Here is a 57671-nt window from a genome sequence, read left to right as displayed (position 1 = left end):
AAGTTGATGCCGACTTTACCGTTTTCCGTCCATTCACCGATCGTTAAGCCGAGCGCGCTGAGCAGAATGTCGTTGATTTCCGTTCCGTACGGATGATGAACATCTGTAAGCAGCTGCGCCGTTTCTTCCTCAGTTAGTTCACATTTCACGGCCGCCGTATGTTTGACGAGCCGTTTTGTCGGCTCATGGTCTTTCGGCAGCGGCTGGAGTTCTTCTGCATCTGCCTGCGCCCAATAATCCGCCTGCTTCTTCAGCTCTTCTGACTGCGCAAACATGCTCAGCGCCTCTGCCCAATCCTTAAAGGAGTGGGTTTTCTGCGGGAGGACGATGCTGTTTTGCTGCTGCGCCTGTTTATAACCTGAAGCGAAATCCTCAAGCAAAATTCTCCATGAAACCCCGTCCACGACGAGATGGTGAACCGCAATTAACAGATGATCGCCTTGTTCTGTCCGATATTGCTCCGCTTTTAACAGCGGGCCGTTCTTCAGATCAAGACTGCCCTGAAGCTGATCGGCAAGCCGCTGAATCTGGCTTTTCAGCATGTCTTCGTCTGTTCCGTACAGATCAACGATTTCAAAGCTTGCCTTGCATTCACTGACAGGGAGATATGTCTGAATGATGCCTTCCCTTTCTTCACGGTAAACCATCCGCAGTGCATCGTGGTGTTCCATTAATGCTTGCAGGGTTCTTTCCGCCAGAACCGGATCAAAGCCGTCTTTTGCGTGAAGCATGACGGATTGGTTCCAGTGGTGTTTGTCCGTAAAGTTTTTCTCAAAGAACCAGCGCTGAATCGGCGTTAATTCCGCTTCGCCTTCGACAGGTCCCTGGTCGGCCTGCTTGCCTTCCGTCCGCTCCACGTAAGAGACGAGCTCCTCGATGGTCGGGTGCTGAAAGAGATCTTTCATCTCCAGCTTGTAGCCGTGCTGGTTCAGGCGGCTCGCCATTTGAATGCCTTTGATCGAGTCGCCGCCGAGCGTGAAGAAATTATCGCTGACGCCGATCTGATCCAGTCCGAGCACTTCCTGCCAAATGTCAGAAAGCAGCGTCTCCATCTCCGTTTCCGGCGCTTTGTACGCGGCGCTTCCCGCTTCAATGTCCGGCGCCGGCAGGGCTTTTTTGTCAATCTTGCCGTTTGCGGTGACCGGAAGCTCGTCCATCTCCACCCAGAACGCCGGGACCATGTAGTCCGGAAGCGTGTCTTTCAGCGCGGCTTTGAGCGCTTCGATATCGTCCTGCTGAGGTGCAACATAGGCGCAAAGCGCGGTATTGCCCGCTTTGTCTTCCACCGCCGTCACCGCCGCGTCATGAACGTCCGCAAGCTGCGCGAGGCGGACTTCGATTTCTGAAAGCTCGATCCGGTAGCCGCGCACTTTGACCTGCTGGTCGATGCGGCCGATGTATTCGATGCCGCACTGCGCGTTCCATTTGACGAGGTCGCCGGTCCGGTACATGCGCTCGCCGGGCACGAACGGATCTGCGGTAAACCGCTTCGCCGTTTCTTCTTCACGGTTCAGATATCCGCGCGCAAGTCCGCGGCCTGCCACGCACAATTCACCGGCAATGCCTTCCGGCTGCACCTGATCGCCGTCGCCGAGAATATACGCTCTCGTATTGGCAATCGCCCGTCCGATCGAAAGCGATCCTTCCTCCGGATTGATGACGCCGCTTGTCGCGACGACGGTGTTCTCCGTCGGGCCGTAGTTGTTGACGATCGTGTACGGCTGTTTCACCGCCCGCTTCAGCTTGTCGCCTCCGACGAGAAGCATGCGGAGAGAGCTATTTTCCAGCTCCATAAATTGTTCGGCCAGCTGCGTCGGCAGGAAGGTGATGGTCACGCCGTGCTCTTCGAAATAGTAATTTAAGCGGGTGATATCCAGCCGGATCGCTTCGTCAATGACGTGAAGCTCCGCGCCGATGGTCCATGTCGGGAACATCTCCCAGATGGAGGCGTCAAAACCGAAGCCCGCGTATTTGGCGCTTTTATCCTCCGCCGTCATGGCGAATGCATCGTGATGCCAGAAACACAGGTTCACCAGCGCATGGTGTTCGACCATGACACCCTTCGGCTGTCCGGTCGTTCCTGACGTGTAAATCATATAAGCGAGATGATCCGCCATTGTTTCCGTCTGCGGATTCGCTTCATCGTTTTCATCAAGCGGCAGGCTCAGAATAGAGCGGCTGCCGTCAAGCAGGATCGTATCTCCTGTGTAGCTTTCCGGCACGTCGAGCGCTTCCTGCGTGAGAAGCAGCTTGGCCCCGCTGTCCTGCAGAATGTAGCTGATCCGCTCTTTCGGGTAATCCGGGTCAATCGGCACAAATGCCGCGCCCGCTTTCAAGACGCCGAGTACGCCCGCAGCCATTTCCAAGGACGGTTTCGTCAAAATGCCGACCCGTTCGTCAGCCGTAACGCCGCAGTCCATGAGAATGCGCGCGATGCGGTTCGCCTTTGCGTTCAGCTCGCCGTACGTCCATTTCGTGCCGTTATATGCCGCGGCAGGACGGTTTGCATAGCGGTCGGCCGTTTCTTCAAAGAGACGGTGAACCGTTTTGTCCCGCGGCACGGAAATTGTTTTTCCTTTCCATGCGTCAAGGAGGGCTTGTTTCTCGGCATCACTGATCAGGGAAATCTCAGGCAGCTTTCTGTCCGGGTTTTCTGCCGCTTGCTTCAAAATCCGCAGGAACCCGGCGCTCCACTTTTCAATTGTTTCTTTTTTAAACAGATCAGTCGCATATTCAAACTGAAGACCGAGGCCTTCTTGATCCGTAAAGCCGCCGAGTGTCAGATCGAATTTCGCCGTGCCTTGGTTCGACTCATACGGAGTGATGCGCAGGTTCTCCAGTTCCAATGTTTCTTTATCCGGATCTTCTGTCGTCACCATGACTTGGAACAACGGATTTCGGCTCATATCTCTCGGCAGGTCAAGCTTTCCGATCAGATCTTCAAACGGATAATCCTGATGCGCCAGCGCGTCGAGATTGGTTTGTTTCACCTGTTCGAGCAGCCCGGCGAAGGTCTGCTCTTTGCGCGTTTCATTGCGAAGCGCAAGCGTATTGACAAACATCCCCGGCATTTCCTGAACTTCGGCGCTCGTTCTTCCGGCAGTCACCGAGCCGATAATGATATCGCGCTGTCCCGTGATTTTGTCTAAAAAGACATGGAACGCGGCATGAAGCACCATATGAAGAGTCGCTCCCGATTGCTCCATTAATTCACGCACCGCTTTTTCCGTTTCACGCCCCGCTCTGAAGCGGACGGACTGTCCTTTAAAGCTTTGAACCGGTGGACGCGGAAAATCGGTCGGCAGGTTCAGTTCAGGAAGCTCACCGGAGAACGCGGAGAGCCAATATTGCTCATGCTCTTTCATCCGTTCGGCCTGCCCGGGCTCATTCTGCCAGACGGCGAAGTCTTTATAATGCAGTCTCGGCGCCGGCAGACTTCCGCCTTTGTAAAGCTGAGCGAGCTCTTTGACCAGCATGCTTCTGGACACGCCGTCAGCAATAATATGATGCATATCCAAAAGCAGCAGGTGTTTCTGTTCATTCAGTCTGACAAGAGCGGCCCGAATGAGCGGAGCCGCACTCAAATCAAACGGCTTAATGAATGCCCGAATGATAGGATCGGCTTTCTCTTCATCCGCTGCTTCAAAGATGTGAAGCTCGATGTCAGCCTGTTCTGTGATCCGCTGCATCGGCAGGCCATTTTGATCGATAAAGGACGTCCGCAAAGATTCGTGACGATTGATCATCTGATTGAGCGCTTCCTGAAGCCTTGAAATATCGACTTCTCCCTCCATCAGAAGAACGGACGGCATATTGTAGCTGATTGTGTCCCGGTCAAGCTGGTTCAGGACGTACATCCGTTTTTGGGCGGATGATAAAGGGTACGCGTCAGCGCTGTCTGCCGGTGAGATCATCCGATATTTCTCAGATACCGCTGAATTCTCGATATATGCGGCAAGCTGACGGACCGTCGGCTGTTCGAACAGCGCTTTTAACGGAACCGTTTTGTCCAGTTCAGCCTGGATATTGGCAAGGAGCATCATGCCTTTTAAAGAGTGCCCGCCATAATCGAAGAAATTATCGTCAATGCCGAGCGTATCCGCACCGAGAGTCTTTTTCCAAATGCGGCAAAGCTTCTCTTCCAGCTCCGTTTCCGGCAAGGCTGAAGCCGTTTGCGCCGTCTGGCTTGCGCCCGGTTTCGGAAGGGCGTTTTTATCTGTTTTTCCGTTGGCTGTGAGCGGAATGCGGTCTACTTGCATGAAATAAGCCGGAAGCATATGAGACGGCAGTGTTTCGGAAAGCTGTTTGCGAAGCTCAGAGCCTTTCAGCTCGCTGTCGGCTTTATAGTACGCGCACAGTTCCGGCAGTCCGCCTTCGCTGACTGCGAGAACGACCGCCTCCTGAATGCCGTTTACGCTTAACAGCACGGTTTCAACCTCTTTTAATTCGATACGGTAGCCCCGGATTTTCACCTGATCATCCGCGCGGCCGATAAATTCAATCGTCCCGTCAGAAAGCCTTCGGACGACGTCTCCCGTTTTGTACATGAGGCCGTCCGGTGAAAAAGGATGAGGGAGAAATTTCTCCGCCGTCAGCTGCGGACGGTGAAGATATCCTCTGGCAAGCCCTTTCCCGGTAATATAAAGCTCGCCGCTTGCGCCCGGAGGAACGAGCTGCATTGATCCGTCCAGCACCAGGGCGCCGGTATTTGCGATCGGGCGTCCGATGACGGGACGCTGCTCATATTGATCAAGCCGCTCCATATTGATCCGTCCGGCAATGGCGCCGATCGTCGTTTCTGTCGGCCCGTAGTGATTGATGAAGTCAGTATGGGCGTATACGTCATGAAACTTGCGGACATCGGACGTGATGATTTTTTCACCGCCGAGCACCACTAAACGAAGCGGGCTGAAACGGCGTTCTGCCGTAAAACGGGCAGTATTGACGATCATATGGAACAATGACGGCGTCAGTTTCATATACGTAATGCCGTTTTTCTGTATATATTCACCAAGCTGGTCAGGCGAAGTGTACGTCTCTTTCGGCACAATGTGCAGCTCGCCGCCCGCCTGAAGAATCGGGAATATGGCTGTATATCCGAGATCAAATGCGTAAGAAGACAGCAGCACGGATTTGTCAGCTTCGGTCAAACCGGCTTCACGGCTGAACCATGTGACATAATTGACTAGATTGCGGTGCTCCAGCTGGACGCCTTTCGGTTTGCCCGTTGTTCCCGAGGTATAAATGATATATGCAAGCTGGTCGGCGCCGGGTTCTGTTTCAAGCCGATCGGCGCTTTCGTTCTGCCATTCTCCGCCTTCCATTACGACCGTTTTTCCTTTATAAACGGCGGCCGCGGTCATGTTTCTCTCATTGACGACCAGAAGCTTCGTCCCGCTGTCTTCAAGAGAATAGCGGATTCTCTCTTCAGGCGTCTCCGGATCAATCGGGAGAAATGCCGCTCCGGCTTTCATGACGCCGAGAATCGCGGTAATCAAGTCGGCCGAACGATCCATCATAATAGCCACGACGTCCTCACTGCCCGCTCCGCACGCCTGAAGATGGCGCGCAAACCGGTTCGACTGTTCATCAAGCTCCCGGTATGTCAGACTTGTTCCGCCTGTAACCGCCGTGAGATCAGGCGTTTTTTGCGCTTGCCGTTCAAACAGCGAAACAAAAGTGCCCTCAGGGAGATCCGTTTCCGTACGTTTTTCATCAGAGAGGAGCGCTTCCCGCTCAGGTTCAGATAACAGGCTTGCGTCGGCCAGCTGAATATCCGGATTTTCGGCGCAGGCTTTAATCAGATTGACAAAATGAGCGCTCCAGCGGCGGATGGTTTCGTCCGCAAATAAGGCTTTCGCGTAATCAAAGCTCAATCCGACCTTATCTCCGCGCTCAGCCGCTTCTAAAGAAAGATCAAATTTAGCGACATGATGATGCATGGAGTAAGAAGAAATCTCCAAATCTCCGAGCCGCAGAGACGGGATCTCCATGTTCTGCATATTAAATAACACGCTGAACAGCGGACTCCTGCTTGTGTCCCTCGTTAACGGCAGTTTTTCAATTAATTCTTCAAGCGGATAGCTTTGATGCTCGAAAGCTTGAAGACTCGCCGTCTTCACTTCGTCCAGGAATTGCTTGAACGTTTTTTTGCCGGCAGGATGTGACCGAAGCGCGACTGTGTTGACAAACATGCCCGGCACCTCTTGGAGATCAGGATGCTGTCTTCCGGCTGCCGGAGATCCGACTATGATGTCTTCCTGCCCTGAATATTTGGACAGCAGCACTTGAAAAGCGGCTAACAAGAACATGTACATCGTCGTATCCGTATCAGCCAGCAATGTCTTAATCTGCGCCGTCACCTGTTTATCAAGCCCGAAGATGACGCGTTCCCCTTCAAAACTGCGCTCGGCAGGACGCGGGAAATCAAGCGGCAGGTCCAACACCGGCAGATCGCCTTTGAACGTTTCGAGCCAGTAAGCCTCGTGCTGATCCAGATTTGCTTTTTCACGCTGCCAGACTGAAAAATCCTTATAATGAATCTTTGGCAGCGCAAGCTCCGTACCTTGATAAAGCTTCGCCAGATCACCGATAAAAATGCCCATAGAGCTTCCGTCCGTAATAATGTGATGCATATCAATCAGCAGAAGATGACGGTCAGCTTCAAGCCGGATCAGCTTCGAACGGACGAGCGGCGCACGGTTAAGCGCAAACGGTCTGATAAAGGCTTTTATCAGCTCTTCCGCATCTTCTTCCCGGCCCTCGGCGGTTTCCAGCTGAAAGCTCACATTTTCATGAATGGTCTGCACGACTTCTCCATCCGCCATGTCAAACGATGTACGCAGTGTCTCATGACGGTTGATTAATGCCTGCATGGCCTCTTCAAGACGGTTTTTGTCTACTGATCCTTCCAGCAGAAGTACAGCAGGGACGTTGTAGCTCGTGCTGGCCTGTCCGAGCTGATTAAGGATATACATCCTGCGCTGTGCTGAGGAAACAGGATAATGCTTCTGATGAGGCACTTGCCGGATCGGTTCAAACTGCTGCTCCTCCTCACTCTCATGCTCCAAATAATGCGCAAGCTCCTGAATGGTCGGCTTTTCAAATAACACTTTGATCGGCACTTCTTTTTGAAAGTGCTCCTGAATTTTAGCGGTCATCATCATGGCTTTTAAAGAATGTCCGCCAATCGTGAAGAAATTGTCAGTCACACCCGCTTTTACGCCGAGAATGCCTTCCCAAATGTCTGCGAGTTTCTGCTCCGCTTCCGTTTTCGGCGCTTCGTATTCTTTTTGAACGGCTTCAGTCTGCGGTTCAGGCAGCGCCTTTTTATCAATTTTTCCGTTCGCCGTCAGCGGAAACTGACTCATCTGTATGAAGTGCGCGGGAATCATGTATTCAGGAAGTGATTCCGAAAGTGTTTTGCGCAGGTCTTCCGGTGAAAGGTCCCGGTCTGCGGTAAAGTAAGCGCAGATTTCATTTTCATCCGCTTTATTTTTCCGGATCACAGCCGCAGATTCCGTCACATTCTGCACCTGGCTGATTTTCGCCTCGATTTCGCCGAGCTCGATTCTGAAACCGCGGACCTTTACTTGATTGTCAATTCTGCCGAGAAACTCGATCGTGCCGTCCGGAAGCCACTTCGCCAAGTCCCCCGTCCGGTATATCATTTCACCCGGTCTGAACGGATCGCGGACAAATTGCTTCTCCGTTAGTTCAGGCAGATTCACATAGCCTCTTGCCACTCCGCTTCCCCCGACGCACAGCTCACCGGGAGCGCCGATCGGCTGAAGGTTGCGGTTTTCGTCCATAATGTACGCAGTGGAATTTCCGATCGGCTTCCCGATCGGGACCGAGCCGTCGTAGTCCTGATCAATGAGAAAACTCGTCGAAAACGTCGTATTCTCCGTCGGCCCGTAGCCGTTCCAAAGAGACAGCTCCGGTGACGCCTTTCTCACCTTGCTGACGATATGCGGTACAAGCGCATCACCGCCGATGATAAGGTGCCGGAGCGTGTTAAACATGCCGGCATCCTTTTGGGCAAGCTGGTTAAAAAGCGGAGACGTCAGCCACATGGTCGTGATCCGCTGCTCTTTCAAAAATTGGGCGAATTGTCCGGCGTCAAGCAGCGTCTCTTTTTTAACAGGATAAAGCGCAGCTCCGTTCAGCAATGCGCCGAAGACTTCGAAGGTTCCGGCATCAAAGCTGACGGCTCCCGTTTGCGCCATACGGTCTTCTTCATGAACCGGCACATAATTCGAATGTTTGACGAGCCTGATGATATTTCTGTGTTCAATCATGACGCCTTTCGGTTTGCCGGTCGATCCGGATGTATACATAATATACGCCAAGTCGTTTCCGCCGGCAGGGAGACTCAAGTTTGTTCCGCTTACCGTTTCATCCGCGCCTTCATCCAGCATGATGACCGGGACTTGCAATGTGCCCGCTTGTTCCTGATAGTCCTGAACTGTCAGCACGATCTGAATCGAACTGTCTTCCGCCATAAAGCGGAGACGGTCCTCCGGAAAAGCAGGATCAATCGGCACATATGCGCCGCCTGCTTTTAGGACAGCAAGCATGCCGATAACGGTTTCCGCAGATCGCTCGTTCATAATAGCGGCGGTCCGGCCTTTTTCCAGCCCGTTCTTCACAAGATGTCTCGCCAGGCGGTTGGCCGCTTCGTTCACTTCACGGTACGTCCATTCGCGCCCCTCTTCTTTTATCGCGATGCTTGCGGGCGTCCGGTTTGCCTGTGCTTCAAACAAACGGTGAACGGCCTCTTCTTCCGGAAGCGCCGTTTTCGTATCATTGAATATGTCAACAATCTGCCGCTCTTCTTCGCCTGAAACAAGGCCGAGATCCCGCACGGGCGTGTCAGGCGTTCCGACCGCCGCTTTCATCATTCGGGTCAGATGGTGCGCCGTTCGTTCGATGGCATCATGAGCAAAAGCCGCTCCGTTGTATTTGATTTTGACAGTCCACGTCTTTCCCGGATACACGATGAGATTGAAATCAAAGCTCGTCTGCTCAAAAGCATGTTCAACTTTAATGGAAAAGCCGAGTCTTTCCTCCATGCCCCCGTTTTCCAGCTCTTTGTCCAGCGGATAGTTTTCAAAGGCGACCAAATGATTCAAAAGGCTGCCGTCCAGAGCGGAGCGCTTTTGAATGTCATAGAGCGGCACATAATCATAGCGCTCGGCTTCCACGGCGTTTTTCTGAACTGCCGTCATCACGTCAGAAAAGGCTGCTTCTTTGTCAATCTTGATTCTGACGGGGATCGTATTGATGAACAGCCCGGCCATTGTTTCTATGCCGTTGATTTCTGAAGGACGGCCTGATACAACAGTGCCGAACACCACATCGTCTGTATAGTTGTATTTGCTGAGCACTGCGCCCCACACCGCTTGAAACAGGTTAGGCCCCGTGACTTGATGCCGGTTGGCGGTCTGCTGAATCTGCGAAACCAGCTCTTCATCCCAGACAAAAGAATATTCTTCATTTTGATAGTCTTTCTTTTCTGCTGCCAGACGGCCCGGGAGCAGGCTCGGCTGTTCGAAATCCGCCAAGCGGCTGCTCCAATATTGTTCCGCCTCGTCATAATCCCGGCCTCCGAGCCATTTGATATAGTCAGAGTAAGGTTTGCCCTGGCTTCCTCCGGCAGGCCGGCCGGCACGAAGCGCTTCATAGTTTTGAAACAGGCTTTTCATCAAAACGCCCATACTCCAGCCGTCCATGACGATATGATGATTGCTCCAGACGAGATACAGCTCCTTCTCACTGAGTCTGAATACCGCCGCTTTAAAAAGAATATCCTTCGCCAGATGAAAGCCCTGCTGCTGCACGTCGCGTTTATAGCGTTCAATATATTCGGTTTGACGAGCTTCATCTAATTGACTGATATCTTCATAGTGCACCTTCGTCTTCCGCTCGGCCAATACGACTTGGCGCGGTTTTTGAAGCTGCTGGTGCACGAATACCGTTCGCAGGATGTCATATGTCTGGATCAGCTCATTGACACTTTTTTCAAAAAGCTCGAGCTGAAAGCTTCCGTGAATCCTAAGCTCTAATTGTGTGAAGTAGGAGGAAGAATGCGGATCAAGCAGCGCATGATACAGCATTCCCTCCTGCATCGGTGTGAGTGCATACACCTTTTGGATTGATTTTTTGCTCATATGTCACCTCTGTCTTTTCTGTTAGAGAATTTCCATTAATTTATCAAGTTCATCAAGCGTCAGATCATCATCACCAAGATCACTAGGCGTAAGTTCAGGACCGTCTTGAGCCAGGCAATGATCTATGATTTTCAGGAGGTGCCCTTTAAAGCTGTCACTGAACGATTGAATGGTTTTTTCATGAAATTCGAGAGAATGATAGGCAAACGTCATCGTCATCTGCCCATTTTCTATAAATCCGACAATATCAAGCGCATTCGGCTTCTCTGTGTCTGGGCTCAGCGATTGTCCCGACGGCATATCGGATCTTGTAAATAAGCCGGAATCCGACATCTCGTTAAACTGGCCTAAGTAGTTAAAGCTGATATCCGGATCAATCTCAAATGAAAGATTCTCTTTATGCTCAGGCGCCGTTACATACCGCAGAATGCCGTAGCCGACTCCTTTGTTCGGGATATGCCTGATGTCTTCTTTCATTTGTTTCAGCTGATATGAAAGGTCGTCGGCGTGTTTCATCTCAAGGATCATCGGATACATGCTCGTAAACCATCCGACCGTCCGGGTGATATTCAAGCCGTCAAGAATGTCTTCGCGTCCGTGGCCTTCCAAATGAACGCCGATCGTGTCTTCACCCGTCCACTCCTTGAGCGCCAGTCCGAGCGCCGTCAGCAGAATATCATTCATTTCCGTGTGGTAGGCTTCATGGACGTTTGTCGTCAGCTGTTCAGTTTGTTCAGCCGTCAGAGAGAAGCTGACCGTTCTTGTATGTCTCATGCGCTGATCCCCAGACTGCCTGTCTTTCGGGAGCTGAGTGCACACCTCTTTCTCCTCAAGCTCTTTCCAGTAATCAACTTCTTTCAGAAACGCCTTCGTATTTGCGTATTCTTTGATTCTCTCAGCAAATTCGGCGAATGAATGTGTTTTCGGCGGCAGCGCCGGGTCATTGCCTTGCTTGAGCTGTGTATAAACGGACGTGAAGTCCTCCAGTAAAATCCGCCAAGATACACCGTCTACGACTAAGTGATGGATCGCAAGGAGCAGGTGGTCTCCGTCTTCCGCCCGGAAGAGCCCGGCCTTCAGCAGAGGTCCTGTTTCCAGTGAAATACTGCTTTGAAGACGGTCTGCTTCCCGTTCGATACGGTCTTCATAATCTTCGCTGAGTCCGTTCAGCTCAAAGACGTTCAGTTCAACAGACGCATCCTCAAGCCCTCTGTAATATGGCTGTTGCTCACGGTAAACCATCCGCAGCGCATCATGGTGTTCCATTAATGCTTGCAGGGTTCTTTCCGCCAGAACCGGATCAAAGCCGTCTTTTGCGTGAAGCATGACGGATTGGTTCCAGTGGTGTTTGTCTGTAAAGTTTTTCTCAAAGAACCAGCGCTGGATCGGCGTTAATTCCGCTTCGCCTTCGACAGGTCCCTGGTCGGCCTGCTTGCCTTCCGTCCGCTCTACGTAAGAGACGAGCTCTTCAATAGTCGGGTGCTGGAAGAGATCTTTCATCTCCAGCTTGTAGCCGTGCTGATTCAGGCGGCTCGCCATTTGAATGCCTTTGATCGAGTCGCCGCCGAGCGTGAAGAAATTATCGCTTACGCCGATTTGATCCAGTCCGAGCACTTCCTGCCAAATGTCAGAAAGCAGCGTCTCCATCTCCGTTTCCGGCGCTTTGTACGCGGCGCTTCCCGCTTCAATGTCCGGCGCCGGCAGGGCTTTTTTGTCAATCTTTCCGTTTGCGGTGACCGGAAGCTCGTCCATCTCCACCCAGAACGCCGGGACCATATAGTCCGGAAGCGTGTCTTTCAGCGCGGCTTTGAGCGCTTCGATATCGTCCTGCTGAGGTGCGACATAGGCGCAAAGCGCGGTATTGCCCGCTTTGTCTTCCACCGCCGTCACCGCTGCGTCATGAACGTCCGCAAGCTGGGCGAGACGGACTTCAATTTCTGAAAGCTCGATCCGGTAGCCGCGCACTTTGACCTGCTGGTCGATGCGGCCGATGTATTCGATGCCGCACTGCGCGTTCCATTTGACGAGGTCGCCGGTCCTGTACATGCGCTCGCCTGGTACAAACGGATCTGCGGTAAACCGCTTCGCCGTTTCTTCCTCACGGTTCAGATAGCCGCGCGCAAGTCCGCGGCCTGCCACGCACAATTCACCGGCAATGCCTTCCGGCTGCACCTGATCGCCGTCGCCGAGAATATACGCTCTCGTATTGGCAATCGCCCGTCCGATCGAAAGCGATCCTTCCTCCGGATTGATGACGCCGCTTGTCGCGACGACGGTGTTCTCCGTCGGGCCGTAGTTATTGACGATCGTGTACGGCTGTTTCACCGCCCGCTTCAGCTTGTCGCCTCCGACGAGAAGCATGCGGAGAGAGGTATTTTCCAGCTCCATAAATTGTTCGGCCAGCTGTGTCGGCAGGAAGGTGATCGTCACGCCGTGCTCTTGGAAATAGTGATTTAAGCGGGTGATATCCAGCCGGATCGCTTCGTCAATGACGTGAAGCTCCGCGCCGATGGTCCATGCCGGGAACATCTCCCAGATGGAGGCGTCAAAACCGAAGCCCGCGTATTTGGCGCTTTTATCCTCCGCCGTCATGGCGAATGCGTCGTGATGCCAGAAGCACAGGTTCACCAGCGCATGGTGTTCGACCATGACACCCTTCGGCTGTCCGGTCGTTCCTGACGTGTAAATCATATAAGCGAGATGATCCGCCGTTGTTTCCGTCTGCGGGTTCGCTTCATCATTTTCATCAAGCGGCAGGCTCAGAATGGATCGGCTGCCGTCAAGCAGGATCGTATCTCCTGTGTAGCTTTCCGGCACGTCGAGCGCTTCCTGCGTGAGAAGCAGTTTTGCCCCGCTGTCCTGCAGAATGTAGCTGATGCGCTCTTTCGGGTAATCCGGATCAATCGGCACAAATGCCGCGCCTGCTTTCAGGACGCCAAGTACGCCCGCGGCCATTTCCAAGGACGGTTTCGTCAAAATGCCGACACGTTCGTCAGCCGTAACGCCGCAGTCCATGAGAATGCGCGCGATGCGGTTCGCCTTTGCGTTCAGCTCGCCGTACGTCCATTTCACGCCGTTATATGCCGCAGCCGGACGGTTTGCGTGGCGGGCGGCCGTTTCTTCAAAGAGACGGTGAACCGTTTTGTCCCGCGGCACGGAAATTGTTTTTCCTTTCCATGCGTCAAGGAGGGCTTGTTTTTCTGTTTCATTCACCAATGAAAGCTCAGAAAGCTTCGCTGCCGGATTTTCCGCGGCGGCTTCTAACAAATGAAGCCAATAATGCTTCCACGTCTCTGCCGTTTCCGGTTTAAACAGCGCAGTGTTATATTCAAGCACAAACGTTAAGCCTCCGTCTGTGTCATCAGCCGTCATCGTCAGGTCAAACTTGGCTGTTTTTCTGTCAAACGGATGGTGCTTCAGCTCAATTCCTTCCATGACCAGATCTTCCGCATTTGCGTTTTGCATTGAGAATACCGCATCGAACAGCGGATTTCGGCTCGTATCACGCTGCACCTCAATCTTTTGCAGAAGGTCCTCAAGCGGATAATCCTGCGCATCAAATGCACGTAAAGCGGTTTGTTTTACTTCTTCAAGATAATCTGTGAACGTTTTGTCCGCTTCCGGATACGTCCGAAGCGCGAGTGTATTCACAAACACGCCGATGACGTTAGCGAGATCCGCATGTGACCGTCCCGCAACCGGGGAGCCGACAATGATGTCATGCTGTCCGCTCAATTTTGAGAGAAAAGCGCTGTATGACGCCAGCAGCACCATGTACATGGTAGAATCCGTTTGTTTCGCAAGACTGCGAAGAGCCGACGTCTGTTCCTCAGTCAGAGAAAAGACCAGCTTGTCTCCTTCAAAGGTTTGCACAGCCGGACGGCTGTAATCAGCCGGCAGCGTCAATACCGGAAGCTCGCCGTCAAGCTCCCGAAGCCAATGCTCCTCCTGCTTGCGATACTGCTCTGATTGAATAAATTTCTGCTGCCATACCGCATAGTCTTTATAATGAATCCGCGGCGGCTCAAGCGTTTCGCCGCCATACAGGCGGGACAGTTCATCTATCAGCACGCCGACTGAAGCGCCGTCCGAAATGATATGGTGCATGTCAAACAGCAGCAGGTGATCATGTTCAGCCAGCTTAACCAGCCCCGTTCTGACGAGAGGAAGCTGATCCAGGCGGAACGGCCGGATAAAGCTCTGAATAATTTGTCCAGCGTCTTCCTCAGAGGCTTCGTAATATTCCATGCCAATATCAGCTTCGGCCCATATACGCTGAACCGTTTCTCCATCCTTTATGTCAAACGTCGTTCTGAAGGCTTCATGGCGTTCTGTCAGCTGTTTCATCACAAATTTCAGCTTTTCTGCATCAAGCTTCCCTTTTAAGCGGAGCACAGACGGCATGTTGTAGCTTGTTTCAGCGCCTTCCAGCTGCTGAAGCACGAACATCCGCTTCTGCGGTGAAGAAACCGGATACGTTTCCTGCACAGCCGCCGGTACGATGCTTTCAGCTGTCTTCCTCTCAGCGCCTTCAAACAGCTGCGCCAGTCCCGCAACCGTCGGAGAAGTGAACAGATCCTTTAATGTAAGCTGCACGCGGAATGTCTTCTGGATGAGAGCAAGCAGTTTCATTCCCGCTAACGAATGGCCTCCGATCTCAAAGAACTGATCGTGCACGCCGACCCGCTCCATTTGCAGCACCTCAGCCCAAATATCCGCCAGTTTTTGTTCTGTTTCATTGCGCGGCGCCGTATATGAAACAGCATTCGCTGCGGTCACATCAGGCATCGGCAGCGCCCGTCTGTCGATCTTCCCGTTTCCTGTAAGAGGCAGTTCATCCATTTGAATAAAGACAGCCGGAATCATATAAGCCGGAAGATCCTTCGCCGTATGCTCCCTCAGCTCCCGGGAAGAGATTTCTCGGAGGCCGACAACATACGCGCAAAGAAGTTTGTCACCCGCACCCTGGTCCACAGCGAGCACGATGCAGTCTTGAATTTGGTCATGGCTTTGGATCTGGTGCTCAATTTCGCCAAGCTCAATCCGCTGGCCGCGGATTTTCACCTGATGGTCGATACGTCCGATAAACTCGATATCGCCATTCGGCAGCCATCTGGCCAAATCGCCCGTTTTATACATCCGTTCACCTTCTTTAAACGGATGCTTCACAAATTTTTCTTCCGTCAGTTCAGGACGGTTGTAATAGCCTTCCACGAGACCTTCCCCACTGACGCACAGCTCGCCCGGGATACCTGCCGGCTGCATTCGTCCGGCCGTGTTCATGATGAAGATTTCCGTATTGCTGACCGGTTTTCCGATCGGAACGGAGAGCGTATCTTCTTCAATCACATCCACTGGGTGGTATGTCGCAAACACCGTGCTCTCAGACGGACCGTACATATGAAGCAGTTTTCCTTTTCCGACTGCCGCCAGCGCCTTTCTGACATGCTCAACAGACGCCCTTTCGCCCCCGAACATGATTTTCCGAAGCGTCGTCAGACAGGACGGCTCCATATCAACAAGCAGGTGGAACAGGGCCGTCGTAATCATCAGAATGCTTACATTCTCCCGTTTGATCACGCGGGACAGGCGGTTCATGTCCAGCACTGTATCCTTCGGGACGATCACAAGCTTTGCACCGTTTAACAGCGAACCGAACATATCAAACATAAAGGCGTCAAAGACGTAGTTTGACAGTCCGAGCACAGTATCTTCTTCAGAAACGGTCAAATAGTTCGTGTTCTTTACCGTCCGCAAAATGTTGGCATGTGTGACGATGTTTCCTTTCGGCGTACCCGTCGTTCCTGATGTATAAGTGAGATTGGCAATCGTCTTGGAATCAAACGGCAATGCTGGATTGTGAGAGTCCTTTTCATAGCTCGCCTCATCATCAGCAAGCACAATGACGCCTTGAAAACCGGCCTTTTCCGCAATCGGCTTGAGGCTTCGCTGAGTCAGGAGCACACTCGCCCCGCTGTCGCGGAAGAAATGCTGAATCCGCTGAACCGGATGTTCAGGATCAATCGGCACATAGGCTGACCCTGCTTTTAATACAGCCATAATGGAAACAATCATGTCCATTGACCGTTCACATAAAACAGCCGCGGTTTTTCCGCCGCCACCGACCGAAAGAATATGCCGCGCAAGCCTGTTGGCGCGTTCATTCAGCTGCTGATACGACAGGGTTTCCCCTTCGAACTGAAGAGCCGTCCGGTCAGGGTTCTTTCGGGCCTGTTCTTCAAAGATCTGCACGATCGTTTGCTCTTTCGGGTATGCCGTGCGCTCTGGATTGAACCGCTGTAATTGATTCAAAGCCTCCCGTTCAGAAAGCAAATCATATTCGCTGATTTTCGCATCCGGCTGAGCTGCCGCACTCTCCAGCAGGCGGACATAGTGCGCAAGCAGGCGATCCGCCGTCGAGCGCTTAAACAGTTTCGTGCAATAATCCAGATCGAGCGCAATGCCTTCCGCTGTTTCCCGGGCCTGCATTGTCAGATCGAATTTGGCGATATTGAAGTTGGTTTCATGAAGAGACAGCGTAAGATTGCCGATCTCCGGAATTCCGTCCGAAGCATTTTGCAGACTGAACATCGTATCAAATATCGGATGCCTGCTCATATCCCGGGGCACATTCAGCTCCTCGGTCAGCCACTCAAACGGATAGTCCTGGTGAGAAAACGCGTCCAGCACCTGCTTGCGAACATGACCTAACAAACCTGTAAATGTCTGATCCTGCTTCACGGAGCTTCGCAGCGCAAGCGTGTTGACAAACATCCCGATCAGTCCCTCGGTATCGGAATGATTTCTTCCCGCTGACGGTGTTCCCACGATGATGTCTTCCTGTCCTGAATACTTAGAAAGCAGCGTATAATATGCCGATAACAGCACCATATAAAGGGTGGCTCCGTTTTTCCCGGCAAGCTTCTGCAGCCGGTCCCGCAGCTCTTTCGGCAGCTTGACTGATACGCGGTCACCTTCAAAGCTTTGCACCTGCGGCCGCGGGTAATCGGGGAGCAGCTGAAGCACCGGCAGTTCGCCGCTAAAGACTTCTTTCCAATACGCCCGCTCTTTCTTGTAGCCTTCTTCCGCCCGTTCCGCTTGCCAGACGGCGTAATCTTTATATTGAATATGCAAGTCAGGCAGTTGTTTTCCGCTATAGATGTCTGCCAGTTCCTTCAGCATGATGGAAATTGACACTCCGTCTGAAATCAGGTGATGCATATCAAACAGCAGCATATGGCGATTGTGACCGAGTGTTTGCAGGCCGATTCTGAACAAAGGCGCCTCCGCCAGCTCAAAACGGCGCACAAAATCCTTCATTACCTGTTCATTCGTTCTCCCGCTCGCTTCGATCATTTCAATATGAAACGGAACATGCTCGTGAATCACCTGTCTCGGCGTGCCGTCCTCTGATTGAAACGATGTTCTGAGCGCTTCATGCCTGCTGATTAAGACAGAAAATGCACGCTCAAGTTTTTCACGGTCTAAAGCGCCTTCGATAACGGCTGCTGCCGGCATGTTATACCCGACCCCCGCATCTTCAAATTGACTCGCGATATAGATGCGCTGCTGGGCGAGCGAAAGCGGATAGCTCGCCTGCTTCTCAGCCGGCTTAATCGCACTGTAATCCGGCCCTTCGTTTCGGCTTACCGCATAATCGGCAAGCGCCGCGATCGTCGGATGCTCAAACAAGTATTGCAGCGGGATTTCCACACCCATTTGCTTATGAATTTTCGTCAAAAGCGTCATTGCCTTTAAGGAATGACCGCCAGACTCGAAGAAATGGTCATAAATACCCGCTTTGTCCATTCCGAGGACTTCCTGCCAGATGACGGCGAGCGTTTTCTCCGTCTCATTTCTCGGCGCTGCATACTCTGACGAACTGACAGCCTGCACATCAAGCGCAAACAGCTTTTTGCGGTCTGCCTTCCCGCTCGGCGTAAGCGGAATTTTATCCGTTTTTGTAAAGTAAGCGGGCACCATGTAATCAGGAAGGTGCTTGGACACATACTCCCGGTACTCGGCAGGGTGAAACTCGGTTCCTTTTTCCTGAACGATATATGCGCAAACATCTAAGCTGCCCTGCTGATCCGGCCGTGCCAGCACGACGGCCTCCGCCGCGCCCGGAGCTTTCCTGAGCACCGTTTCAATTTCTCCCAGCTCAATACGGTAGCCGCGGACTTTCACTTGATCGTCTTCCCGGCCGATATATTCGATTGTTCCATCCGGCAGCCAGCGAGCCATATCACCCGTGCGGTACATGCGGCCGCTTTCGTTAAACGGGTCCTGCAAAAACTTCTCTGCGGTCAAATCCGGAAGATTTAAATAGCCGCGGCCTACACCGTCTCCCGCGATATACAGCTCACCGGCCGTGCCGTCGGGCTGAAGCCGTTTGTGCTTATCCAATATATACAGCCGGGCGTTGCCGAGCGGTTTTCCGATCGGAACGTACGCCGCCTGCTGATTCATTCCGTTATCTTGTGACACCTCATGCACGGACGCATCTACGCACGTTTCCGTCGGCCCGTAGACATTTGTCAGCCGAGGTGCTCTGCCCGATTGATGAAACAGCGCCATCAGCTGTTCAGCAACAGCGGCAGACAGGCCTTCTCCCCCAATGAGCATGTGGCGCAGTTCAATTCCGCTGACATCTCCCGCCGCAACCATCATCTGCAGATGCGCAGGCGTTCCGTCAGTGGCTTCAATCCGGTTTTGACGATAATAGTCCAGCAGTGCCGAGCCGTTTGTTACGGTTGTTTTCGGCACGATATAAAGCGTCTGGCCTAAAAGAAGCGAGGCGAAAATCTGTTTAACGGACGCATCAAAATGAAACGGGGCCAACAGCGCCATTCTTAATGTCTGTTCACCGCACTGATAAATCTCCTGCTGCAATGATTGAACCAGGTGATGAACTTGCCGGTGTTCAATCATCACGCCTTTCGGCCGCCCTGTTGTACCGGACGTATAGATAATGTAAGCCAGCCGGTCTGATTGTGTGCCGACACCGTCAGCGGCCGTCTCATACTGAACGGCCTCATCAAAATCAATCTGTTCGGCATTCGTTTCAGGCGCCTGTATTCCCGCCTCTGTCAAAACAGCCTTCGCTCCGCTATCCTCCAAGATGTACTGAATCCGATCCGCCGGAAAGTCAGGATCAATCGGCACATATGCGCCGCCCGCTTTCAAAATTCCCAATATTGCCGCAATAACACGGTCAGATCGGCCAAGCAGCACAGCGACAGGAGAATCAGCTGATATCCCGGATTTAAGAAGGCGCCCGGCGATACGGCCTGACTGTTCATGCAATGTGCGATAGGACAATGTCCAGCCTTCATATACAACCGCGGGTTTGTCAGACAGTGCCTTCGCTCTCTCTTCAAACAGCGCCGGAATCGTCATCTCCTTGCGATAAGCGACCGGATTGCCGGCAGCACGCTTCAGGAGCAGCTCTTTCTCGGATTCTGAAAGAAGAGCGAGCTCATCAATTACACGGTCAGGAGATGATATCGCATCTTCAATCAGCGTGATCAAACGTTCAGAAACAGAAGTAATTTCGTCCGCCTTAAATATGTCACTGCGATAGTCAAAATCAATCGTCAATTTCCCGGTGTCCCATCGTTCCTTCACGTGAATCGATATATCATTTGTTCCGCTTCCGCTGAAGATCGGGTCTGTCAGGAAGGACAGATTCTCTTTTTTCTGCCACTGCATCACTTGATACTCCAGAGCCACCGTAAACAATCTGCTCAGCGAACTTTTTGAAGCACGCAAATCATTGACAAGCAGGTTATACGGATACTTTTGGTGACGGAGAATTTTCATCAGATCCTTCATCCGGCCTTTGACGAATTCCAAGAACGGCTGGCTTCCGTCAACGCTTGTCCGCACAGGCACCGTGGATACGAACATCCCGAGCATCTGCTTTTCTTTCGCATTCGTCCGGTTTCCCATAAACGTACCCGTGACGACATCATCCCGGCCTGTCACTTTGTAGAGGTAAGCGATCAGAGCTGACTGGAACAGAGAAAGAACGCTGACCTTATGCTCCCCGCAAAATGATTGAATCCGGCCGTACAGGTCATGAGGAATTTCTTGAGAAAACCGTTTCGCATCAAGACCCGCATCTGCCTGGCTCCGTTTTAAAGACACAAGCTCCGGTACGGTCTCAAACTGTCCGTTCCAAAAATCCCGATCCTTTTTAAACCGCTTCGACTGCACATATTCCTGCTCTGTCAGCACATGCTCGATAAAGGAAGGAATCTCCGCCTCGTTCTCACTTGCTCCGCCTGAAAGCTCCAAATAAATATCAGTAATCGTATTGCCCAGAATCGTCATGGAAATTCCGTCTGAAATAACGTGATGCACATTAACGTAGAACCAGACCTCATTTTCGCTGATGGTGTACACGGAAAAACGGAATAAATCCTGATCATATAACGCCAGAGGTTTGCTTGCCTCGTCACGTCCCCATTTTGACAGCTCTTCCGCAGAGCAGCCGGCTTGCCTGATGTCTGTATGCTCGATCGTCAGCGGACGGTATTCGCTCACATATTGAACGGGCTCCCCCTCATCATCAAGCCGAAGACGGATTCTCATCGACTCATGACGACGGACGAATTCCTGTATCGCTTTCTCAACGATATGAGCTTGTACGCCGTCCTCAGAAATGAGCTTTCCGAAACCCGCAAGATTTGAAATACTTGTGTTCGGATAGAATTTTTCTGTATACCAGATACGTTTTTGTGCATTTGTTAAAGGATAAAAAGTTATTTCCATATGTGTGCGCCTCCCCTTTTTAAGATAAATTTGTCAATTCTCCCTTAGAAACAGCCTCCCTCAATGTCCCTAACTCATTATCAAGCCAAAAGAACCACTTACCTCCAAAACGATCCCGATTTAATCACCGCCGAAATCCGCAATCCATTCACCCGCACAGTCCGAAATTCGGCTCAAATTTATGAGAAATCAAGACAAGAATCCAATGTTTGTAAGCAACAGGGTTTACCTATTTCTTCATGAATTACTATATATCTACTTACGTTCACTTTATATGAAATTATTGTTTTTATCACCGAAAAATGGGTGAAAAGTTTCATGCGGCACACCGAAAAAAATTCCGACAATTCCAGAGGGTATTTTGCGGCATCCCGCAATTTATTTATAAAAATATTATTTATGTAAAATTAAAAATCTTTAAACTATTGTATAAATCTTTCAAATATCCAGTTATGGCAGAATGAAAATAGTTTTCATATATTAGCTGATGGGGAAAAAACAGCGCAAGAACCGAAACAGGAGATTTAATCGTTCGCAATATGATTTCATTAAACCGCAAAAAAAAGCGCTCTATTTTACATAGAGCGCTTCAAAAAGATTCCTTTATTGCAGTTTTATCAATGTTGATTAATTCCATATATTCTTTTCCCCACTTATACATAGCGTCCAAAATCGGCATAAGGGTCTCTCCTTGCTCCGTTAATGAGTACTCCACTTTCGGGGGAACAACAGGGTAAACTTCCCTGTGAACGATCAGATCCTGCTCCAGCTCCCTGAGCTGATTCACAAGAATTTTATGCGTAATATCAGGAATTAAAGCTTTCAGTTCATTAAATCGTTTTGTCCCTTCTCTTCCCAGGTGCCACATAATCAGCATTTTCCACTTCCCGCCTATCACGGCAAGCGTCAATTCCTTTTCGCAATTAAACGTTTTCTTATCCATTCGGCTCACGGGCTATTCTCCTTCCTCTTACTTTTCGTACGTTGATCATCTATAAACACTTGCTTACTTTTTCACAGAGCTTTCATCCATTTATACTACCACGCAGTTTTGCTGAGACAAAACACATTGCCTGCGGGGGACAGTATCCTCAAAGTAACTATTAGACTTTAAAGTGCGTACTTTTCAACATGCAGGGCACTCTATAGAATGTAGATACATTAAGAAGAGGAGTGAATATACAGTGGAATTACAGCTGGCATTAGACTTAGTGAATATCCCTGAAGCAATTGAACTTGTGAAAGAGGTCGAACAATATATAGATGTTGTAGAAATCGGCACTCCCGTCGTCATTAATGAAGGACTGAAAGCCGTGCAGGAAATGAAAACAGCCTTTCCTCACCTGAAAGTGCTTGCCGATCTTAAAATCATGGATGCAGGCGGTTACGAGATTATGAAAGCGGCAGAAGCAGGCGCCGACATCATCACCGTTTTAGGGGCGACAGATGACTCGACGATCAAAGGAGCGGTTGCCGAAGCAAAAAAACAGCAGAAAAAAATCCTCGTCGATATGATCAACGTAAAAGACCTTGAAACACGGGCAAAAGAAATTGACCAGCTCGGTGTTGATTATATTTGTGTCCACACAGGTTATGATCTTCAAGCAGAAGGAAAAAATTCATTCGAGGAACTGACGGCGATTAAAAAAGCGGTCAAGAGCGCTAAAACCGCAATTGCCGGAGGCATTAAACTTGATACGCTTCCTGAAGCCATCAAACAAAACCCAGATTTAATCATTGTCGGCGGAGGCATTACGGGAGCTGACAATAAAGCGGATACTGCTTCTAAAATGAAACAGCTGATCACACAAGGATCATGAAAACGACGGAATACTTACATGAAATCCTAAATGAATTATCCCGTACTGCAGCGTTAATAGCCGACAATGAAGCTGACAAGCTTGCGGATCAGATTTTAGCTGCAGATCAGATCTTCACGTCCGGAGCGGGCCGTTCCGGTTTTATGGCTAAAGCGTTCGCCATGAGGATGATGCATATCGGGCTGAACGCTTACATCGTCGGTGAGACGCTTGCCCCTCCCCTCCAAGAAGGCGGTCTCGTCATCATCGGATCAGGCTCAGGCGAAACAAAAAGCCTGCTTCATACTGCTGAAAAAGCCAAAAGCCTTAATGGCATCATCACTGCATTAACGATCAATCCTGATTCGAGTCTCGGCAGACTTGCGGATCTTACGATAACGATTTCCGGCTCTCCTAAGGAGGAGACCGGCGGAGACAGAAAGACGATTCAGCCGATGGGTTCTTTATTTGAACAGACTCTCCTGCTGTTTTACGATGCGGTTATTCTAAAAATCATGGAGAAAAAAGAACTGAATTCGGCAGACATGTTTGCAAATCATGCAAATCTGGAATGATATACTGACGGCCTTCTTATCAGATGGCCGTCTTTTTATCGTCCTGCGGCGCTCGATTACATCCGGCCAGGTTTTCACCCGGAAATTCGCTGACGAAGATACCCTGCCGGTGAGCTTATCGCTATAATAGCCAATTATTCAGACGGCCGCAATCATTCATTTCTGGATAGAGAAACTGCAAAAAAGACTTTCTGACCGATTTTTTATTGGATAAAACTGATTTGTGCAGGCGGTTTTACAGATATTCAGTTGAATTGAAGCTGAAAAATATATTTTAACAGCTTTACAGCGGGCCGATTCTGCTTTATTCTTGGACCAGCTTTACAGCAATTTAAAACTGGAGGTGATTGATACTCTTGAAAACATTAAAAGCACTGCTGCTTGTTCTTATCATCATTGCCGGAGCAGTTGCGGCCCTGATCAAGGGTGATATTTTCTCAGATAACGAGCAGACCGTTCAGAAAAGCGATTACGACAAAGTAATCCTATTTCCGTCCGATCGATATCCGGAAACAGCAAAGCATATTAAGGACGCGATAAAAGAAGGACATCCCAGCATATGCACCATTGACAGAGACGGAGTACATAAGCGGCGTGAGCAATCTCTTAAACATGTGCCTGTAAAAACGGGGTACGACAGAGATGAATGGCCGATGGCGGTTTGTAAACAGGGCGGAAACAATGCCTCCATAGAATATATTTCTCCGGCAGACAACCGCGGGGCCGGCTCTTGGGTCGGACACCAGCTTACCAATGATCCAGATGGAACGAGAGTATTATTTAAAATCAAGTAACAAAACAGGAGGAGCAGCGCATTGATTAAATCATGGAAACCGCAAGAACTTATCATTTCTTATCATCAATTTACAATCTTCCAAAAAGATTCCGAACCGCCTGTTATCGATTGGACGGATGAAGCCATTGAAAAAGGATTTGCGGAGGCTGACGGAGCTGTTTCTTTTGAAGCAAGGAGAAATACGAAGGCATTTATTGTCCTCAGGCTTAATACAAATGAACCGGTGCCATCCTATGAGAAAAAAGCGGCTGTTTCCTTTGAAGCTGTAAAAGATGGAATTGAGATTGAAAGCGTGATGTCAAAACGGCTTTTCTTCGATCTTCCGAAAGGCCGATACAGCCTTATTTGTTATTCAGTGCCAGCCGAATTATCCGATCTGCATGCAGATACGTATATTATCGATGCGGCCGCAATGTAAAAGAAAACCCTGAGAGAAACATATTTCTCTCAGGGAACTCTTACTGTCTTCAGAGTGACTTGTAAGCGGATAAGCCGATGAATAATCGAAGCTCGGAAAAATCCTCGGCCAGCTGACAGAAAAGCGGTAAGCTGTCAAACCCATTTCTGCCATCAAGGCGACATCTTCTTTATACCGTTCATAATGGCCGGCTGCTGTATCGCCGGTTGAGCCTTTAAACGTTTTACCTGTTATTTTTGCGAAATGGTCCCAGACTGAGGAACCCTTACCGTCTGTATTCCAGGCTCCCTTCAACCTGATAGGCGGCTGATGCCGATCCCCATAGAAATATATCCGGTAAAAAACCCGTTTTTTCATGTCTCATGTGTTTCATCTCCTGATGCGTCTGATTTGATATCATAGGTTATGAAACGCGTTTCAGAGCAATCCCGATAAAACAAAAAAGCATCCGGCTTGCCGGATGCTTAAGAATGATGATGCCGCTTCTCCAATTTATGAGGAGGAGGCTTCGGGATAAAGCCATTTTGTTTCATCATATTAAAGTGCCTGTCCAAATGCTGTTTAATATGCTCTGCTTTTTCTTTCGGCAGGACACCGTATTCAACATATTTGGAAATGACATGTTTACGTTTTTCGAGTATTTCCTTTTCAAGAGATTCAATTTCTTTTTTCTGCTGTACCGTAAGTGACATTGTTGAAGGCATTTTTGTTTCAACTGCATGTGCCGGCATTATAAAAATCATTGCCGTAATGAAAAACGCAGCCAATGATAACGCAGCTTTTTTCATGACTTTTTCCTCCTTTAGCGTTTGTTATATGTTGTGCCTCCATCCAGTTTTTATGCAAAAAAAAGAGCGAAATTATTCGCTCTTTTCAATCGATTCGTCCGGCAATGCGTATGTGACATACGTTCCTGCTACAAAATCATGGATCGACCGTTTGTCTTCTCTCATTCCGACCATAAATGCGCTCACGATCACACCGATTCCTAACGTCACACCATATATTAAGGCGCCCACAAGCACTCTTAAAATCATAGTGAGAAAGCCTACCTGAGTGCCGTCTTTTTTGACGATGCGGATACCGCAGATCTTTTTGCCGATAACATAACCGTTCCAGTATACAGGAAGCAAGATAGAATAAAGAGTCAAAATGATGCTGATCATTGCGCTCTCCTCCGGATCTTTTCCCGTTGCCAGCATATAAATAATCGCCAAAGGCACTGAAATAATTAAATAGTCGAGTACTGCGGCTCCCAATCTGATCCAAAATCCCGCCGGTCTGTAAATATTCATTGTGTTTCCCCTCGCTCTATGGCTTCAAAATCACTTTAATGTTGCCATCTTCTTTTTTGTCAAATATATCATATGCAGCAGGGGCTTCCGCAAGACTCATTTTGTGCGTAATAATATCCGTCGGATCAATTTCATTTTGTTCGACCATTTGATACAGCAACGGCATCAGATGGATAACGGGTGCCTGGCCCATTTTTAGAGAAACGTTGCGCGTGAAAAAATCACCGATCGGAAAACCGTCCGCTTCGGAAATATATGCGCCTGTGAGCTGAACGGTACCGAACTTCTTAACGGCTTCTGACGCTGTCAGAATCGGACTGATGGTTCCGAACTGATTCGGTTTTTGCTTTTCTTTTTCTTTTGAAAGCGGCGTGCCGTCCATTCCGACACAATCAATCACAACATCCGCGCCCCCTGACGTTTGTTCATGCAGCAGTTTCCCGATCTCCTCATGCTCTGAAAAATTGAAGGTCTCTGTCCCGTTTATGCGTCTCGCATGTTCAAGGCGGTGCGGGACTTGATCGACTGCGATGACCCGCTTTGCGCCTTTTCTCCAAGCGAATTTTTGCGCCATTAAACCGATCGGACCTGAGCCCAGAATAACGACTGTGTCTCCTTTTTTCACTCCGCTGTGCTGGACGCTCCAAAAGGCGGTCGGCATGACATCTGACAGAAGCAGCACCTGTTCATCTTCTAGCTCGCTGTCTGCCGGAACCAGAAAAGAAGAGAAATCAGCATAGGGCACTCGTAAATATTCAGCCTGCCCGCCGGGATAATTACCGTTAAACTCCGAGAAACCGAATAAGCCGCCGGCATCTGTATGAGGATTGGGATTTGATTCATCACACTGGCTTTCCATCTGGTGCTTGCAATAATGACATTCTCCGCAGCCGATGTTAAAAGGAATCACGACCCGGTCGCCTTTTTTCAGCTTTTTCACTTGACTGCCCGTTTCTTCAACGATTCCCATTGGCTCGTGCCCAACGATGTAACCCGGATCGGCGGGTATTCCGTTTTTATATAAATGAAGGTCTGAACCGCAAATTCCGGTTGCGGTGATTCGAACGATGACATCCCTCTCATCTTGAATGACGGGTGCAGGGACTTCTTTCACTTCCATATGTTCTTTTCCTTGGTATGTCAGTGCTTTCACATTGTTCAGCTCCTTTTTCATCACTCCTTCCCTTCTCACATGCTTCTAAACTTGGCTGGTATGTTATTCAGCCCGCTGAATGTCCCATTGAAAAGGATCTTCAAATTGAGACCAGTCAGAATCGAACTCAGACGGCGTGAGCAGACACTGATCTAATTCCTTTGTAATGGCTGCTTCATCTAAATTAATCCCGATAAATACCAGATTCGTATGACGGTCTCCGAATTGAGCGTCCCAATCCTCCAGAATCTCCGGTTCCTGCTGTTTGATCTGCTCCTGCTCAAGTTTCGGCATCGCCGCCACCCAATAAGAGACAGGCTCAACTGAGACCGCCGGACCCGCCTGAGACATCAGCAGCGCGAAGCTGTTGTGGGTTGCGCACCAGGCAATGCCTTGGACCCGGACTGTAAAAATGCCCGGTTTTAAGATGTGCGCTGCACGTATCAGCCCAAAATAATTTTCATAAAATTTTTAGATTTTTTAGTATTTTTTGTTACATCTCATAACATGTATCTTAAATATCTGTTTTCGCTGTGCTACGCTAAAGAAAACATAGGTAAGGAGCGGATCATCTGATGGGAAAAAAACAGCTAGTCCTTGTTGGAAATGGAATGGCCGGGGTAAAAGCGATTGAAGAAATACTGCGTGTTTCAAAAGACGAATTTGAGATTACAATATTCGGGGCCGAACCTCATCCCAACTATAACCGAATCCTTCTGTCAAAAGTGCTTCAAGGCGATACAGATATTAAAGATATTACATTAAACGATTGGGACTGGTACAAAGAAAACAACATTCAGCTGCATACCGGTGAAACAGTCATCAAAGTGGACCAAGACAGCAAAACCGTCATTACAGATGCAGACAGAATCCAGCCCTATGATGAACTCATCCTGGCGACAGGCTCTGTCCCTTTTATCCTTCCGATTCCGGGCGCAGATAAAAAAGGCGTCACGGCATTCCGGGACATAAAAGATACCGACACGATGCTCGCTGCGTCAAAACAATATAAAAAAGCAGCCGTCATCGGCGGAGGACTGCTTGGTTTGGAAGCCGCTCGCGGGCTGCTGAATCTCGGAATGGACGTGTCTGTCATCCACCTCGCTCCATACTTGATGGAACGCCAGCTTGATCCAACTGCAGGGCGCCTGCTGCAAAACGAATTAGAAAAACAAGGCATGACCTTTTTACTTGAAAAGCAAACCGAAGAAATTGTCGGTACTGACCGTGTCGAAGGCGTACGCTTTAAAGACGGCACAAGCATCGAAGCTGATTTAGTCGTCATGGCGGTCGGCATCCGCCCGAATACACAGCTTGGCGCGGAAAGCGGCATTCCGGTTAACCGCGGAATCATTGTTAACGATTATATGCAGACTGAAATCCCGCACATTTACGCAGTCGGTGAATGTGCCGAGCACCGCGGAATCGCATACGGTCTTGTGGCGCCGCTCTATGAACAGGCAAAAGTGCTGGCCAAACATATTTGCGGCATTGAAACAAAACCGTATGAAGGCTCCGTTCTCTCCACTCAATTAAAGGTATCAGGCGTCGAGGTATTCTCTGCCGGTGACTTTAACGAAACAGAGGAGAAAAAAGCGATTAAAGTTTTCGATGAGCAGGACGGCATCTATAAAAAAATCGTCCTGAGAGGCAATCAAATTGTCGGCGCTGTTTTATTCGGAGACAGCAGCGAGGGCGGCCGCCTGTTTTCCATGATTCAAAAAGAAGCCGATATCTCTGAAACCTCCAAAATATCAATCTTACAGCCTCTTGATCAGGAAGCAGGCGCAAGCATGACCGCGGCGATGAGCGACGATGAAATCATCTGCGGCTGCAACGGTGTATCAAAAGGCGCGATTATTCAAGCCATTCAGGAAAAAGGCTGCACATCAACGGACGAAATCAAAGCATGTACTGGGGCATCCCGTTCCTGCGGAGGCTGTAAACCGCTCGTGGAAGACATTCTTCAATATACACTGGGTTCAGAATTTGACGCATCCGCGCAAAAAGAAGCGATTTGCGGATGCACCTCGCTTTCGAGAGATGAAGTGGTGGAAGAAATCAAAGCCAAAGGGCTCTCACATACGAGAGAAATCATGAACGTGCTCGGCTGGAAAACGCCGGAGGGCTGCTCCAAATGCCGGCCTGCCCTCAACTACTACTTAGGCATGATCAATCCGGCTACATACGAGGATGACAGAACATCCCGTTTTGTGAACGAACGGATGCACGCCAATATTCAAAAAGACGGAACATACTCAGTCGTGCCCCGGATGTACGGCGGCGTGACCAACTCTCAGGATCTCCGTAAGATCGCCGATGTCGTCGACAAATATGAGATCCCGCTCGTTAAAATGACAGGCGGCCAGCGAATTGATCTCATCGGCGTCAAAAAAGAAGACCTGCCGAAAGTATGGGCCGAGCTTGATATGCCTTCAGGCTACGCGTACGGAAAAACACTCCGCACGGTAAAAACGTGCGTAGGCGAACAATTCTGCCGCTTCGGCACACAAGACTCCATGGCACTGGGCATTGCGCTTGAGAAAAAATTCGAAGGGCTCAATACGCCTCATAAGGTTAAAATGGCCGTGTCTGCCTGCCCGCGGAACTGTGCGGAGTCCGGCATTAAAGACCTTGGTGTTGTCGGCATCGACGGAGGCTGGGAGCTTTATGTCGGGGGGAACGGCGGAACTCATTTGCGCGCCGGTAATTTGCTGATGAAAGTGAAAACGAATGAAGAAGTCTTAGAATACGCGGGCGCTTACCTTCAGTACTACAGAGAAACGGCTAACTACTTGGAGCGTACATCCGCATGGCTTGAGCGAGTCGGTTTATCTCATGTCCAATCTGTGTTGAACGATCCTGAAAAACGGCAGGAGCTCAACGGCAGGATGAATGAAACACTCTCTGTTCACAAAGATCCGTGGCAATATTTCCTTAAAGATAAAAAAGCTTCTAAAGATTTATTTGAAAATGTCGTCACGACTTCATAAAACAGTAAGGAGGAACGGACATGGTTAATAAAGATATGACAAAGGTTTGCATAGGCAGGTTAAACGAATTACCTGAGGAGTTAGGAAAAACCGTATATATAGAAGAGAAAGAGCTTGCCGTATTTAAGCTTTCTGACGGAAGCGTCCGCGCCGTCGAAAACCGCTGCCCTCATAAAGGGGGCGTCCTGGCTGAAGGCATCGTCAGCGGAGAATACGTCTTCTGCCCGATGCATGACTGGAAAATTTCCTTAGAAGACGGAAAAGTCCAAGAGCCGGATCATGGCTGTATTAAAACATACGAAACACTGATCGAAGGAGAGAATGTATACCTCCTGTATTGATCAAAGGGTCGGATCACTTTTTAAATTGATGAAGGGATGACGCCACCATGAGAAACGGAATTGTATATTTTGTCGGTGCCGGACCTGGAGACCCGGGGCTGATTACCGTAAAAGGGAAACAGGTTCTGGAGAAAGCGGATATCATTTTGTATGACCGGCTTGCAAACCCAATATTTCTTGAATATGCCTCTCCAGACTGCCGGTTCATTTATTGCGGAAAACTGCCCGACCGCCATTTTATGAAACAGTCGGAGATAAATGCCCTGCTGATTGAAAAAGCGGCGGAAGGCTTCACCGTAGTCCGCTTGAAAGGCGGAGACCCAAGCGTGTTTGGCAGAGTCGGCGAAGAAGCGGAGGCGCTTCATCGGCACGGCATCCGCTACGAGATGGTGCCCGGCATCACCTCGGGAATCGCGGCGCCGCTGTATGCGGGCGTCCCCGTCACCCATCGTGATTGCGCTTCGTCCTTCGCCATGATCACCGCTCATGATACATCATTACAAGGCAGGCCGAATCTCGACTGGGAAGGGCTGGCCCGAAGCATTCAAACGCTTGTGTTTTATATGGGCGTTAAAAATCTGTCATTTATATGCCGGCAGCTTATGGAGCACGGGAAATCCCCCTCCGTCCCCGTACTCGTCATTCAATGGGGAACATGGGGCCGGCAGCGCAGCGTAAAAGGAACGCTTCAGGATATTTATGAAAAAGTACAAAGCCAAAACATCACCAACCCCGCCATTATCGTCATCGGAGATATCGTAAATCTTCAAACATACAGCTGGTTTGAAAGCAAACCGTTCATCGGGCGGCATATCATGGTGGTCACTCATGGCGATGATGAACATACATTGACAGGCAAACTGCGCGAGTATGGCGCTGATGTTATCGAATGGCCGAAGCGGATGATTAAAAAAATGCCTGCAAACGAAAACATCCTGAAGCGGATCAGCACTTTTGAACAGATCTTTTTCACATCACGCCGTGCGGTCTGTGAATTTTTTGACACACTGGCTTTCAAGCAGATTGACATCCGCCGGGTGACAGCAAACCTGAATGCAGCGACTGAAGCGGCAAAGACGGAACTGACAAAACGGGGCTTCCGCCTATCCGGCCATCAAGGTGATTCTCCGCATTCGCTCATTGTCGGAAGCCGTCAAGCGGCAGAAAACATGCCAGACTCAGTATCATGCCCGTTTTATATCACTCATGAACATATCGCAGATGAGCGGTTCACTTCGATGATCGAACGCACAATCAGTGAGTCTCCTCTGCAAATGATTATCTGTCCGGGCAAAGAATCCGCTCAGCATTTGCTCAGCGCCGGAAAACAGATCGGAATATCACCCAATCCGACAGCAAACCGTCCTCCCGTCATCTGCATCGGTGAAGACATACCCGCCGGTTACGGATTTACCGCCGTGAAAAATCAGGAACAGTTATTTGCGTTTATACAAAATGAAATGAAAGACATACTCGTTCACAGCTGACCCCCGGCTCAACATCGGGGGCCATTCCCTTTTTTATTGTGTCACCAATTTCTTATGATGAGTCGAATACATCGCCATCTGATCCGCCTGCGGGTCCAAATATGCTTTGGCGCTGTTCACGGCGGTCGGTCCCTCCGTGAACCCGCCGGCAATCAATCTGAGCTTGCTTTCATAATGGGCGGCGTCACCTGCAACAAACACGCCTGGAAGATTCGTCCGCATATGTCTGTCGGCTTTAATCCTGCCTTCTTCTATCTCAAGCCCCCAATCCTTCATCGGGCCGAGATCAATTTTAAATCCGTGATTAATAATGAGCTCATCAAGCTTGATGTCTTCAGAAAGGCCAGACTCGGTATGACAAACGGTGACGCTCTCGATCCGTTCTTCGGTGCCGTTGAGATGCTTCAGACGATACGGCGCAAACACCCGCACGGAAGACTGCTTCATTTTCGCCACGCTGCTTTCTAAACCGCCGAACTCCTCACGGCGGTGCAAGACGGTAACAGACGCCGCAATCGGTTCCAGCTCATTCGCCCAGTCAACCGCGGCATCTCCCCCTCCGGAGATCACGATATGCTTACCTTCAAACGCATCCAGCTTCTCCACTTTATAATGAAGGTTTTTCCCTGAATAACGGCTCGCATCCGCGCTGTTGAGCTCATTGACCTCAAGCGTTCCCATGCCGACAGCCAAAATCACGGTGCGTGTATAGTGCTTTTCCCCTTCAGAACTTTCCAGCACAATGGTCCCGTCATTCAGCCGCTCAAATCCGGTCACCCGCTGATTCAACACGATATCCGGCTCAAATGTCGCCGCCTGCTCCTTCAGCTGCTTAATCAGCTGTGCCCCGGCGATCCCCGGAATTCCGCCGATATCACGGATAATTTTTTCCGGGAAAAACATAGACACTTTCCCCCCGAGCCGCGGCAAAAATTCAATCACTTTCGTTTTCAGCTCGCGCATCCCGCAATAAAAAGCCGTAAACAGGCCGATCGGGCCCCCGCCTATAATCGTGACGTCATACACCTCATGATTTCCCGCCATTATTCTGCCTCCCGTTTATATCTATACTTCAAACATATCTAATTGAGAATCAATATCACTAAGAGTATAACATACATTGAGGAGCAGTGTTCATTCATTTCTCATCTTGGGAAAGGGCTGAGGTTCTGAGATTGATAAGCGGGAGGGTATTAAAGCTGAAACCAGTACGGCGACTGGTTTCTTTTTTATTTCTTTTTCATCAGCATGATATCAAGATACAGCTGGCACCTTGTCCTGAAGTCGTTTAAATTAATTGATGTCATGTCAAGAATCTGTTTGATACGGTAGTTCAATGTGTTTTGATGAATAAAAAGCTGTTCTGCGGCTGGTTTTGTTTTGCAGTTATTGAGGAGATAGATTTCTAACGTTTTCAGCAGTTCGGTGCTGCTTTCTCTATCCTTGGCTTTTAATAAAGCTAAATCATGGTTTACATATTCCAGTGAGGCGTTTTTTTCTTCGATGCTTTCAAGATAGCGGTAGATCCCGAGCTTGCTGTATTCGTACGGGATATTTTCCTGGTTTCCGGTAATTTCTGCGGCCTTTATGACTTCAAGGGCTTCTATATAACTTTTCCCGAGCTTCAGGATGCTGCTGTATTCATTGCCGATTCCGATATAAATGGGAGTGGGGATCTTCTGAAAGTGAAAATGAGTCAGCAGTTTGTGGATGAATTCAGATGCTGCCGAAGTGCCGGAGCTTTTTTGCGAGAAGCTTGCGACGACGATGACAATATTAGAATCAATGGTTAAGACGTGACTGACTTTATCCCGCAAATTCAAGTACGATTTGATATTTTCCTTCAAATCTTCGACTGCCTCCCCATCCCCATTTGCGGCATGCAGGACAACCACCGAGAAAACCGACGGCAGCACGGCGTTCATCTTTTCCGCCTCCCGCCTGAACTCCTTTTCAGAGGAGAATTGCTGAAAGATTGCCCGTTTCACCAGGTCTTCCGCTCTCTCTTCCTTTTCCTGTTTCAGCCGGTTCGTTTTATAGATGATTTTTCCGACATGGAATGAGGTTTCATATAAAAAGTCGAGCTCCTCGTCCGTCAAATCGCGGTCGAGCTCCTGAATCCAGATGTAGCCCATCACTTCCCCTTTATGTTTTGCGCTTACGACCACCCTCTGATTCAGCCCGATACTGTCTATTTTTTCAACACGGAACGGTTCAGGAACGGTTTTCAGTTTTTCGATCACCCCGTCCTTCAGAAATCTCTCAAAAATCTGCACGGGGCATTTTTTTGAAAATATCGTCTGCTGGTTGGCGGAGTCGAAGTGATTAATGTAATAAGAATTATAGGCAAGCAAAAAGAAATCCGCACTTTCCAGAATGACGGGCTTCTGCAATTCGTAACTGATGAAATCAATTAATTTATCAATGTCCGTAAATGAAAAAACTCTCTCTAAAAGCTCTTCCATACCTATTTCTCCTATGCTCTTTTTATCTTTATCATACTCTGAGGGGTGACTTTTTGTATAGAAAAAAATTCATATATTCCCAAAACAGCATAATCCGGAATTCTGTATCGTGAAAAGAGGAAAAAGGGCGGTCCCTTCTTCCTCTCGTTCCTTGCTTTTATTGAGAAAGTGTATCACGGTACTCATGAAACTGATCTGTGACATCTTTTGACGGAGCCTGTGTCAATAAGCTGACGACAAATACAGCGGCAAGGCTTCCAGCAAAGCCCGGAATGATTTCGTACAAAAAGTCTGAAAGACCGGCATTCGCCCAAATGATTACGGTAATCGCTCCCGCAATCATGCCGGCGAGTGCCCCCCATTTCGTCATCCGTTTCCAAAATAAACTGAGCAGTACGACCGGCCCGAATGACGCGCCGAATCCCGCCCATGCATAGCTGACAAGACCTAGTATCGTGTTGTTTTTCTCCCAGGCGAGCACCAAGGCGATGATTGACACCGCAAGCACTGCCATTCTCCCCAGAAATACGAGTTCCTTATCAGAAGCCGAACGCCTGAACATGGACTTATACAAATCCTCTACTAAAGAACTGGACGTAACGAGCAGCTGAGACGAAATCGTACTCATAATGGCCGCTAAAATCGCAGAAATGAGAAATCCCGTAATAATCGGGTGGAACAGAATGTTGCCGAGCTGAATAAAAATGGTTTCCGGATCAGCCAGCTTCAGTCCGTGCTGATGGTAATACGCGATTCCCGCAAGACCCGTAAACAGCGCGCCTAGTGCAGACAAAATCATCCATCCCATTCCGATCCGTCTGGCGCGTTTGATTTCTTTCACAGATGTGATCGCCATAAAGCGCACAATAATATGCGGCTGCCCGAAATAGCCGAGCCCCCACGCAAATAAAGAAATAATGCCAAGGACGGTCGTTCCTTTGAACATATTAAACAGTTCCGGGTTGACGGAACGGATATCGGCAACGGTTTCTCCCGGGCCGCCCGTATGAAAAATCGTCACAATCGGCACGAGAATAAGCGCCGCAAACATGATGATCCCTTGGACAAAGTCCGTCCAGCTTACCGCCAAAAAGCCCCCGAACAAGGTGTAGGCGACAACGACGCCTGTCACGGCCCACAACCCGGTGTGGTAATCCCACCCTAAAATGCTGTTGAATAGAACGCCTCCGGACACCATGCCCGATGATACGTAAAATGTGAAAAAGACGAGAATGACAAGACCCGAAAACAGTCTGAGAAGCTTCGTATGATCACCGAAACGATTCTCAAGGAAACCCGGAATGGTGATGGAATTCCCCGCTTGTTCAGTATACGTTCTCAGTCTCGGCGCCACGAAAAGCCAGTTCGCCCATGCTCCGAGCACAAGGCCGATGACAATCCAAGCTCCGCTTAACCCCGTTGAGAACATGGCGCCCGGAAGCCCCATCAAGAGCCATCCGCTCATATCCGCCGCTCCCGCGCTGAGCGCTGTGACGGCAGGACCTAAAGAACGCCCCCCGAGCATGTAATCCGTCAGATTTGACGTCCGTCTGTAGGCGAAATAACCGATAAACAGCATGCCCGCCATATAAATACAAATGGATATAATCAACTGAATGTTTGCTATGGCATTTCCTCCTCCGCTTTATATGTTTATGGTGAAATGGACACCCCCCTCGAGGAGGATGCCCATTCAGTCCCTCTTAAAACATTTCACTGATTGTTTTCGCCTGCATGTGGAGGGCCAAATAATCCGGGCCGCCCGCTTTTGAATCAGTGCCGGACATTTTAAAGCCTCCGAACGGATGATATCCGACAATCGCTCCCGTACAGTTGCGGTTGAAGTACAGGTTGCCGACATGGAATTCCTGTTTCGCCCGTTCAATATGTTTGCGGTTATTTGTAATGACCGCTCCTGTCAAACCGTATTCGGTATTGTTTGCCACTTCCAGCGCTTCATCAAAGTTTGATACTTTAGAAAACCCGACGACCGGCCCGAAAATTTCTTCCTGCATGAGTCTGGCTTTCGGATCAAGGTCAGCGAAGATCGTCGGCTTGATAAAGTAGCCTTTTGAATCATCTCCGGTGCCGCCGCTTACTAAACGGCCTTCTTCTTTTCCGATTTCAATGTAGCTCATGATTTTATCGTAAGAGCCTTGGTCGATGACAGGCCCCATATACACGTCAGCGCTGTCAGGGCTTGCCGTCACTTTTGATTCAGTGATTTCGATGACGCGCTCCAAGACGGCATCGTATACTTTTTCATGCACAACCGCGCGGGAACCGGCAGAACATTTTTGTCCCGCGAAGCCGAATGCTGATGTAAAGATGGATTGCGCCGCCAATTCAATGTCCGCATCTTCGTCAACGACAACCGTATCTTTACCGCCCATTTCTGCAATGACGCGTTTCAGATGTTGCTGTCCCGGCTGCACTTTCGCCGCACGTTCAAAAATTCTCGTACCGACTTCACGTGATCCCGTAAATGTAATGATGCTTGTTTTCGGGTGATCGACGAGATAGTCTCCCACTTCCGCTCCGCTTCCCGGAACAAAGTTGACAACGCCCTTCGGAAGGCCTGATTCTTCAAGCACTTCTACGAATTTCGCCGCGATGACCGGTGTCGCGCTTGCCGGTTTAAGAACGACCGTGTTGCCCGTTACGATCGGTGCCACCGTCGTTCCCGCCATAATCGCAAAGAGGAAGTTCCATGGCGGAATGACGACCGTTACGCCTGTCGGTGTGTAGACATATTGGTTCTTCTCGCCTTCGCGGCTGTTGACCGGTTTGCCTTTTGCCAGTTCGATCATTTGGCGCGCATAGTACTCCATAAAGTCGATGGCTTCAGCGGTATCCGCATCAGCTTCGTTCCAAGGCTTTCCCGCCTCCTTGACGAGCAGGGCGGAGAATTCATGCTTTCTGCGGCGGACTTTGGCAGCCGCGCGGAACAGGACAGCCGCTCTTTCTTCAGGAGATGTGTATCTCCACTCTTCGAACGCTTTCGCGGCCGCTTCAATCGCTTGCTCAGCGTGCTCTTGAGAAGCTTTTGACACTCTGCCGACAACTTCTTCTTTATCAGCCGGGTTGATTGAAACGATTTTCGCTTCTGTTTCCACTCTTTCACCGTTAATGACAAGAGGATAATCTTTTCCCAGATACTCGCTTACCTTCGCAAGCGCTTTCTTGAATTCTTCAACATTCGATTGATCTTGGAAATTCGTGAATGGTTCGTGTTTATAAGGTGTAGTCATTGTCATCTCTCCCTTTTTTACTTCTTAGTCATTCCTTTAAAGGCGAATGCGATATTTGAGGGGCGTTCAGCGAGCCGTCTCATGAAATAGCCGTACCAATCATCGCCGTAAGGCAGGTAGACTCTCATGTTGTATCCTTCTTCCACTAGGCTGAGCTGGGTTTGCGAGCGCATACCGTACAGCATCTGAAACTCAAAGCGGTCGTGTGGAATGCCGTGCTCTTTGACAAGCTGCTTTGTGAACTCGATCATCTTGTCGTCATGCGTGGCAATTGCCGTATAATGTCCCTTTAAAAGCTGTTTGCGGATGAGTCTTTTATAATTTTCATCTACATCGCTTTTTTCAGGATAGGCCACCTTTTCCGATTCTTTATAGGCTCCTTTGACAAGGCGCAGAAACGGATTCAGCGGGTCAAGATCATCAAGGTCCTTCTCCGTTCTGTACAGATAAGCCTGCACTACGGTGCTTACGTATTCATACCGGCTTCGGAAGTCTTTAAAGATATCCAGCGTTTTCTGGCATCTCGTCTCATCCTCCATGTCAATCGTCACCATGACTTTATGTTTTTCCGCCGTCTGGAGGATTTTCGTCATATTTTCATAGACGAGATCGAGATCTATATCAAGACCTAAAGACGTCATTTTTAATGACACTTGGGAATTCAGCTGTTCATCAGCGATTAAAGCGATGGTCTGCATGCACTCCTCGGTGCGTTCTTTCGCGACATCACCGCTGTTGACAAATTCACCCAAATGATCGACAGTAACTGACAGCCCTTGGCTGTTCAAATGTCGGATTGTCGGGATAGAACTGCGGATATCCATTCCTCCGATGATTTTGCCGGCTGCCACACGGCTTCCCCAGCCTCGCGCCATCTTATTGAGAAAGCTGCTCTTGGATAAAAATAAGAAAAAATCTCTTGTAATCACTTCCAACCTTAACACCCCGCAATCTAAGAAGTATTTGTATGAGTCTATTGTAAATGGACAAAACATCCTCTCACAATATTCTAAAAATACAAAGATTCTGATAAATTTTTGTGGTTTTTCCACAATCAGCTTCTTAGAGAGCAGGCGGATCATGCCGAAAAAAGGCGGACGGAAATGACAGAAATCGTCAATTCCCGCCTTTTTCTTCCCAAGCCTCTTCGACGGTCTGAATCAAAAGCTGATTCAGTTCGTCCGTTATATCCGGTTTCGGTGTTTTGACCGTTTTGGCATACTGACCGATGCGTTCTATTTCCTCTTCTATAAAGGCATGAATGATCATATTTCCGGGTTCCGGAGCCAGTTCCTGTCCGCTTTTTTTCCTTGTAAGCAGTGTGCTGATTTCAGAAATGAGCGCTTCATCCGTCAATAGGGCATCTGCCAGTACAGAAAATGACATCGGCGGTACGGTGCCGAACGTTTCAATCCACTTGCAGGCAAGGAGAGGCCGCAGGACATAAAAATACTTTTTAATCTTCACTGCACTGCCCCGCAATTCCGTTTTTTCATTCCGCTTTGCCATATTGAGATAATGATAGAGGCATGCTTCGGGCGAAAAGGCGCGGGTTTTCAGTTTTCGGAGCTTTTCAGCCGCTGTGAAAGCTTCATAATAGATCATCTCAGAAGAAAGCCATTCCAAAAGAGGCGGATTTGATTTTTTAAAGAGCTGCAGGGCTTTTCTCAGTTCCCAGCCGCTGATGTCAAGCATGTCATGGATCGGCTCTTCTATGACATCCCTATGCGGTTCAATGGAAAAGTACCATTCTTTTTTCGGCACATAGAGAAACCGTACATCGTAGTCGCTTTCGCTTGACGGAAATCCCCATGCGCGGCTTCCCGACTCTACGGCGTAAAGCACCTTAACGTCGTGCTTTGCCTCCATTCGTTTTAATTCTTCAATGATCCTTTGTTTCATTTGTATCCGTCCTTTTCCGTCATCATTCATGAAAAAAGCCCAAACACTTGGGCTTTTCACTGCTGTCAGCCTTTCAGATGCGCTTTCAGAAAGGCCAGCTTTTCCGTATGGAAAGAAGGTATATATTCATGGCCGAAATACCGGTAAACTTTCAATTCTTTTTCCGTTTCCAGATGATTGTAAGCGGCAAATACCGTCGACGGCGGAGTCACCCGGTCAATCAGCCCGATGGACATGAGAACCGGCACCTTTACGCGGTCCGCCAGATTCATGATATCAAAATAGGCCAGTGTATTCATTGCGGCCTTCTCCGTTTCAGGGCTGCCGTTTTTTCTGAAAAAGGAGTTAATCTCAAGATACGGCTCATCTAGTGCGACATCAATCGCCCGCTCAAAATTGCTTAAGTACGGATAATCAGCCGCAACCGCTCTCGGAATGTCGGAAAGCGCTGCCGCGGCGATGGAAAGCCCGCCTCCCTGGCTCCCCCCGATGACGGCGATTCTCGTTTCATCCACTTCATCAAAGCTGCTGATGACTTCAAGAGCCCTTACTGCGTCTAAGTACACACCGCGGTAATAATATGTATCTTTGTCTAAAATCCCTTTCGTCATCCAGCCGGGAACGTGCCCGTGCGGTGAGACGCTTGTATCTGTGCTGCTGTGCTGGCCGCGGACAAGCATCCCGAACGCGGCATATCCGTGAAGCGCCCAATTTACGATGTCATGTATATCCCCGTCATAGCTTGCGTTGTAGCCGTGGTATTTCACGATGGCCGGATGCGGGCCTTTTCGGTCGGGAACGGCATACCATCCCTCAATTTCCGCCTTGCCGAAGCTTCGGTATTTCAGCCGGAATACTTTCACGCCGTCAGCCGGATAGCTTTCAGGCATCAAATCAGGCTTTGCCTCTTCCTTTGCAAGCTCATGTAATGATGATGCCCAAAAATCCGCAAAGTCATGAGGAGCGGTTTTATTTGGTTTATAGGTTTGCAGTTGGTCAAGCGGCAAGTCGTATAATTGCATATCCGATTATTCTCCTTTGTTTTATAAGATTTAATTTTCTGACTCTATCTTAACATGATTTTACCCTTATTTTCTAAACATTTTTATAAATGATCGGCGGATGCTTTCACTTTTTATCAAACGTTTGTTTAACAGAAAACAAAAAAGAGCTGTGCGCTCACAGCGGCACAGCTCTTTTTACATCGGCTGATACAGGTCCCAGCCGATTTTTAACGTTTCAACGATATAATCGGCAATTTCTTCAGGTTCCAGATTATCCGTTGTCACTTTTGAATTATGTTTATCATAGATGCTTTGGCGCTCGTTAAAGAGCTGCTGCATTTCATCCATTGAACGGTTATGCAGAACGGGACGGCTTTCAATCAGCAGGTCAGCCCGCTGCTTCCAATTCTCCCATGATAAATCAAGATGGAGCACAAGACAGTTTTCCAGGCAGCATTGTCTGATTTCCTCTTGTTTAAACGAACCGCCCCCAAGAGACACGATCTTGAATTTCGTATTGCGGCAAATATCTAATATATAGTCCTTTTCAGTCTGACGGAAAAAGGCTTCACCCTTTTTCTCAAACATTTCCGGGATGGACATGTTGAAATCTTTCTCAATCTGCAAATCAATATCAATGAAGTCTCTGTATAATTTTTTAGCGACCAGCTGGCCGATTGTTGTCTTACCGACACCCATGAATCCGATCAGTACAATATTTCTTTCTCTTACGGGAATGGCACGTTTTGCGTTCATCTTCGGCGAAATCCTCCTAAGGAATGAAAAAGTTATGTTTATTATATGATAACTCCATATTGAAATATAGAGATAATACGATGAGTTTTTCGATCTACCGGAGCGTAATGCGTTCCACCTTTCCGACAATGAAAATATAAGAAAACGCCCCGATAAAGGCGACAGCGCCGACAAACAGAATCGCACCGTTGTATGAACCGGTCGCAGAGACGATAAACCCGATAATAAGCGGCGTGATAATACCGGCCATATTGGCGAAAAAGTTAAACACGCCCCCTGCCAATCCGATTGTCTCGCTTGGCGCCACTTCACTCAGCATCGTCCAGGAAATATTGGACATGCCCTGCGCAAAAGAAGCAATGGATAAGATCGCCAAAACCGCCGGGGAAGAATCCGTAACATTCGCGAGCACGATGGAGCCCGTCAGCAGAAGACCGAGGATAACGGGCGTCTTTCGGGCAACGTTCACTGATACGCCCCGCTTCATCATGCCGTCAGACCAAAATCCGCCGAACAATACGCCGAAAAAGGCGGCGATATACGGGATTGATGCGGCGAAGCCGACTTTTAAGAAAGCCATGTGCTTTGCCTCCGCCAGATAAGTCGGAAACCATGTCAAAAAGAAGAACAGCGTGGACGCTACGGCGAATTGCCCGATATACAAGCCGACAAGCTTGCGGTATTTAAGAAGCTGGACGAAATCCCGCCACGTGATCCTGCCGGCTGATTCAGACACCTCTGTCAGCCCGCCGCCTTCTTTAATATATTCAAGCTCTTCCCGGTTCACTTTCCGATACCGGTTCGGCTCCTGATACATCTTAAACCAGAAAACGGAGAAAACAAGCCCGAGCAGCCCTGAGGAAATAAAGACGGCTCGCCAGTCGAATGCCGTTAATACCCAGAATAAAACCGGTGTGGCGAACGCCAGTCCGACATATTCCCCCGCTGTGTAAACACCCGTCGCAAAGGCGCGTTCCCTCCTCGGAAACCATGTCGTGACAATCCGGTTGTTTGCGGGAAAGGCAGGCGATTCAGCCAGCCCGATAATCAGGCGGCAGCCGAATAAAAATCCGAAACTGGCCGCAAAAGCTTGCACTCCGGTGAAAACCGACCAGACAAATAAAGAAACTCCGTACGTCCGTTTTGACCCGAATTTGTCCAAAATAAGCCCGCCGGGAATCTGCATACCCGTATAGGTCCAGCTGAATGCGGAAAATACGACGCCCAAAAGCGCGGGGCTTATGTTCAGCGAAGTCTGAATGGACGGGGCGGCGATGGATACACTTGCACGGTCTATATAATTAATCGCAGTGATAAAAAACAAAAGAATCAGTATCACATAACGAGCGCGAGTCGGTTTATTGCGGACGGGCCTGAAGTCCGTCAGCTCCGTTTCATTTTTCAATGGCTTCTCCCCCTTACTCGAATGACATTAATTGTACAACACTTCGAGCAATTATTTAATACTTTGACGCAAAAAAGCGCTAAACAATTTGTGTTCAATACTGCACCGCTTCCATAAAAAAAGTGTTTACCCTTTTCGTCTGTTTATCCGCAGCTTATCCGGGGAAAAAACACATATAGGATAGACAGTTAACGGGAGGATTACTGATGAAACTGAGCTTTTGCACGACAGGGTTTAAAAAAAAGCATATTCTCGATGTCATTTCTTTCGCAAAAGAGCACTCCTTTGACGGAATCGAACTGTGGGACGGACACGCCCAACAATATATAAAGGAAATCGGCCCGCTCGACAGGCTTGATCAGCAGCTTCAGGAGGAAGGCTTCGAAGTGCCCGCTGTCAGCTTGTACACTGACTTCGCCACTCAGGATGAAAGGCAGGCGTTAAAGGATGTTCAAAGGGCATTAAGCGCGGCGAGGCAGCTGCACAGCCCCCTGATCAGAGTCTTTGCGGGCAACCTGCCTTCGCACCGGACGTCACCGGAAAAGTGGCAGAGCGCGGTGGATCAATTTCAGGAGGCGGCACTGCTCGCAGATGACTATGACGTCAATATCGGGCTTGAGATTCATTACGATACGTACGCGGATACACCGGAAGCGGCGCTGGCATTTTTAGAGGATGTCGGACATCCGCGGGTCCGCATCATTTTTGACGGCTCCAACCTTCACGTCAATCACGTGGACCAAATGTCTGCTTTAGAAAAACTGTATCATACCGTCAGCCATATCCACCTGAAAAACTATCACTGGAATTTTGACAACTGGTATCTCAGCAAGCCGGTGTCTGTTCTGCAAGGCGATTTACGGCAGGAACCCTTTCTGAAAGAACTGTTGAACAAGCAATACGGCGGATTCGTGTCACTCGAATACTTCGGTCGTCATGCTGAAGCGCATATGAAAGAATCTCTGAATGAGATCAGGCACTGCTTTAAGAAATAAAAAAACATCCCCTCTGAAGGGATGTTTTTTCAAATTAAGAAAAAAATTTTAGAAACAGAGAAGGAATTTTATGGATAATTGTCTAATTATTAACACTGTAATGCATTTCATTTGAAAAGGGAGTGTTCGAAATGAAATTCAAAAAAGTGTTAACCGGTTCTGCGCTGTCTCTTGCCTTACTGATGTCTGCCGCTCCTGCCTTTGCCGCATCACCAACAGCATCTTCATCCGTGGAAAATAGCCCAATCTCAACGAAAGCAGATGCCGGCATTAATGCAGTCAAGCTCGTTCAAAGCCCTGACGGCAATTTCGCTGCTTCTTTCGTTTTAAACGGAACAACGTGGATTTTCAAAAGCAAAACTTATGACAGCGGCAGAGGGATTTGGATAGGGGTTTATGAAAGTGTAGATAAATAAAAATGAGATAAACAAAAAACCTCCCTTTCAAGGGACTGACCCCATAATATGAGACAAACAAAAAACACCTTCAAGTTTGAAAACGGATCGTTGTTATCCGAAATTAGACTTGGAGGTGTTTTTCTATGAGGACAAGAGTGAGTTATCCGGTTGAAGTCAAACAGAAGGCTGTAGAAATGAGATTGGCGGGCGTGCCTGTGAAGGAGATCATGCAGGAATTGAATATAAAGAATAAGACGCAGATTCAGACATGGGTCAGGTGGTATAAAGCTGGGGATACACATCGATTCGAACAACCTGTCGGAAAGCAGTATTCTTATGGAAAAGGTCCAGAATATTCTTCCGAATTAGAGAAACTGCAGGCAGAAAATCGTTATCTGAGACAACAGAATGAAGTGTTAAAAAAGTACAACGAATTGGAAAGGAAGCTGATAGCGAAACGCCAGTCGAGCTTGTAGAAGCATTGCGCGGCACAATGACCATACAGGATATCTGTATTCATTTAGGTATCTCACGAGCATCTTATTATCGTTGGAAGAAGAATCTGATGAAAGATAACCCTAAATACCATTTAGAAAAACAAATCGGCACGTTGTGCCGAGAACACAAGTATCGATATGGCTATCGGAAAATCACAGCCATATTAAAAAAGGGAATGCGTATGAATCATAAAACGGTTCAGCGCATTATGCAGAAGAATCAGTGGCAATGCCGGGTTAAAGTGAAAAAGCGCAAGAAGAATGGGCAGCCATATGCCGTGGCCGAGAATATATTGGATCGGAACTTTCAGTCTGATCGCCCTCTGGAAAAGCTAGTAACGGATATCACATATTTGCCTTATGGGCAGAAACCATTGTATCTTTCCAGTATATTGGATTTATACAATGGAGAAGTGATTGCTTTTACGATTGGCGATAGACAGGACACAGACTTTGTCTTACACACACTTGATCAGCTGCCCGCACTGCCAGAGAACTGCGTGTTACATAGTGACCAAGGTTCTGTTTATACATCTTATGAGTATCAGAAAGCTGTTAAAACAAAAGGCATTACCATGAGCATGTCCCGCAAAGGGACGCCCGCTGATAATGCCTCCATCGAATCGTTTCATTCCTCACTAAAGTCTGAAACGTTCTACCTCGACAGGTTGGAAAGCACTACGACGACCATCGTAGAACAAACTGTCGAAACCTATATACACTATTATAACAACATTCGTATTCAAACGAAACTAAACAACCAGCCGCCGGTCACATACCGACAGCTGGCTGCTTAAAGGTGTTTTGATCCCTGTCTCAAAAACGGGGGTCAGTCCCCAAAAAGGAGGTTTTTTCATTCTATTTCCACCAATCATCAAACATTGAGGCCGGCACCTGACGCTTATGTTCCGTACTGAGATAGCGTTTTTCCAGCGCCTCAATCACTTCGGAAGAAACGTCCTTGCCTTCTAAATAATCATCAATGTCATTGTATGTGATGCCGAGCTCTGTCTCGTCCGTCTGCTGCGGTTTTTCATCGAGCAGATCGGCCGTCGGTAATTTCAAATACAGGCGTTCCGGTGCGCCGAGCTCTTCTAATAAACGTCTGCCCTGCCGTTTCGTTAATCCGGTCAGCGGCAGCAGGTCAGCTCCGCCGTCACCGTATTTCGTGAAGAAACCGGTCACCGCTTCAGCCGCATGGTCGGTACCGATGACAAGCAGCCCCTCTTGTCCGCCGATGGCATATTGCGCGATCATTCTCATTCTGGCTTTTACATTTCCTTTGTTAAAATCAGTCAGCTGATCGCCCGTTTCTTTTTTGTACTGATCGGCGAACGCGCTGACAGCGGACTTAATATCAAACGTCCATGATTGATCAGGCTTAATGAATTTGAGTGCCAATTGGGCGTCATCCTCATCCTGCTGTGCGCCGTGCGGAAGACGGACGGCGATAAACTCCGCGTCTCCGCCTTCCTCTCTGATGCGTTCAGCCGCCAATTGGGCAAGGCGTCCCGCAAGCGTGGAATCCTGCCCCCCGCTGATGCCGAGCACAAAGCCTTTAGCACCTGTTTTTTTCAAATATTGTTTCAAAAAGTTCACTCTGTCCTCAATTTCTTGTTTCGGATCAATTGAGGGTTTTACGTGGAGATCATTCATAATTTGTTTCTGGATGCTCATCCCAATCACTCCTCCTGCATTGTTTCTTTATGATTCATTTCCCGTTCATGCTGAAAATGAATCATGCCACTATGTACGACTCTCTGTTAAATATAGCACAGGTGCAGTTTTTAAGTGAATCAAATACACACCGGGATCAGCTGATTTCCACCCGAAGCGCCGTAATGCTGTCGCCGTTGCATTTTCCTTTTTCGATCGGGCAGGATGAAAACGCGACGACGAGATCCATTTCCGCACGGAGCCGTACGTAATCACCCGCGTCAGACAGAGGCGTTTCGACTGACAAGTTCCCCTTCTCATCAAGCACTGTATTCATAAAGATGGCAAACGGGTAATGCATAGGCGGCCGCGGCACCCCGAATGGTTCAAGCGCCCCGCTCATATTGTCATAGCACGTATCCTGGAGCTCGTCTTTATGCTTTCCGTATAAAAGCCTGTTCATATCCGGGCGGCAGGCGGGAAGCAGCAGGTCATGCTTGCCGACAGTATCTTCAATCAGCGTCAGCATCGGCTTATATAAATTTGAATAAATATGATCGCCTGTTTTTACATGAATGGACTGATTGGCATCAATCGTCGCGCCCTGATCAAGATGCTCATAGAAGTCCTTGGCATGATACGCCGTAAAATCAGCCACCTGCTGTCCTTCCACATCGACTACTTTTATAATCTGCCCTTTGTGAACCTTCAGGCCGAGCCCTTTTTTCGGCGGTACGATAAATTGCTGTGTCATCAGACTGCTCCTTTTTTTCTTCTATTATGAACCCCGGCCGTTTGTTTCATGTAAAGCAATTTATTGGATGTATATTCCCGTTCTGCCGGCTGCAATCTAAGCTTTAATAAAGGGGTTGAATTACATGGGTAAATCACAGGACCAGCCTAAAGGAAATCTCGCTTGGTGGCAGCTCTCTTTAATCGGCGTCGGCTGCACAATCGGGACGGGCTTTTTTCTCGGGTCCAGTATCGCTATTGTCAAAAGCGGATATTCCGCGCTGATCTCATTTCTCATTGCCGGGCTCGGCACCTATTTTGTCTTTGAGCAGCTCGCGAAGCTTTCGGCTAAGCAGCCCGAAAAGGGGTCTTTTTGCGCTTATGCGAGAAAGGCTTTCGGCTCTTGGGCCGGTTTCAGCAACGGCTGGGTGTACTGGTCGTCTGAAATGCTGATTACGGGAAGCCAGCTGACAGCCATCTCGCTGTTTACGAAGCATTGGTTTCCGAATATGCCGCTGTGGATTCTCGCCTCCATCTATGCGGTGCTCGGTCTTTTAATTATTTTTACGGGGCTGTCCGTTTTTCAAAAAACGGAGAATGTGCTCGCTGTTGTCAAGACGGCGGCCATTTTTATGTTTATCGTCATCGCCATTTTGGCGCTGTGCGGTATATTTTCTCATAAACCGGATGTCCAGGTGCCGAATGAATCAAAGGATTTGTTCCCGCACGGAGCGATGGGTTTGTGGACGGGGCTGATTTATGCGTTTTACGCTTTCGGGGGAATTGAGGTCTTGGGGCTGATGACCGTACATTTGAAAAAGCCGGAGGAAGCCTCAAAATCAGGCAGACTGATGCTTATCGTTCTTGCAGTGATTTACGTCATTTCTCTCGGCCTGGCGCTATTGTTAGTGCCTCTGGGCAAATTCACCGAACAGGACAGCCCGTTTATTACATCTCTGAAAGGCTTTCATTTAGATGTCATTCTTGATATTTTTAACGGGATTTTTATTATTGCGGGGTTTTCTACGCTCGTCGCCTCGCTGTTTGCCGTGACGACATTGCTTTGTACGATGGCTGATGACGGAGATGCGCCGAAATGCTTCAGATTGAAGGAAAATAAGAAAATCTGCTGGCCTGCGCTCGGATTGACATTCGCCGGACTCATCGTCTCCATCATCCTGTCATTGGTGCTGCCGAAAAATATATATGAACACATGACCACCGCAGCAGGCCTGATGCTTCTGTATACGTGGCTGTTCATTTTGTTCTCAGGCAAGAAATTGATCGAACCGACAAAAGTAGGAACGGCACAGATTTTTATCGCTCTGGTGCTGATTGCGGCAGCCGTCTCCGGGACGCTGTTTGAGAAATCGAGCCGGCCCGGTTTTCTGGTCAGCCTTTGTTTTCTTGCCGTCATTGCGATCGTGACATGGATCGTACAAAAAAAGCAGGGACACAGCCCTGCCGGATCATAGCTTAAACAATCTTTTCAAATAGGAAAAAGGACATTTTGATACTTGCGTCTCATCATCACGGAGGAAATATTGCTTCCATTCTAAATTGTCTTTTCCTCCGTACCACCCCAATCGGGGATGAAGAGGGGCTTCATCATACGCCTCTAAACGTTTTCTGATCAGCCGGCTCATATTGCGTCCGAACGCGGTTGAATCATTTAATCCTTCAAAAACCCATCTCGGCTGAAACGCCAGCATAAAAAACGGGAAGCTTCTGCTTTGTCTCGCTTCATGTGCAGGCGTTGCGCACAGAATAAAATACGGCTCGCCGTCAAAGCAGAACTCCCATTTATAATGTTCAGGATCTTCCGGCATATCTTCCGGCCAGTCTTTCGGGTCGCAGCCGCTCAGCCGGTTTAAAAAAGACCAGAACAGCTCTTCATACGCCTCAATGGAATAATGTTCAGCTAAATCCTCAGGCGTATCAAAAATTACAAGCAGCGACGCGTATCTTCCGGTTTCCCTTGAGATTTTTCCGTATTCGGACAGCAGCATCCCCACTTCCTCCGGGGTCCCCTGCTCACGGGGATCACCCGCAAAGGATATCCGAAGCTGATCTGTCAGAAATCCCTGACGTCCGGGTATGCACGGAAAGGTGTCCGCTTCATCGCCTACTTTTTCTGATAGAAGCTCAAAAGCGATTCTCTGCCAATTTGGCAGATCCAATAACTTTTCCTCAAGGCAACTTTTTGTGTACAGCCCGCTTGCCATCGGCCCACCTCCAGTATCGTCATGATACGTTATGATGGAGATAGGCGATGGGTGACAGTCCTTCTATTTATGAGATGAGCATTTGAATCCCCTGCCATCCGAAATAAAAACCAAAAACGATCAAAGACACACCTGCCGCTCCCGTCAGCCAGCGAAGCGCTTTTTCGTGGAGAAGGTTTCTGAAAGTGCTTGCGGCAATCGCCATGCAGAAATCCCAGATCAAAATGCCGAGAAGAATGCCGGAGCTGTAAATCAAAAGCTGGTTCGCATCAAAGGATTCAGCGGTTTTGGCGAGAATGCTGCCGTATATGCCGAGCCAGAATAAAATGCTCAGCGGATTGGAAAGAGAAATAAAAAACCCCGCACCGAATGTTTTGTAAAAAGCCGGTTTTCCTTTTCCGCTTCTGACGTTCATGGCTTCCCTTATATTTTTTAACGTTTCGACGCCCGTGTAGGTCAGCACGAAAAAACCGAAAAGCCACAAAAACGTCTTCACGAAAGGCGCCGTCAAAAATTGAGACAGCCCGAAATAAATCAGAATCATATACAGCCCGTCTGCCGCCATGGCGCCAAGACCGAAGATCCATGCATGCCAAAAGCCGTTCTTAATGCCTTTGTCAATTTGCGCCGCATTGACCGGGCCGACAGGTGCTGACAATGACAGCCCGAGAACGATGTAGCTTAAAAAGATGTTCATTGGCTTCCCCCTCATTCATGCAACTTGTACAAATTATTCATGAATGGGCCGGGCTATGATATATTATTTTAATTTCTCAAGCTCATCTTCCATTATGTCCGTCACTTTTTTGAGAAAATCGAATATCAGGTGCAGTTCTTCTTCTTGATATTGCCGGCAAAGGCTGATCGTGGACTGGGATAAGGAGCTGAACAATTGTTTCACGTTCGCTTTTCCCGCTGTCAGCGGCACAATGATCACCCGCCGTTTATCTTCGGGATCTTTTTTCCTCATGACATATCCCGCTTTTTCGAGCCGGTCAATGAGCGCCGTTACCGAACCTGTGCTGAGGCCGGTTTTTTTCCCAAGCTCACCCGCGGTCATTGGGCCTGCTTCATTTAAAATATCAGCTGATTTCAAATCGGTCGGAAACAGACCGAGAGATTGAGCGGCTGCCTGATGAAACAGGATCGTCCTTGTGGCCATCTTCCGGAATAACTGTATCGCGGTTTCCTCCGTCTCGCTTCTGGTATTTCTTGTTGACAAGTGACAGGCCTCCCTATAAAATCAATTTATCTTGACGATCAAGATAATTTTCGGCAAATCTAATATGATCATAGCAAATTTGATGATCAAAAGTAAGTATAGGAGGAAAAAGCATGGAACAAACAGCCGCGAAGGACGCCTCGACGAAGTTTGTCGTCATCGGCCTTTTGCTGGGCATTTTAATGTCGGCTATGGACAATACAATCGTTGCCACCGCGATGGGAAATATCGTGGCGGACCTCGGAAGTTTCGATAAGTTCGCATGGGTGACGGCATCATACATGGTAGCCGTAATGGCCGGTATGCCGATTTACGGCAAACTGTCCGATATGTACGGGCGGAAACGTTTCTTTTTATTCGGTCTCATTCTTTTCTTAATCGGATCGGCATTATGCGGAATCGCCCAAACAATGGACCAGCTCATTATTTACCGCGTCATTCAGGGAATCGGCGGAGGCGCGCTGATGCCGATCGCTTTCACCATCATTTTTGATTTATTTCCGCCTGAAAAACGCGGAAAAATGTCGGGGATGTTCGGCGCCGTTTTCGGCCTGTCCAGCGTTCTCGGACCGCTTTTAGGCGCGCTCATTACCGACTCCATCAGCTGGCACTGGGTATTTTACATCAACGTGCCGATCGGCATCCTATCGTTATTTTTCATTCTTCGTTATTATAAAGAATCACTTGAGCACAAGAAACAGAAAATCGACTGGGCCGGCGCGATTACGCTGGTGGTTTCCATTGTCGGTCTGATGTTCGCTCTTGAGCTCGGCGGGAAAACGTATGATTGGGACTCCGTTCAGATCATCGGTCTGTTCGCTGTGTTCGCCGTGTTCTTTATCGCCTTTTTCATTGTAGAAAGAAAAGCGGAAGAACCGATTATTTCTTTTTGGATGTTTAAAAACCGTTTATTTGCCACGGCACAGATTCTGGCGTTCCTTTACGGAGCGACATTTGTGATTTTAGCGGTATTTATCCCGATTTTCGTTCAGGCTGTGTACGGCAGCACCGCGACGAGCGCGGGCTTTATTTTGACGCCGATGATGATCGGTTCTGTTATCGGAAGTATGATCGGCGGGATTTTCCAGACGAAAGTGCGGTTCCGTAATTTGATGCTGATTTCCGTGGTCGCTTTCTTTATCGGAATGCTGCTGCTTTCCAATATGACTCCGGATACGGCGCGCACGATGCTGACGGTATTCATGCTGATCTCTGGATTCGGCGTCGGCTTCAACTTCTCACTGCTGCCGGCAGCGTCCATGAACGATCTCGAGCCGCGCTACCGCGGAAGCGCCAACTCAACAAACTCGTTTTTGAGATCATTCGGCATGACACTCGGTGTGACGATTTTCGGAACCATCCAGACGAATGTGTTTACCAACAAGCTGACCGATTCATTCAGCGGCATGAAAGGAGCGGGCGGCGCGATGCAGAACATCGGAAATCCTCAGGACATTTTCCAGGCCGGCACGCGCGCTCATATTCCGCCGCACATTCTGGATCAAATTATTGACGCAATGTCGCAGAGCATCACGTATGTATTCACGCTTGCTCTGGCGCCGATCGTCATCGCGGCCATCACCATTTTGTTTATGGGAAAAGCGAGAGTGAAAACCTCTCAGGAAATGGCGAAAAAAGCGAATTAAAAAAAGCAGTACATGGCATTTGCCATGTACTGCTTTTTTGTTTACTCCGCGAAATGCGGAGCGAGAATGTCTTTCAGCACGTTTGCGCTATGGCTGAATTGAGCCTGTTCTGTTTCATTCAGCTCAAGTTCCGTTACACCGGCGATGCCGTTCCGATTGACGACGGCCGGAATGCCGATAAAGACGTCGTTTACACCGTATTGCCCGTCCAGATATGTGCTGACGGTTAAAATACTGTTTTCATTACGCAAAATCGCTTTTGTGATGCGGGCGAGGCTCATCGCCACTCCGTAATATGTCGCGCCTTTTTTCTCAATAATATGATAGGCGGCGTTTTTCACATCGTCAACGATCTGATCCAGCTCGTCCTGTTTGTAAGCTGCATTTTTCTCCAGCAATTGCTGCACCGGCACTCCGCCGATATTGGCGTGACTCCATACAGGAAGCTCGGTATCGCCGTGCTCGCCGATAATGTGGGCGTGTACGTTTTGCGGAGCGGCTCCGAAATATTCACTCAGCATATAACGGAATCTCGCAGAATCCAGTGTCGTGCCGCTGCCGATGACGCGTTCTTTCGGCAGACCGCTGAATTTCCATGTCGCATAAGTGAGAATGTCGACCGGGTTTGTGGCAACGAGGAAGATGCCGTCAAATCCGCTTGCCATGACTTCACCGACAATGCCTTTGAAAATGGCGAGATTTTTTTCGACCAGCTCAAGTCTCGTTTCGCCCGGCTTTTGGTTGGCTCCGGCACAGATGCACACGATATCGGCATCCTTGCAATCTTCATACGTTCCATAAGACGTTTTCACCGGATGAGGCGCAAATGCCTTTCCGTGGTTTAAATCCATGACATCTCCCATGGCTTTTTCTTTATTTAGATCAATGATCACAAGCTCATCTGTGATCCCTTGGTTAATTAACGCAAATGCATAACTGCTTCCAACAAAACCTGCTCCGATTAATGCTACTTTGTTCACTCGTTCGTTCATCATGTATGCTTATCCTCCAGTGTTTCGTGGTGTCTGTTTTATTGTGAAGTATTTCACATTTATATTGTGCACTATTTCACAAACTTTTGCAAGAGAAAAGTTTTGTCTTGAAAACCCCCTCAGATTTTTGACAGAATCCTAAAACGGTTGGGTTTTAGGATTCTGTCATCTTTTCAGCTTGATTAAAAATTATTGAAGGCGGCGCTTAGTCAGGCATTCTGAGAAATCCTGATTTCTCTATTCATTAATGCCGAAGATAGCCATTTAAACCAGAATTGTTATACAAACCATTCTTCACATAATCAAAGCCGGGCTGGTTCTGTCCGGGCACTTGGGCGCTGCCATTGTTAAAAATCACTTTGGCGTTGGCCGTATCCGCATTCTCAGGCAGCGTCAGCGTGTAAATTCCATCTGCATTCTTAGTCATGGCTTTCCCCGGCCACGATCCGGTTAATTCTATGGCCCTGCCTCCATCATGTTTATAGATATAAGCATTTACCTGGCCCCAATGGTCCGGATTCTGATAGCCAATGATGTTGGCTTGAGACGGGTCTCTTTTGACAAACGTGTATTCTTGGGTTCTCTCTGCACCCTCGCTGTTCGTTCCGGTTAACTTGATATCGTATGCCGTGCCGATTGGATCTCCTTTTCCGATCGTTAATCGGTCCCCGTCCTTAAACGCCGTCTGCTGCCCATTATTGATCTGATAAACGGCTTTTGTTGTTTTCGCATTTGCACGCAGGGTGACCGTCAGCTGATCGTTGAAAGAATGGACTGCCCCCGTTTGATAATTCTCGAGGAAGACATGAGGCGCATTTCCGATATCGTCAGGATAAAGAACAGCCGCGGATCTGGCATTGATCGTGCCTGTCAGTTTACCGTTCGTTACTTGAAATGAACCGGTGCCGGCTCTATTATCATACCTGCCGTCAGGTAATTTCGTTGAAGCATTGACGGCAACGGAAGACGATCCTGCATTTGCCAGCACAACGCCTTTTGAGCCGCGCTGATTCATAAAGATTTGATTGTTTCCATTCGGATTCGAGAGTTCCTCAGGCTGCCCGGCCATGACATTGTGAAATAGATTGACCGCAGTGATCGCCTGATCTTTAAATAAGGCGCTCCCGCGATCGCCTATTTGACTTTTTCCGGGAAATCTTACACCATTTCCTCCGCCCTCAGGTCTGGAAAAGAAAAGAGGTGTACTTCCTGAGCGGGAACCGATCACTGCCCAGCCTAAACGGATATCGTCATCGCTCATCCATGTAGACTCTTCCTCATCATTGGCATACGTATCATGGGATTCCACCCATGTGACCAATTTGTCCGCAGACACATCAGATGCATAATGGGAAATATTCGATACACTCAGATTGCGGTTCTTCAAGGCGGACCTGATGGAATGCCCATAATTTGAAGCGGTCACATTCATATAATTCGCATAAGCAGTATCTCTGGACGCGCTGTCTTGCAGGATTTCTCCGTATTGGAATTCCGCCGCTGTATTTGTGATATTCGGCCAAAATTGGCTGCCGTAATTCCCGTCATCCGGAAGCTCTATATGCTTGGCGGCATCATAGCGGAATCCGTCTGCTCCGTCATTTAATGCTCTTTCCAAGAAGCGTTTCAGATAGGTTTGCACCTCAGTATTTTGAGTATTCCAATCATACAGCCCCAGCAGCGAATTTTGAGTGACATCCCATCTGTCCGACCAATTTTTAATTTGTGTGTTTCCATGGGTCCAGTTTGGAATACGCTTAATCTCGTCAGAAATCGCGCCATAATCACTGGTCGTATGATTGATGACCGCATCGACAATGACTTTTACGCCATATTTTTCTGCGGCTGCGCACATGTCCTTAAATTCTTGTTCAGTTCCTAAGTAACGGTTGCCGATTTGGTACGATGTCGGCTGATACAGCCAGTACCAGTTCCTCATGCTTTTATCTCCTTGGTTCCCTTCCTTAACTTGGTTGATCGGAGACGTCTGAATGGCCGCATAGCCCGCATCACGAATATCTTTCATATTTTGTGTTAACGTATTGAACGACCAATTCCAGGCATGAAGGATGGTTCCGCTTTTGACTGAAGATGCGGTCACCTCATTTGATTTGTCTGCGGTTTCAGCGTTTGCAGCCGCAGGCCCTGACAAAACCAAATGAAACAGCAATAAAAATCCGGCGAATAACGGCAGTAAAGAGGTTTTGAATCGTTTTTCAAACATTTTTGACACTCCTTATTTGATTTTTTTTAAGACTGACTGCGGAGTCAAAAATTCCTCTTACCCTTTCTTCAGCTTCCTCCTTTCGAATGGTGTGAAGACTGGAGAATTTTGTTAACGCTTTCATTTCAACTTATCACACTCTCTCTATCAAAGCAACGTGGCAGAGTGAAATCAAATCTATATTCCTATCAGATCAACAAAAAAAGAAACCACCTATCAAGATGATTTCTTTTTCACTTCTTTTATCGCTCTTCTGTAAGACAGCTTCACAATGACATACCGAAGCAAAAACAGAACGCCTCCGCAGACGATAAAAAGAAAGATCATTTTCAGCCAAGCAAAGAATGTATGGGGCAGCCCCCTATCGTATATCGTAAGCGCAGCTGCCGCAAAAGCGACCGCAATTGAATCGATCCGCTGCTGCTTCACTCGTTTTCGCAGTTCTTCCTTGGTGTCTATTCTCGGCATGAGCATTCCCGCCGCTCCTGCTCTGATACAATAATAAACAATTATAATGAAGAAAACCGCCAAGCTTCCGGCCCATTCCCTAAACGGACAGTTCAGGACAAGTCCGCGTACGATGATATCAAGCAAAGACAGTGTGCCCACAAGCATTCCGACTTCTGACCAAATCATTCGTTCTTTCTCTTTCACACTCTCACTCTTTCCATTCACGTTTGAAAGTCGGTTCCGACGCTGATTCATGACTTCCTCCCGTACTTTTAAGAATGGCTTACAACTCCCATTATATCTTGCCGATTCATAATGATAAACCGAAATATCATTGACAAAAACGTTTAATAAGGACCCCATTTGATCAAAACGCCTATGCAGATAAACACCAGTCCGATCACAAACCAGATCAGCGCCAGCGGAACCATAAAGCGAAGCCACTTTACGTACGGAATACCGCTTGCGGCCAGTACGGCCATCAATACGCCCGATGTCGGATTGACACAGTTTACAACGCCTTCTCCGAGCATGACCGCTTCAACTGCCACCTGTCTCGTGATGCCCATCAGATCGGCAAGCGGAGCCAAAATCGGTATAAATACGACCGCCTCCCCCGATCCTGATGAAATCAGAAAATGAAGCAGGGCACTGGAAATATACATTCCGATTGCGCCTGCCATCGGGCTGAAACCGTGGAGCAGTGACGCAAGTCCATTAACTACCGTATCAAGCAGCTTTCCGTGTTCCAGGATAACGGAAATGCTTCTCGCCATTCCGACAATCAGCGCGCCGTAAACGAGACCCTGGCAGCCTGTGATAAACGTTTTTGCGATATCATTTGCCGCCATCCCCGCAATCAGTCCGGACACGATCGAGATAAAAATGAACACGGCGGCCATTTCTGAATCAGACCAGCCAAGGGTTAGCGCACCGTACAAAAAGCCGGCAAGCGACAAAGCTGCAACAGCCAGAATCAGCTTATGGCGGACAGTAAACGGGACATGCTTGTCCTCCTGATCAGAAACCTGCCGGATTGAGCCTGCCGCCGGAAACCAATCGTTCCCTAACAGACTGGCGTCCTTTGCTTTTCTGAGTCTTCTCGTATACCGATAAATATATAAAATAGATGATAGCAGAAAACAAATGTAGACGGCAATCCGCAGGCCGATGCCGGAAAACATCGGCAGCTCCGCGATGCTTTGTGATAACCCGAGCGGTGAAGGTGATAGAATCGTCGCGTTAAACCCCGCATAACAGCCGATATAAATGACGGCTGCTCCGGCCACGGCATCCCATTTCAGCGAACGGGCGACGATCAGGCCGATCGGAATAAAACCGATCACGGAATTGACGACGATGCCGGTTGTGCCGAGAAGCGAAAATAGAGATCCGACAATCGCAATAAACAGCAGCTGTTTTGTGCGGAACGTACTGATCACGTTATTAATCAATCCACTGATGGCGCCCGTTTTCTCTAAAATTGCAATGGTGCCGCCCGTAAACAGGATCAGAAAGATAATCGGTGCGGAACTTGTCATCCCTTCCTGAATCGCGGTAAAAAAGGCGATCGGGCTGACAGGGGACTGATCCAGAGAATGATAACTTCCAGGGACGGCAGATGTCACACTGCCCTTTGTCACCCTGTCGAATTCTCCAGCGGGAACGATGTACGACGCTATCGCGCAAAGTAAAGCGACAATGAACAGCAGCACATAAGCATCAGGCATGACAAACATTTTTTTCTTTTTCAATACAGGTTCGGTCTTCGGCACAGCCATAACATCACCATCCCGCTTTAAATTTATAAACTATTCAGAAAATACAGATATGTGCTATATTATATACAGACCGATTGCCTGTTTTCAATATCAAAAATAAAAAACAGACAGCTTTTGAAGGAGGACTTACGGCATGAACAGACTCACAGAGCATGACAAACAAGTCATTATGGATATTTTTAACCACCTGCACGCCCATCCCGAAGTAAGCTGGAAAGAATATCAAACGACTGAATATCTGGCTGAAAAACTGAAAGCGGCCGGC

Annotated in this window: 37 protein-coding genes and 2 pseudogenes (2 of these 39 cut by a window edge); 13 read left to right on the top strand and 26 right to left on the bottom strand. The window is 48.7% G+C overall.

What is annotated here, in order from left to right; all coding sequences use genetic code 11:
- The 3 genes from srfAB to ABDB98_RS01765 all read right to left on the bottom strand — a co-directional run.
- Positions 1-10172: the 5' portion of a surfactin non-ribosomal peptide synthetase SrfAB gene (gene srfAB, locus ABDB98_RS01775; RefSeq protein WP_438421177.1), read on the bottom strand. It extends 589 nt beyond the left edge of the window; only the first 10172 of its 10761 coding nucleotides appear in the window; its start codon is at positions 10170-10172; its stop codon lies beyond the left edge, outside the window.
- Positions 10173-10193: 21 nt separating this feature from the next.
- Positions 10194-20948, bottom strand: a complete 10755-nt coding sequence (gene srfAA, locus ABDB98_RS01770) for a surfactin non-ribosomal peptide synthetase SrfAA (RefSeq protein ID WP_438421176.1) — start codon at positions 20946-20948, stop codon at positions 10194-10196.
- Positions 20949-21537: 589 nt separating this feature from the next.
- Positions 21538-21900, bottom strand: coding sequence for a winged helix-turn-helix transcriptional regulator (locus tag ABDB98_RS01765; protein ID WP_438421175.1), 363 nt, complete (start codon positions 21898-21900; stop codon positions 21538-21540).
- 232 nt (positions 21901-22132) lie between these two features.
- On the opposite strand from ABDB98_RS01765, the gene hxlA reads away from it, so the two are divergent.
- The 4 genes from hxlA (at position 22133) to comJ (ending at position 24536) form a co-directional block, all read left to right on the top strand.
- Positions 22133-22768, top strand: a complete 636-nt coding sequence (hxlA, locus tag ABDB98_RS01760; protein WP_016936796.1) for a 3-hexulose-6-phosphate synthase — start codon at positions 22133-22135, stop codon at positions 22766-22768.
- Complete coding sequence (hxlB, locus tag ABDB98_RS01755; protein ID WP_438421174.1) at positions 22765-23322, top strand: 6-phospho-3-hexuloisomerase; 558 nt, start codon at positions 22765-22767, stop codon at positions 23320-23322. The genes hxlA and hxlB overlap by 4 nt, the downstream gene beginning before the upstream one ends.
- Before the next feature lie 356 nt (positions 23323-23678).
- Positions 23679-24116 (top strand): sporulation protein, encoded by a 438-nt coding sequence (locus tag ABDB98_RS01750; protein ID WP_438421173.1) that lies wholly within the window; start codon positions 23679-23681, stop codon positions 24114-24116.
- 21 nt (positions 24117-24137) lie between these two features.
- The gene (gene comJ, locus ABDB98_RS01745) at positions 24138-24536 is read left to right on the top strand and encodes a competence protein ComJ (RefSeq protein ID WP_438421172.1); all 399 of its coding nucleotides are present in this window, start codon (positions 24138-24140) and stop codon (positions 24534-24536) included.
- A gap of 93 nt (positions 24537-24629) precedes the next feature.
- On the opposite strand, the pseudogene ABDB98_RS01740 reads toward comJ, so the two are convergent.
- The 5 genes and pseudogenes from ABDB98_RS01740 to ABDB98_RS01720 all read right to left on the bottom strand — a co-directional run.
- Positions 24630-24900, bottom strand: a pseudogene (locus ABDB98_RS01740) (family 1 glycosylhydrolase); the annotation flags it as partial.
- 100 nt (positions 24901-25000) lie between these two features.
- Positions 25001-25279, bottom strand: a complete 279-nt coding sequence (locus ABDB98_RS01735) for a YckD family protein (protein WP_438422093.1) — start codon at positions 25277-25279, stop codon at positions 25001-25003.
- A 117-nt stretch (positions 25280-25396) separates the two neighbouring features.
- Positions 25397-25831, bottom strand: a complete 435-nt coding sequence (locus ABDB98_RS01730) for an RDD family protein (protein WP_016936803.1) — start codon at positions 25829-25831, stop codon at positions 25397-25399.
- Positions 25832-25847: 16 nt separating this feature from the next.
- A complete protein-coding gene (locus tag ABDB98_RS01725; RefSeq protein WP_438422092.1) occupies positions 25848-26984 on the bottom strand; it encodes a zinc-dependent alcohol dehydrogenase in 1137 nt (378 codons plus the stop codon).
- Between the two features lie 63 nt (positions 26985-27047).
- A pseudogene (locus ABDB98_RS01720) lies at positions 27048-27389 on the bottom strand (GTP-binding protein); the annotation flags it as partial.
- A gap of 170 nt (positions 27390-27559) precedes the next feature.
- Between ABDB98_RS01720 and nasD the strand changes: the two are divergent.
- From nasD to cobA, 3 genes are read left to right on the top strand one after another with little or no spacing between them, the layout of a single operon-like run.
- Positions 27560-29977 (top strand): NADPH-nitrite reductase, encoded by a 2418-nt coding sequence (gene nasD, locus ABDB98_RS01715; protein WP_438421171.1) that lies wholly within the window; start codon positions 27560-27562, stop codon positions 29975-29977.
- 20 nt (positions 29978-29997) lie between these two features.
- Entirely contained in the window at positions 29998-30318 is a 321-nt protein-coding gene (gene nirD, locus ABDB98_RS01710) for a nitrite reductase small subunit NirD (protein ID WP_016936807.1), read from the top strand.
- Positions 30319-30365: 47 nt separating this feature from the next.
- Positions 30366-31805, top strand: coding sequence for a uroporphyrinogen-III C-methyltransferase (cobA, locus tag ABDB98_RS01705; protein ID WP_438421170.1), 1440 nt, complete (start codon positions 30366-30368; stop codon positions 31803-31805).
- A 33-nt stretch (positions 31806-31838) separates the two neighbouring features.
- On the opposite strand, the gene ABDB98_RS01700 is transcribed toward cobA, so the two are convergent.
- The 9 genes from ABDB98_RS01700 to ABDB98_RS01660 all read right to left on the bottom strand — a co-directional run bounded on the left by ABDB98_RS01700 (position 31839) and on the right by ABDB98_RS01660 (position 42588).
- Entirely contained in the window at positions 31839-32849 is a 1011-nt protein-coding gene (locus ABDB98_RS01700) for an NAD(P)/FAD-dependent oxidoreductase (protein WP_438421169.1), read from the bottom strand.
- 185 nt (positions 32850-33034) lie between these two features.
- Positions 33035-34270, bottom strand: a complete 1236-nt coding sequence (locus ABDB98_RS01695) for a PucR family transcriptional regulator (RefSeq protein ID WP_016936810.1) — start codon at positions 34268-34270, stop codon at positions 33035-33037.
- A 157-nt stretch (positions 34271-34427) separates the two neighbouring features.
- Entirely contained in the window at positions 34428-35882 is a 1455-nt protein-coding gene (putP, locus tag ABDB98_RS01690; protein ID WP_438421168.1) for a sodium/proline symporter PutP, read from the bottom strand.
- Positions 35883-35973: 91 nt separating this feature from the next.
- A complete protein-coding gene (pruA, locus tag ABDB98_RS01685) occupies positions 35974-37521 on the bottom strand; it encodes an L-glutamate gamma-semialdehyde dehydrogenase (RefSeq protein WP_016936812.1) in 1548 nt (515 codons plus the stop codon).
- A 17-nt stretch (positions 37522-37538) separates the two neighbouring features.
- Positions 37539-38450, bottom strand: coding sequence for a proline dehydrogenase family protein (locus ABDB98_RS01680; RefSeq protein ID WP_101605621.1), 912 nt, complete (start codon positions 38448-38450; stop codon positions 37539-37541).
- 187 nt (positions 38451-38637) lie between these two features.
- On the bottom strand, positions 38638-39423 hold the full coding sequence (locus ABDB98_RS01675) for a nucleotidyltransferase domain-containing protein (protein ID WP_438421167.1): 786 nt from the start codon (positions 39421-39423) through the stop codon (positions 38638-38640).
- 65 nt (positions 39424-39488) lie between these two features.
- Complete coding sequence (gene cah, locus ABDB98_RS01670; RefSeq protein WP_438421166.1) at positions 39489-40445, bottom strand: cephalosporin C deacetylase; 957 nt, start codon at positions 40443-40445, stop codon at positions 39489-39491.
- 177 nt (positions 40446-40622) lie between these two features.
- Positions 40623-41183, bottom strand: a complete 561-nt coding sequence (locus ABDB98_RS01665; protein ID WP_438421165.1) for a shikimate kinase — start codon at positions 41181-41183, stop codon at positions 40623-40625.
- 94 nt (positions 41184-41277) lie between these two features.
- On the bottom strand, positions 41278-42588 hold the full coding sequence (locus ABDB98_RS01660) for an MFS transporter (protein WP_016936816.1): 1311 nt from the start codon (positions 42586-42588) through the stop codon (positions 41278-41280).
- 206 nt (positions 42589-42794) lie between these two features.
- On the opposite strand from ABDB98_RS01660, the gene ABDB98_RS01655 reads away from it, so the two are divergent.
- From ABDB98_RS01655 to ABDB98_RS01645, 3 genes are all read left to right on the top strand, one after another.
- Positions 42795-43583 carry a sugar phosphate isomerase/epimerase family protein gene (locus ABDB98_RS01655; RefSeq protein ID WP_438421164.1) on the top strand — a complete coding sequence of 263 codons (789 nt, stop codon included), beginning with the start codon at positions 42795-42797 and terminating at the stop codon, positions 43581-43583.
- Positions 43584-43714: 131 nt separating this feature from the next.
- Complete coding sequence (locus ABDB98_RS01650; protein ID WP_064777957.1) at positions 43715-43999, top strand: antimicrobial peptide LCI; 285 nt, start codon at positions 43715-43717, stop codon at positions 43997-43999.
- A gap of 125 nt (positions 44000-44124) precedes the next feature.
- A protein-coding gene (locus tag ABDB98_RS01645) for an IS3 family transposase (RefSeq protein ID WP_438421163.1) occupies positions 44125-45275 on the top strand; the annotation gives its coding sequence in 2 pieces (ribosomal slippage) (positions 44125-44398 and positions 44398-45275; 1152 coding nt in all).
- Positions 45276-45336: 61 nt separating this feature from the next.
- Here ABDB98_RS01645 and nadE read toward each other — a convergent pair.
- Both nadE and ABDB98_RS01635 read right to left on the bottom strand, forming a co-directional pair.
- On the bottom strand, positions 45337-46155 hold the full coding sequence (nadE, locus tag ABDB98_RS01640; protein WP_060963648.1) for an ammonia-dependent NAD(+) synthetase: 819 nt from the start codon (positions 46153-46155) through the stop codon (positions 45337-45339).
- Positions 46156-46291: 136 nt separating this feature from the next.
- Positions 46292-46888 carry a DUF1989 domain-containing protein gene (locus ABDB98_RS01635; protein WP_269775351.1) on the bottom strand — a complete coding sequence of 199 codons (597 nt, stop codon included), beginning with the start codon at positions 46886-46888 and terminating at the stop codon, positions 46292-46294.
- A gap of 124 nt (positions 46889-47012) precedes the next feature.
- Here ABDB98_RS01635 and ABDB98_RS01630 point away from each other — a divergent pair, with 124 nt between their 5' ends.
- On the top strand, positions 47013-48341 hold the full coding sequence (locus tag ABDB98_RS01630; RefSeq protein WP_438421162.1) for an amino acid permease: 1329 nt from the start codon (positions 47013-47015) through the stop codon (positions 48339-48341).
- Here ABDB98_RS01630 and ABDB98_RS01625 read toward each other — a convergent pair.
- The 3 genes from ABDB98_RS01625 to ABDB98_RS01615 form a co-directional block, all read right to left on the bottom strand.
- Positions 48336-49091, bottom strand: coding sequence for a YqcI/YcgG family protein (locus ABDB98_RS01625; protein ID WP_438421161.1), 756 nt, complete (start codon positions 49089-49091; stop codon positions 48336-48338). The two genes, ABDB98_RS01630 and ABDB98_RS01625, sit on opposite strands and share 6 nt — an antisense overlap.
- A 67-nt stretch (positions 49092-49158) precedes the next feature.
- Positions 49159-49788, bottom strand: coding sequence for a LysE family translocator (locus ABDB98_RS01620; protein ID WP_014469715.1), 630 nt, complete (start codon positions 49786-49788; stop codon positions 49159-49161).
- Between the two features lie 63 nt (positions 49789-49851).
- A complete protein-coding gene (locus tag ABDB98_RS01615) occupies positions 49852-50313 on the bottom strand; it encodes a MarR family transcriptional regulator (protein ID WP_438421160.1) in 462 nt (153 codons plus the stop codon).
- 113 nt (positions 50314-50426) lie between these two features.
- Here ABDB98_RS01615 and ABDB98_RS01610 point away from each other — a divergent pair, with 113 nt between their 5' ends.
- Entirely contained in the window at positions 50427-51959 is a 1533-nt protein-coding gene (locus ABDB98_RS01610) for an MDR family MFS transporter (protein WP_016936823.1), read from the top strand.
- A 41-nt stretch (positions 51960-52000) separates the two neighbouring features.
- On the opposite strand, the gene ABDB98_RS01605 is transcribed toward ABDB98_RS01610, so the two are convergent.
- The 4 genes from ABDB98_RS01605 to ABDB98_RS01590 form a co-directional block, all read right to left on the bottom strand.
- Complete coding sequence (locus tag ABDB98_RS01605) at positions 52001-52954, bottom strand: L-lactate dehydrogenase (protein ID WP_438421159.1); 954 nt, start codon at positions 52952-52954, stop codon at positions 52001-52003.
- A gap of 241 nt (positions 52955-53195) precedes the next feature.
- The gene (amyE, locus tag ABDB98_RS01600; RefSeq protein ID WP_438421158.1) at positions 53196-55175 is read right to left on the bottom strand and encodes an alpha-amylase; all 1980 of its coding nucleotides are present in this window, start codon (positions 55173-55175) and stop codon (positions 53196-53198) included.
- Positions 55176-55391: 216 nt separating this feature from the next.
- Positions 55392-55880 (bottom strand): DUF6773 family protein, encoded by a 489-nt coding sequence (locus ABDB98_RS01595; RefSeq protein ID WP_438421157.1) that lies wholly within the window; start codon positions 55878-55880, stop codon positions 55392-55394.
- A gap of 92 nt (positions 55881-55972) precedes the next feature.
- Positions 55973-57406 carry a YfcC family protein gene (locus ABDB98_RS01590; RefSeq protein WP_438421156.1) on the bottom strand — a complete coding sequence of 478 codons (1434 nt, stop codon included), beginning with the start codon at positions 57404-57406 and terminating at the stop codon, positions 55973-55975.
- A gap of 133 nt (positions 57407-57539) precedes the next feature.
- On the opposite strand from ABDB98_RS01590, the gene ABDB98_RS01585 reads away from it, so the two are divergent.
- Positions 57540-57671 carry the beginning of a M20 peptidase aminoacylase family protein gene (locus tag ABDB98_RS01585; protein ID WP_049627850.1) on the top strand. 990 nt of this gene lie beyond the right edge of the window, so only the first 132 of its 1122 coding nucleotides appear in the window; it begins with the start codon at positions 57540-57542; its stop codon lies off the right edge, out of view.

Origin of the sequence: Bacillus siamensis (genome assembly GCF_051628075.1) — a bacterium.
GTDB classification, from domain to species: domain Bacteria; phylum Bacillota; class Bacilli; order Bacillales; family Bacillaceae; genus Bacillus; species Bacillus siamensis.
The sequence above is the reverse complement of the archived record's forward strand: the minus strand, read 5'-3'. Positions and strand labels throughout refer to the sequence as shown.

Excerpts from the sequence above, each read along its gene's own strand:
- srfAA (WP_438421176.1), bottom strand. The coding sequence starts at position 20,948 with ATGGAAATAACTTTTTATCCTTTAACAAATGCACAAAAACGTATCTGG.
- hxlB (WP_438421174.1), top strand. The coding sequence starts at position 22,765 with ATGAAAACGACGGAATACTTACATGAAATCCTAAATGAATTATCCCGT.
- ABDB98_RS01735 (WP_438422093.1), bottom strand. The coding sequence starts at position 25,279 with ATGATTTTTATAATGCCGGCACATGCAGTTGAAACAAAAATGCCTTCA.
- ABDB98_RS01730 (WP_016936803.1), bottom strand. The coding sequence starts at position 25,831 with ATGAATATTTACAGACCGGCGGGATTTTGGATCAGATTGGGAGCCGCA.
- nasD (WP_438421171.1), top strand. The coding sequence starts at position 27,560 with ATGGGAAAAAAACAGCTAGTCCTTGTTGGAAATGGAATGGCCGGGGTA.
- nirD (WP_016936807.1), top strand. The coding sequence starts at position 29,998 with ATGGTTAATAAAGATATGACAAAGGTTTGCATAGGCAGGTTAAACGAA.
- cobA (WP_438421170.1), top strand. The coding sequence starts at position 30,366 with ATGAGAAACGGAATTGTATATTTTGTCGGTGCCGGACCTGGAGACCCG.
- ABDB98_RS01700 (WP_438421169.1), bottom strand. The coding sequence starts at position 32,849 with ATGGCGGGAAATCATGAGGTGTATGACGTCACGATTATAGGCGGGGGC.
- ABDB98_RS01695 (WP_016936810.1), bottom strand. The coding sequence starts at position 34,270 with ATGGAAGAGCTTTTAGAGAGAGTTTTTTCATTTACGGACATTGATAAA.
- pruA (WP_016936812.1), bottom strand. The coding sequence starts at position 37,521 with ATGACTACACCTTATAAACACGAACCATTCACGAATTTCCAAGATCAA.
- ABDB98_RS01675 (WP_438421167.1), bottom strand. The coding sequence starts at position 39,423 with ATGAAACAAAGGATCATTGAAGAATTAAAACGAATGGAGGCAAAGCAC.
- cah (WP_438421166.1), bottom strand. The coding sequence starts at position 40,445 with ATGCAATTATACGACTTGCCGCTTGACCAACTGCAAACCTATAAACCA.
- ABDB98_RS01665 (WP_438421165.1), bottom strand. The coding sequence starts at position 41,183 with ATGAACGCAAAACGTGCCATTCCCGTAAGAGAAAGAAATATTGTACTG.
- ABDB98_RS01655 (WP_438421164.1), top strand. The coding sequence starts at position 42,795 with ATGAAACTGAGCTTTTGCACGACAGGGTTTAAAAAAAAGCATATTCTC.
- ABDB98_RS01650 (WP_064777957.1), top strand. The coding sequence starts at position 43,715 with ATGAAATTCAAAAAAGTGTTAACCGGTTCTGCGCTGTCTCTTGCCTTA.
- nadE (WP_060963648.1), bottom strand. The coding sequence starts at position 46,155 with ATGAGCATCCAGAAACAAATTATGAATGATCTCCACGTAAAACCCTCA.
- ABDB98_RS01635 (WP_269775351.1), bottom strand. The coding sequence starts at position 46,888 with ATGACACAGCAATTTATCGTACCGCCGAAAAAAGGGCTCGGCCTGAAG.
- ABDB98_RS01630 (WP_438421162.1), top strand. The coding sequence starts at position 47,013 with ATGGGTAAATCACAGGACCAGCCTAAAGGAAATCTCGCTTGGTGGCAG.
- ABDB98_RS01625 (WP_438421161.1), bottom strand. The coding sequence starts at position 49,091 with ATGGCAAGCGGGCTGTACACAAAAAGTTGCCTTGAGGAAAAGTTATTG.
- ABDB98_RS01620 (WP_014469715.1), bottom strand. The coding sequence starts at position 49,788 with ATGAACATCTTTTTAAGCTACATCGTTCTCGGGCTGTCATTGTCAGCA.
- ABDB98_RS01610 (WP_016936823.1), top strand. The coding sequence starts at position 50,427 with ATGGAACAAACAGCCGCGAAGGACGCCTCGACGAAGTTTGTCGTCATC.
- ABDB98_RS01605 (WP_438421159.1), bottom strand. The coding sequence starts at position 52,954 with ATGATGAACGAACGAGTGAACAAAGTAGCATTAATCGGAGCAGGTTTT.
- amyE (WP_438421158.1), bottom strand. The coding sequence starts at position 55,175 with ATGTTTGAAAAACGATTCAAAACCTCTTTACTGCCGTTATTCGCCGGA.
- ABDB98_RS01595 (WP_438421157.1), bottom strand. The coding sequence starts at position 55,880 with ATGAATCAGCGTCGGAACCGACTTTCAAACGTGAATGGAAAGAGTGAG.
- ABDB98_RS01590 (WP_438421156.1), bottom strand. The coding sequence starts at position 57,406 with ATGGCTGTGCCGAAGACCGAACCTGTATTGAAAAAGAAAAAAATGTTT.